Origin of the sequence: Snuella lapsa (genome assembly GCF_039539345.1) — a bacterium.
Classification (GTDB): domain Bacteria; phylum Bacteroidota; class Bacteroidia; order Flavobacteriales; family Flavobacteriaceae; genus Snuella; species Snuella lapsa.
This window is the reverse complement of sequence record NZ_BAABCY010000016.1, coordinates 115,344-173,014: the sequence shown is the minus strand read 5'-3', so window position 1 is coordinate 173,014 and position 57,671 is coordinate 115,344. Positions and strand designations below refer to the sequence as shown.

Sequence of the window (57,671 nt, the reverse complement as noted above, 5' to 3'; positions counted from 1 at the left end):
TCTTTTTAAAGAACTTCATGTAATGGTATTAACTTAATTAATTTTTAACGCATGCTAACTTCTAAAGGTGTGTTTACACGTTTGGAGAATTCATTTAAATATGCTTCCCACTCTTGTTTGTTGTTAAATTGACCACTTTCTTTCCATCCAAAGCCGGCATAATAAACAACTTGATTGTTTTCTACCTTAAGATGAGCGTAAGCATTGCTTAAATCTTTAGTGTTAGTGTCGTATTTTTCGAACCCAAGAAAAGTGCTTTTAGGAGCTACGATTGCCGTTCCAAGCTCCGATTGGCCATGAGGTTGCCAATAACTAACCCAACCACCAACATCATTACCAGTAACTTCACCATCTTTTTCGTGTAAGGTCAAACCAGCCGATATTTGATCTGTTCCTTTAATAGTTGTCGTAAATTTTGAAAGGTTTGAACCCAAATCCAAACTTATTATTTTAGATTCTTTTATGGTATTACCAGCTGCATCCCAGTCTTCGTATTCTAAATAAAAACTGGTTCTAATAGGGCCTGAGGTAATGGTGTGCCACTTAGTATAGTTTTTGGAATAATAGTAAGTCGTATCGACCTTAGTTGCAATACCGCCTACACCACGACTAATCCCAACATGGAAATTATCCAAGCCTTCTCCTGTATCCTCATGATAGCTGCCTTCTGTTTCCAATTCCTTTTTGTACCATTTATTTATTATGGGATATTTTACTTTTTTAAGCCAAGCATCCACACCACTGGAGAGTGTACCTCCTGGTATACTATCCTCTACCATTTTTTGTGCTTTAGGGCCAAAAACACGAAAAGCCACTTTGTCATTTTCCCATGTATAATCATCGGTACGTTCTGGTACAAATCGCGAATAACAAAGAGCCTCGGTTTTGGGCTGTTCTTCGGTTACGATGGTAATAACTTCAAAAACATTTTCGGAATTGGGAGCTATTTGTGGTTGGAACAAAATAATGTCCATAGAGCCGTCGCCATCTTGATCTACCAATTGGGTGATTTGTAATTGACCGGTTTTTGCATCACGAATGCCAATTGATGATATATCTTCAATGTTTAAGTCGGACTTAGTCAATTCTACTGTCTCAAACGCTCGCGTTATATCCAGTGTGTTTTTTATTAAAATGGAAGGAGTCTTTGCTTTTTGGGAGCAGGAAAAGACAGTTACTAGACTTAATAGGCAGAAAGAAAATCTAAGAGTATTCATAATGCTAAAGGTTAATTTGTTTTTAATTTTCGTTAGAAGGTTTTCCTATAGTAGCCAAGATTCCGCCATCAACATAAACGACATGGCCATTAACAAAATCACTTGCTTTTGAACTTAAAAATATGGCTGCTCCTTGTAAATCCTCTGGATTTCCCCAACGAGCTGCTGGTGTTCTGCCTATAATAAATTCGTTAAAAGGGTGTCCGTCTACCCTAATAGGGGCTGTTTGGCTTGTTGCAAAGTAACCAGGGCCAATACCATTGGTTTGAATGTTGTATTTAGCCCACTCGGTAGCCATGCTACGTGTTAGCATTTTTAAGCCTCCCTTGGCGGCAGCATAGGCACTAACAGAATCCCTGCCAAGCTCACTCATCATTGAGCATATATTGATGATTTTCCCGCCGCCTCTTTTAATCATGCTTTTAGCAACATATTTTGATACTATGAAAGGACCAACCAAATCAACTTTTACAACCAATTCGAAATCTTTGGTTTCCATTTCAACTATTGGAGTTCTTTTTATAATACCTGCATTGTTTACTAGAATGTCTATTGGACCTACTTCGGCTTCAATTTTAGTAATGGCTTCTTCAACTGCAGCATCATCGGTAACATCAAAAACGTATCCATGTGCATGAAGGTCGTCAGCTTTGTATGCTTCTAATGCTTTTTCTAATGTTTCACTAGTATTATTGTTTATTACAAGTGTGGCTCCTGCATTTCCCAATCCTTTAGCCATAGCCATTCCCAATCCATGAACGCCTCCAGTTACTAAAGCTACTTTTCCTGTTAAATCAAATAAGTTAATTGACATAATCTATTTTTTTATTAATTATTTTAATTCGTTTATTTTACAATGATCCATGTCACCATAATCTAAGTTTTCGCCAGCCATGCCCCAGATAAAGGTATAGCTGCTGGTTCCAGATCCGGAATGAATGGACCATGGAGGAGAAATGACAGCTTGTTTATTGTTTATCCATATATGTCTTGTTTCTTGAGGTTGTCCCATAAAATGACAAACAGCTTGATCCTCAGGTACTTCAAAGTAAAAATAGACCTCCATACGCCTGTTGTGTACATGAGCTGGCATGGTATTCCATGAACTACCTGGTTTTAAAGTGGTCATTCCCATTTGTAATTGGCATACGTCAATAACACTGTTAACAATGTATTTTCTTAATGTTCTTGCATTGGCAGTTTCTGGAGCCCCTAATTCAATAACTTCAACATCGTTAGTGCCTATTTTTTTATTGGGATAGGTTTTATGGGCCGGTGTTGAGTTTAAGTAAAACTGAGCTGGTGCGTCAGGCGACTTACTGGTAAATACTATATCCTTATTTCCTTTACCTACATAAAGAGCCTCTTTGTGTTCCAAAACAAAGGAAGTGCCATCCACTGTTACCGTCCCTGTTTCTCCAATGTTTATTATCCCCAATTCCCTTCTTTCAAGGAAATAATCAGCTTTTAAAGGATCTATGGTATCTAATTTTATAGAAGATTGTACAGGTACAATACCACCTGTAATGAATCGATCGTAATGAGAGTATACTAAGTTTACTGCATCTGATTCCAGTAAATTTTGTATTAAAAATTCATCTCTTAGCCTTGTTGTATCGTATGTTTTTACATCTTGGGGTGATGCTGCATATCTTACTTGGTATTTACTTTTCATTGTAATGAATTTATTGTGTTGTTAATTGAATATTAATAATATAAGTCTAAAATTGTGGGGTAAAGTTAATAAAAAAAAACAAAATACAATCGATTGTATTTTGTTTTTTTGATTACCTTTGTAAAGAAGTAGTAAATAAAAGGGTGTGTAACCTTGTAATTTACAAGGGTTTGTTGGTTTTTAAATTTTTACGTGCCAGTGTTGTTGAAAGATAAGTTGAGATCAATAAGTCTGTTTTGTATATAGAGACAAGTTCTTAGAACTATTTTTAAAGTATATAAAAGAAAGAATATGTATCTTATTGAACAAACTGTTATATTGAAATAAAAGTAATGCAACAGAATTCTTCAAATAAATGAGTTTTAGGAAATACATAGTGGGTTTATTATTGTTTCTATTAATAAGTTCTGTTTTTGGTCAGGTACAGGAAAGTGATAATAAGAGTATTAAGTTTAAGCACATTTCGTTAACTAAGGGATTGTCACAAAGTTCCGTGCTTTGTATTTTACAAGACAGTAAGGGATTCTTGTGGTTTGGTACTCGGGACGGTTTAAACAAGTTTGATGGAAATGGTTTTACCGTATTTAGGCATAATTCTCAAGACACGACCAGTTTAAGTCATAGTTTAATAAAAGCGATATATGAAGATGGAAGAGGCAATTTATGGATAGGAACCATTGATGGGTTAAATAAATATGTTCCTGAGTCCAATACATTTCAAAGGTATTATTTTACTGAAGGGGAGGCTTCAGAAAACAATGAAATCTGGAGTATAGTTGAGGCAGGTGACAAGCATTTATGGGTAGGAACGAGCTCAGGATTAAAAAAAATAGACACCAAAGCAGGCCATTTAGTCCCCCTTAACTATAAAAATGCGGATAAGTCGTTGTTTAGTAAACCTACCAGGGCATTACTAAGAGCTAATACGAATACATTGTGGATTAAAACGACAGAAAATATTGGTGTTTATAATACCCTTACAAATTCTGTAAAGTACTATCAGTACCCCGAGAACTCACCAGCAGAACTAAACAAGAATAACGTTTCTGTACTTTACCAAGATAAGGATAAAAATATTTGGCTTGGATTTAAAAATGGTTTGGCAATCTTAAATACTGAACGGGATGTTTTTGAATTCTTTAGAATAAAAAAACAAAAAGAATATAAAATAACCGTAGATGTTAGGAGCATATGTGAAGATTATTTAGGGAATTTATGGGTAGGAACTTATAAAGGACTTTATATTATTAACCCATTAAAACATGATGTTTCCTATTTTACCCATGACGAAAATAATCCTTATAGCTTGAGTCAGAATTCTATTTATAATATAATAGAAGACAGTAAAGGCGATATATGGATTGGAACTTATGCGGGAGGAGTGAATTATTATGATAGAAATTACGATTTGTTCAAGCATTATTCTGCAGGAATAAATAATACCAAACTAAATTACAAGGTGGTAAGTTCCATTATTGAAGATACTATCGGTAATTTATGGATAGCTACCGAGGGTGGGGGGATTAATTTGTATGATAAAAAGACAGGTGAGTTTAAATACATTACCAGTAATGATTCTCCAAATAGCTTAAGTGCCAATAATGTAAAAGCCATGATAAAAGACCATGCAGGAAATTTTTGGATTGGCACACACGATGGAGGTCTTAATTTTTTGAACCCCCAAAAAGAACCTTTTGCGTTTAAGAGATTTGTAAACAACCCTGAGAACACCAATAGTATTAGTGATAATAGAGTCATTGCCCTACTAGAGGACCACCAAAATAATATATGGATTGGAACGTCTGGGGGGGGAGTTAATGTTTTAGATAGTAAGACCCAATCAATTATTAGAATTCAGGATAGTTTTGAAATCACGGGAAAGATTATTTATACCATTTCAAAAACATCCGATAACGATGTGCTATTAATAGGTGGTAACAAAGGATTAGCTAAAATTAATATACATACTAAGGAGTTGGCTTCAATAGATTATTTGGGAGAAAATACAAGTTCTCACGCGTCTAGAGCGGTACTTTGTACCTACGAAGATAAAGATAATAACATATGGATAGGAACAGAAGGAGATGGACTATACCATTACAATGTAACGACAACGAAAGTTATTAATTATGGAACATCCCAAGGTTTGCCAAACAATATTGTATATGGAATAGTACCAGACGATAATGGTAATATTTGGTTAAGCACCAATCACGGTTTAAGTAGAATTAATTTACAATCCCTTAAAATCAAGAATTTTAATGAGCTTGATGGCTTGCAAAGTAAGGAGTTTAATTACGGAGCCTATTTAAAAAACAAAAGAGGGGAACTGTTGTTTGGGGGAACCAATGGATTTAATGTTTTCAATCCAAAGGATATTAACGAAAACACCTTTGTTCCGCCAGTTTCCATTACTTCCATGCAGGTAAATAATAAGCCTTATCTTAATATTACCGATGCTGTAGAAGAGGTGGTTCTAAAATACAATCAGAATGTTTTTAATATTGATTTTGTGGCGTTAAGCTATTCGCAACCTAGTAAAAATCAATATGCTTATAAGTTGGAAGGGTTTGATGCCGATTGGAATTATGTAGGTAATAAAACATCGGCGACCTATACCAACTTAGATGATGGTACCTACCTTTTTAAAGTTAAGGCCTCTAATAATGATGGGGTTTGGAATGAAAAAGGAGATGCTATTGTAGTAACAATACGCCCTGCACCGTGGCGAACATGGTGGGCATATTTAATCTACACCTTAATAATTACAGGAATTATTCTGCAAATAAGAAAGTATAGCTTGTTAAGGATAAAAGAACGGAATGAATTAAAGCAGGAACGTCTTGAAAAGGAACGGATTGAAGAAGTAAATAAGATGAAACTTCAATTGTTTACCAATGTTTCACACGATTTTAGGACGCCACTTACGCTTATTATAGGGCCTTTAGAGCGTTTGTTAAAAATGGAAAGTAAAAACGCTTTTGTGCGTAAGCAACATGAAATTATGTACAGGAATGCCAGTACATTGATGGAGTTAATTAACCAATTGCTGGATTTTAGAAAAAATGAATCAGGTAAATTACAATTAAGCGCTTCAAAAAATAATATCGTTCCGTTTGTAAACAATATAAAAATAGCTTTTGATGAGTTAGCAAGTGCCAAGGACATTGATTTTACGTTTGGTGCTTCCAGCGAAGATATTGAGGTTTGGTTCGATAGTACAAAACTCAAAAAAGTGATCTTTAATTTATTATCTAATGCTTTCAAGTTTACCCCGAATAATGGGAAAATTGCATTGAAACTAACAAACTATAAGGATGCAGATGGAAAAGAATATGTTAAATTAAAGGTAAAAGACAACGGTAAAGGAATCCCTAAAAAGAATGTGAAATTTATATTTGATAGGTTTTATCAACTAGGGGAACGTTCTGGAACAGGAATAGGTCTGGCTTTGACTAAAAGTTTGGTTGAATTGCACCAAGGTATTATTAATGTAAAAAGTAAAGAAAAGAAAGGAACAAGCTTCACTGTACTATTACCCCTTGGAAATGGACACTTGAGCAAAGATCAAATGGTAGAAAACGATATGGACGCCGCAGAAGACGACTTGTTTAATCTTGAAAAATCTGTTTATGTAGACAAAGAGATCATTCAGTTAACAGAAGAAGCCTCAGTAAACAATAATTTATTTGATGCCTCTCTTGCCTCTATATTAATTGTTGAAGATAATGAAGAAGTGAGGGCTTTTATTAAAAACATATTTTTAAACACCTATAATATTTTTGAAGCACCCAATGGCCAAAATGCGCTTGAGATAGCTAAAACGCATGACATAGATTTAATAATTAGTGATGTTATGATGCCTGTTATGGATGGGATGGCATTCTGTAATGAGATTAAGACCAATATAAGGACCAGTCATATTCCAGTTATATTGTTAACCGCTAAGACATCCCAGGAATCCCAAAATTCAGGTTATCAAACAGGGGCTGATGCTTATATAACAAAACCATTTGATGCAAATATACTGGAGGTTAGAGTGGCCAACCTTATAAAGGCAAGGAAAAACTTAATAGAGAAGTTTAAAAAAGAACTTATCCTGCAACCAAAAGAAGTTACGGTTACTTCAGCAGATGAAATATTTTTGAAAAAAGCGATCGATTTGGTCGAGGAGCATATTTCAAATCCAGATTTTACCATACCCGACTTTATTGATGAGATGGGTATGAGTAGGTCTGTATTGTACAGAAAGTTAAAAGCACTTACCGATCAATCCATATCTGAGTTTGTAAGGACAATAAAATTAAAACGTGCTGCTCAATTAATGAGGCAGACACAAATGACCATTTCCGAAATAGCATTCGATTTAGGGTTTAATGATCTAAAAAACTTTAGGAAGTCCTTTCAAAAATTATTTAATGTACTTCCTTCTGAATACCGTAGCACTAAATAGTTAATGAATATCCTTTATTAGTAATAATTTATGTTCTGTCCATTCAGAAAAGAATGTAGCGAAGTGAAGATTTTTTTTTGATTGTCAAAAAGAGAAGCCTCCTTTTGTTGGAATGACAAAACACTGTTTTTGTGCTATGATACATTAAGGATATTCAAAATAATTTTAGGAAAAGAAAACGCTAAAAAATACTTCAATTTATTTAATCATAATCTGAAATATGTTTCAAATGCTGATATATAGTGTGTTATGGGGCATGTGAACAGTTACCCTCTGCTAAATGGACGCTCTGCCCCCTTAGGTTTCTAAACAGTGATTGTACATTTACGATATAATTTAATTCAATAAAAACTTAACTAAATCAAATTACCAAGATGAAAAATAAGTTGAAGCTGTTTTCAGCAAAATCTAAAGGTAGTATAACCGTTATAATAACATTGTTATTTATGGTGCTATGTGGTTTTTCTACTAAAGCACAGGATAAGACCTTAACAGGAACAATTACAGATGAGATTGGGATGCCGCTTCCAGGAGCAAATATCCTTGAGAAAGGGACACAAAATGGAGTTACTACCGATTTTGATGGTAAGTATACAATTAAAGTTAGTCCAAGTTCCATAATAGTAATAAGTTACTTAGGATACAAACCCACCGAAGTTAAAGTAGGTGAGCAAACCAAGATCGATGTAAGCTTAAAACCAGACCTTCAGCAATTGGAGGAAACGGTTGTAATTGGATATGGATCGGTAAGGAAAAAAGACCTCACGGGCTCCGTAGCCTCTGTAAAAATGGATAAATTAATTGAAGCACCAGTAGCAAATTTCGATCAAGCATTGGCGGGACGCGTTACAGGAGTGCAGGTTGGTTCTGGTAGTGGTGAACCAGGAGCAGGTATGGAATTAACTATTCGAGGAGGTAATACAATTAATGGAGATAATTCACCACTTTATGTAATTGATGGATTTATTGTAGAAGACTTTAACCCTGGGATTTTAAACTCTTCCGATATTCAAAGTATTGATATCCTAAAAGATGCATCGGCAACTGCAATTTATGGAGCACGAGGCGCTAATGGGGTTTTTCTTATTACAACCAGACAATCAAAAATTGGAAAAACAAAGGTTACCTACGAAACGCGTGTAGATATTAAAGATGTAGCTAATACTTTGGATGTGTTATCTGCATATGAAGCTGTAAAACTTGCAAACGATATAAACCCTAATTCTGCAGCAACAAAGTTTTTTGTTAATGACGATGGTGTGGTTGTAGGTGATGTTGAAGATTATAGGAACTCGCCTTCTGCCAATTGGCAAGACGATGCGTTTAGGACTGCTTTTACCAAATCGCATACCCTAAAAATTGGTAGCGGAAACGATGTGACTAAGCTTAATGCATCACTTAATCTTTTAGACGACCAGGGAACTTTACTTAGATCGGAATACAAAAAGATAAATGGTAGACTAAACTTAAGACATAAGGTTAACAATAAAATTGATGTAACACTTAATGTAATTTATGCCAATACAGAATTACAAGGATTAGATCCAAAAGGGAATGTTGCATATTCCTTTATGAGAAACCTAATAACCTATCCTAATGTAGTAAACAAATTTAAAGATTACGGAGATGCAAATCCTTTATATGGTATTAACATAGAAGAGTTTGATATAAATAATATATTTAACTGGCACCCTATATTATCTCTAAATAATGAATACAGAAATCGTGAGACAAATCAATTTATCTCCAATTTGGCTTTACGATATAAAATAACACCAAACTTAACTTTTGAAACCAAAGGAAGTTACAATGGTGATTTTAGAAAACTAGGAATTTTTAATAATAGTAATACGGTTTATGGGCGACTAATTAATCCTATTAATGGAATTAATGGTAGTATGGACTATCAAAATTTTAAAACGATATCCAACATTAACACCTTAACATTTAACAAGTCGTTTGATAATCATAGTATAAACGTATTAATTGGACATTCGGTTAATTCCAAAGAAAAAACAAGAACACTGGTGCGAGCTATGGAGATTCCCCAATATGCAGAAAGCCAAGGAATCAATTCATTAGACGAAGGGGTGCTTTCCACCACTCAGGATATTAATGGAAGCGAGAAAGAAAGAATAGAATCCTTTTGGGGAAGACTTAATTATAGCTTTAACGATAAATACTTGTTAACAGCATCAATAAGACGCGATGGTTCTTCCAAATTTGCACCAGGACATAACATAGGGTATTTCCCATCATTAGCTGTATCGTGGAAAGCAGAGGAAGAAAAATTCATTAAGGATTTAGGATTTGTTTCTCAATTAAAATTTAAAGCAGGCTATGGTAAAACAGGAAATGATAGAATACCTGGAGAGGCTCGATTCGATTTATTTACTTCCGATCTGGCATCGTATTTTATTGATGGAGTAGAAGTGCTTGGTCAAAGACCAACCTCGGCAGGAGCTAACCCAGATGTTGAATGGGAAACAACAGAACAATACAATGCAGGAGTTGATATAGGGTTGTTTAATGGACGTATATCTGCATCTGCAGAAGCCTACGAAAAAACAACAAGGGATTTGCTTATAAATGCCGATACGCCACCATCCCTTGGAATTAGTACCGTATGGAAAAACAGTGGAACAGTGAGAAACAGAGGTTTGGAGTTTTCGTTAAGTACAATTAATGTTGATGGCAAAAATTTTAAATGGACAACTGATTTTAATATCTCGTTCAACCAAAATAAAGTTATGTCGCTTCCAGAAGGTAAGCCAATCTTTGGAAATCCAAGATATTACCAAAGGTATAATTCCAACCAGTTTATAGTAGAAGAAGGTCAGCCTTTGGGGAATATGTATGGATACCTGTCAGATGGCGTATACCAACCAGAAGATTTTGTTAATTACAATCCCGATGATGCAACACACACTTTAAGTCCGGGACAACCCGATTATGATGGAGGCTCGCCTGTTCGTCAACCAGGAGACGAAAAGTATAAAGATTTAAATGGTGATGGCGTCATTACTGCAGACGATAAAACTGTTATTGGAAACGGATTACCAGAACATTTTGGAGGTTTTGGAAATACATTTACCTACAAAGGTTTCGAACTAAGTGCCTTTTTTCAATGGTCTTATGGCAATGATATTTTAAATGCTAACAGATTGATTTTTGAGGAAATGGCATACTACGCTCAAAACCAGTATGCAACAGTAACCAATAGATGGACGCCAACAAACCAGAATACTACAATGTTTAGAGCTGGAGGACGTGGGTTCGAGGATGTCTCTTCCAGAGTTGTTGAAGATGGTTCTTATATCCGTTTAAAAACAATAAACCTATCCTATAATTTATCTAAGGAAGTTGTTGAGAAACTAAATTTAAACGCAGTATCCATTTACTTCGCTGCTCAAAATTTAATTACGTGGACAAACTACAGTGGTTTCGATCCTGATGTGTCGGTCAATAGGTCTCCTATTATGCCTGGAGTCGATTACTCCTCATATCCAATAAATAAGACCTTTAGTTTTGGTTTAAATGTAACATTTTAAAAAAAGAATATGAAATCAAGAATTTTAATATTAATCATAATCAGTTTGTCACTTGTTCAAAGTTGTGATGATAAACTGGATATTTTGCCACAAGATGGCATTGGATCTGCAACCCTATATCAAAATGAAGCTGGAGCTGTAGCAGGACTTATGGGGGTTTACAGTCGTATTGTACGTGCTTATAGAGAATCCCGGTTTAATGCTATGTATCCAAGCTCAGGAACCGATGAAGGTTTTGAAAACAGAAGTGTCATCAGGTTTTATTTAGAAAATAGTTTTTCAAGTAATAATGCCCAGATTTTAGATGAGTGGACCTTACTGTACGAAGGAATAAATGCAGCAAATATTATGTTGGTTGAAGTAGCAAATTCCGAAGGGCTTACAGAGGCTCAAAAAAGCACTTTTACAGCCGAAGCCCGTTTTTTAAGAGCCTATTTGTTTTTTGACTTGCAAAGAGCTTTTGGAGGCCTTGGGGGTATACCTATGCCAACAGAAGAAACATTAAAACAATTGTTGCCAAGAACAAAAGGGACAGATGTATATGCGCAAATTATTGCAGACTTGGAATTTGCCGAACAGAATTTACCAGACATTCAAGATGCAGTTCCAGGAAGAGCAAGTAAATCGGCAGCACAAGCATTATTGGCAAGAGTATGCTTGCAAAGAGCAGGAGCACCTTTTATCAATGATGGTGATTATTATACCAAAGCAAGGGACTGGGCTAAAAAGGTAATCGATAATGGATATCATGAGTTGAATTCGAGCTATGAAGATGTGTTTAATAAATTAGCACAGGAAGAATATGATACCAAAGAAGTATTGTTCCAAATAGGTTACTTTTTCGGAAATTCAGACCAACAACAATCTGGTAAAATAGGCTCCACAATGGGATTTCGAGTTGATGACGGGTCATGTAACAACCGTGGTTTTGGTTTAATTTCTGCTACAATAACATTAACCGATGCATACAGAAATGATCCAACAGATGAAAGGGGCCTTTGGAATGTTTCACCATTTTATGTCCCAACCAATAACAGTTGTGAGTTTAGAACGTCATTTAACCAAATGGTATATGCAGCTTCTAAATACAGAAGATTTTTAGAAAGTGGTGGAACGGGTAGTTATGGACCACACCATTGGCCTGTGTTAAGATACTCAGATGTACTATTAATGTATGCCGAGGCCGAAAATGAACTGAACCCAGCATCTGCAGCAGCATTAAATGCCGTTAACCAAGTAAGAAACAGAGCTAAGGCTACAGCTTTGGCAGGACCTATTACAAAAGAGTTAATTCAGGAAGAACGCCGATTGGAACTGTGTTTTGAAGGCCTTCGCAAATATGATTTGATTCGCTGGGGCATACTGCAAGAAAAAGTTGATGAAACAGTTGCTGCTATGCAAGCAGCAGATGGTGCCGAAAATACAGATTGGCCAATTTATGGAACAGGAACACCAGCTACAAGAACAAATACCTTGTTGGCATATTACTTAGATGGTTATACCAATTACGATGATAATAAGCACCAATTGCTTCCAATTCCAGAACAAGAAATAGGAGGTAATGATTTGGTAACACAAAACCCTAATTGGTAACTAGGTTTAAAACATAACAATATAAACTTAATAGTATGAAAAGCATTAAATATATTTTAACTGTAATAAGCCTCTCAGCATTAGTTTTACAGAGCTGTGAGGATTATGAAACGGTAGATCAACCAGACTTTGAGGTAACTGTCATTACCCAAACGGCTAAAGCCGGTGAGCCAGTGGAATTTGTAGTAAGCAAAGCTCCAAATTTTCTGAATTTTTACTCAGGAGAATTTGAACATCAATATAAGCACAGGAACAGAACCAATGCAGAGGGTACGGTTACAATGTCTTTTTTAAACTCCCAAAAATGGGGAGTAGGTGCTAATGCAACAGGAACATTATCGGTATGGTATTCTAAGGATTACGATGGTAGTGGTACTTTAGAAGCTGTTAATAATGCCAATTGGACAGACATTACAGATAGATTTAATATATCGACATTGTACGATTTTACCTTGCAAGAATCTGGTGTTGTTGACATTACTGATTTAGCCGATGCTAAACCTATTTATTTTGCCTTTAAGTATTTCTGTGATAATACAGCAGAGCGACCTGCAGAATGGTATTTAGATGAGTTAAATATTCAAATGGATGTAGAAGGTGCTCCTGCACCACTTACAGTAGCTACAGAAAGTAGTCCTGGGTTTAAACCTGTTGATGTGCAAGGAGTTGTGTCTGCTTGGAATGCCAATAAATGGTATTGGGATAGTGGCAAAGGATTGTGGAGAATGAGAGGGCAGGTTAAAGTAGACGGGCTATGGGTAGTGAATGAAGATTGGTTAATCACTGATGCCATTAATTTAACCGCAGTTAATCCCGATGAGGGAATAACCTTAAAGACCTATTCCACAAAGCTAGAATCGTTTACCCATACTTATGAAACCCCTGGGACTTATACGGTAACCTTTGTGGGTAATAATACCACGGTATATGGTAGTAAAGAAACCGTAAAGGAATTTACTGTTACAGTAACAGAGTAAATCATAATTAATAGCGATAAAATCCCAACAAGAAAACATGTCTTGTTGGGATTTTTTTATGCATATATCTAAAATGCTTCCCAGTAAATAAGAAACAGATAACAGTTATTAGTAATAATTTATGCTTGGTTCATTCAGAATGGAGCGTAGCGAATAAAGAATCTTTTGATTATCAAAGAGGTTTCTCCTTATTGTAGGATGACAAAATGCTGTTCTTTTTTGAGTTACGATTCTTAACAGGTATTCAATTTGAAATATAAATAAGTGCTAAACTGACCAATATCCCCTTTTTAAAGAACAGGAATGCCCTCTATAAACAATGAAGCGCCACATAAATTTACCTGTGTAAAAAGTAGTTGATTATATAACCTTTAAAACAATGCACTTATGAAAAAAAGTACTTTAATACTATTGTTTAACCTAATTGTGATTTCATCGTTTTCACAAACTATTTATTATGAAGACTTTAGATATGAGAACGAAGGTCGTGGCTTTACTGTGCAGAAAGTTGCTGATGGAGGTCATGATCCTGCACGTATTGGCTCAAGAAATGATAACATTGTTGATGCGACCGATTCAAGTCCGGTGTTCGATGAAAGTTCAAGACCAGCAACAAGAATTCCTAATGGAGGAGCAAGAGACCAAAAAGCGATTAGATTTCAGAACATAAATGATGCTAAAGACACTAATTACGAGATAGAAGCATGGGCATTAATGACCAATCAGGATTTTTCTGTTACAAACGGGCCTAAAGTATCGTTTTGGACGCAACAACAGTCTGTAATTGGAGGGGGTGCTACGCTCACTGTATGGGTTTCAGAAAACTATACGCATGGTAACTTACCAAGTACGGCAACATGGACTAATGAAACTGGAAACATTACAGGGAGTATCGCAACATCAGATGTGTTATCAGGTACTTATGTAAAGGGAGAATTGGATTTGTCTGCTTATACAGGGACATCTGTTACTGTGGCATTTAAGATCGTTACTGATGGGGCTGCTTATAGTGCAGGCGTTAGTCAGCATGGGACATTTTACATTTCGGACGTGAGGTTTGACGCAACGCCTCAAGATGTTGCAAATGGAGCATTTTCAGCTTTAAATACAAGTGCTTCAGGACAACCAAATATATTTAATACACCAAGCGCTTCCATTTCAGAATCTAATTTTTCCAATACAAGTAAATGGTCAGATGTTTTAACAATAGCAACATCGGTTCCCAGATTGGCAAACGCCGTGTTAATTCCTGTCGAAGAAGGTTATAAGTTTGAAGTGTCCGAAATATACAATCCAATATTAGTCACAGAAGTGAGGTTTAAGCTTGTAAATGGGCATGATACCAAAGGAGCACCTGGCAATTCGACATGGAAAGTCCATGCAAGTAATAACAATAGCGACTGGGTAGATGTTAGTGCTCCAATTATTGCCCAAAGTTCAATTCATGGAGTTGAGACAGCCGTTGCTTTAACAACTTCTGAACCATATAGATACTACCGTTTTGTTTTAGCTGCGGCATGGACTCCCAATCAGGCATATACAGCATTACAGCAACTGGATTTTACGGTGGATGATTCATCATTATCTATAGAAGATAAGGTTTTAAATAAAAGCATTTCCGTATATCCAAATCCTGTAAATACTATTTTGAATATAGCTAAGTTAGATTCCGGGATCAATGTTAAAAGTGTAAACTTTGTAAATAATGTTGGTCAGGTTGTTTATAGCAATACTTCTATAAAACCTATAAACGTAAGTGCTTTTTCTAAAGGATTATACCTTTTAAGAATTGAGTCCCAAGGAGGAGGTATCGTTACAAGAAAAGTTGTGGTAAATTAACATATGAATTTGTAATTTAAATGCCAGAAAACTAGGGGATTATGATATCGTAGAGAGAGCTATCGATGAATGTTTTTGGAGTCAATGGCTGTCTAATTTTTTAGACAGCCATTTTTTATGTTAACACATAACTTTAAGCCTTTGTCTAAGAGAATGAGTAAATGGATATTGCTTTTTACGGATTTGAGATTTAAAAGATTAAATACTTGTAACAAGCATGAGGGCATTCGTTTTGATTTAATAAACAAAGATGTGAAGTGTATTTGTTTCATTTTTAAGGTTTTAAATACAGCGAAAAAAGCCGCAACAATTGAGTGAAGACCAGAAAACACCCTTCAAAAGACCTTTTATACCTCTTTGTTTAGGCAGTGGCTTCTATAATTTTGGAACTGAGCTACTATGTATGCTTATACTATTAAAAATTTAACAACAAATAATCTGATGAAGTATAATAACACACCTTATGCAATCAAAAGTGTAAATCATTTTAAGAACCTTTTTTTTGTGTTTCTTTTAGCCTGTTTATTGGGTTGTAATAATTCTGAAAAAAAGGGAATAGCTACAGTAGTTCCAGAAAGCAAAGCCAATTTAATTTTAAATACAGCAATTAAGGCTTGTGAATCGCAATTGGAAATTGCAGTTCCTAAATTAACCGATCTTACCAAACACCCTAGGCTTATAGAAACCAATGAGAAAGCATGGAAAGAAGTACCTAATGGTAGGTTGGTGTGGACCTCTGGTTTCTATCCAGGTGTTTTATGGTACATGTACGACCTTACCCAAAATGAAAGATGGAAAACCGAAGCTATAAAACGCACAGAGGTTTTTGAAGATTTTAAAACCATTACAGAACACCACGATATAGGATTTATGATGTTTCCCGCTTATGGTAATGGTTATATTATAGGCAAAAAGGAAGAATACAAAGATATATTGTTAGCATCGGCGGCTTCATTAGCAAGTCGTTTTAATCCTAATGTTGGCACTATTAAATCGTGGTCCAATAAAATGCATCCAAGATGGCAACAGCACATTACCATAATAGATAATATGCTTAACCTAGAACTACTGTTTTGGGCTGCAAAGCATGGTGGAGATCAAAAGTTTTATGATATAGCAGTAAAGCACGCCGAAACGACTATGAAGAATCATTTCAGGAATGACTATACGTCATGGCATGTTTTGGAATACGATTCCATAACGGGGCAAGTACTTAATAAACATACCAAACAGGGCTATGCAGATAATAGCAGGTGGTCCAGGGGTCAAGCTTGGGGAATTTATGGATATACTTTGGTGTACAGGGAAACGAAGGATAAGAAGTTTTTAGATTTTGCAAAGAAAATAACAGATAAGTACCTGTCTTTATTACCCGAAGATTATGTGCCTTGTTGGGACTTTGATGTTCAGGAAAATCCAAAAGAAGAGAAAGACGCCTCGGCAGCAGCAGTTGTAGCTTCTGCCTTGTTAGAACTAAGTGGTTACATGGATAACCAAGCAGATAAAGAACGTTATTTTAATGCCGCTATAAAAATGTTAACCTCATTGAGTTCTGACGCCTATTCAGGAGTTGGTAAAGCTGATTCGTTTTTGTTGCATTCAACAGGAGCAAAATCCTTAGGACACGAAATAGATGTAGCATTGATTTATGCCGATTATTATTATATTGAAGCGTTATCCAGATTAAAGCATATGACGTCAAATAATTTAACAGATGAATAATACTAAGTATCTATACTACTTATTATGTATAGTTGTTGCTTTTGTTTCATGTCAATCAACACCAAAAGAAACAAAAAGCAAGCAACCTAACTTATTGTTTATTTTTCCAGACCAGTTAAGGAATGCAGGGATAGGAATTAATAACCAAGATCCCGTATATACCCCAAATATCGATCAATTGGCTAAAGAAGGGATGCTTATTTCAAACGCTGTGAGTAATTTTCCGTTATGCAGTCCTTATAGAGGCATGTTAATGACAGGAAAGCTTCCTTATCATAATTCGGTTTTGAGCAATGCCAATTCCAATCGCTATAAATACAATAATTCATGGCAAAAAGAAGATGTTAGTTTTTCCGATGTTTTGGTTAAAAATGGGTACGATGCTGGTTATGTTGGAAAATTACATTTAACGTCACCCCCTCCAATACCTGATAAAGATACTGTAATTTGGGATGCCTATACGCCAAAGGAATTTCGTCATGGTTTTAACTTTTGGTATTCCTACGGGACATTCGATCAGCATAACACACCACATTATTGGGTAAATGATGCTAAAGAAAGTGAAGTGACCTATATCAATGAATGGTCAGCTAAACATGAGGCCGATGTTATAATCGATTATATAAAGAACCCGTCGGAGAAGACCAGAAATAAAGATAAACCATTTGCCCTTTTTTGGTCTGTAAACCCTCCGCATCCTCCTTATCAATATGTGCCGGAAAAATATGTGGCCCCTTACAAAAACAAAACTTTAAGTGAATTATTGGTAAGGGATAATGTCGATTTAGAAGCCGCAGCAGAAGCCCTTGCATTTCATAAAGGAGCAACTCGAAACCATACCCATTTGGCCAAGGAACATGTTAAGAACTATTTTGCAATGATAACAGGTGTAGACGAGCAAATAGGACGTGTTCTAGAAGCTTTAAAAGAACAAGGTTTAGATAAAAATACAATTGTTGTAATTACTTCAGATCATGGGGAAATGATGGGGAGTCATGGATTAATGTCAAAAAATATTTGGTACGATGAGGCTATAAATGTACCCTTTATAGTGAGGTGGCCAGAAAAAATAAAGGGAGGTCAAAAAAATGACTTGCTATTAAGCGTGCCCGATGTTATGCCAACCTTATTACACATGATGGGAGCCACAGAAGGAATGCCAACAGATTTGGATGGAACGGATTTGTCGTCTGTTATACTGGAAGGAAAAGGAAATCAACCCAAGGCTGCACTGTATTATTATATAAAAGAAGGGCAGCCAGCATCAGGGCATAGGGGTATTAAGACAACTACACACACTTTTGTTATAACAATAGACGATGATAATACGATACGGGAGTTTTTATATGACAATGTGAACGATCCCTATCAATTAAAGAATGAAGTGGGGGAAGGTAATGTTATGGAAGGTAAATTGCGCGCTGAGCTTTTAAAAATGTTAGGGATAAAAAAAGATCCATGGTTAAATTATTATCAATCATTACAGTAATGGTTAAGAATTATATGTTGCAAGAATATAAGCGTCTAAGAATGTTTAGAAAATACCCTTTGTGCTTTGCTTTGTTTGTGATGCTAAATTGTACGTTACAAGGGCAAGAGTACCCTGCTGTAGAATCTTTTGAAAAAGAAGAAACCCTTAAAACGTATAAACATTCAGAGAACAGTAAGTTGACCATAAGTGATAACCACTTTAGATTTGGAAAACATGCCCTGAGATGGGAATGGAATGGAGGAAAAAGCACCATAGAAACCTCAAATTTTAGACATTTAACCAAAGCTGAAAGCCCTTTGGCTTATGGCGATCATTTTCCTTCGAGTCCAACATTTATGCTTTCGGTATATAGCGAAGCTCCACAAAAAGGGTGTGTTAGGTTTTTATTTGGTAACGATACTAAAGACGATGTCTGGTTTGACCTAGATTTAAACTTTTATGGATGGCGACGTTTGTGGGTACCTTTTTATGAAATGGAAGGCAATCCACCAAAGAAAGGAGAACAAGTAACTTATACCCATTTTAAAATAGAGGCAGCCACAGCGATAGGAACCTTATATTTAGATGATATCATATTTTCACAATATCAGGATGACCGTCATCAATATCCAGATTTACAAGTGCCTTTTATTAAAGAAGGTGGTTCGGGCGAGGACCATTGGATGCCTTTAATAAGTAATTACAATCGTCTAAAGGCATTAACGCTAAACCCTATTTCAGTAGCAGTTAAATTGGATTTAATGCGTATTGAGAAAGCTTTGGATAATGATCTGGAAATTGCTAAAAAATATAAAGTTTATATCAATTCGCTAAAAGAGGATTACCAATCGTTGAAGTTAAATGATGATGGCAAAATAGTCACGGGACCACCACTAACGTTTCAGTTAAAACAGGAATATTTCGATAAAAAGCAACAAGGGGTAAACAACCATAATAACATTGAAGACTTTGGGAAGATAATAAAAAGATTGTCTAATTATTACAATAGGGCCAACCCAAGCGAGCAGCAAGAAATAAAGAACATGTTTGTTACTTCGTCTAAATACTTTTTAGATCAAGGTTGGCAGGCTGGAGCTTCTGGAGGAACCAGGCACCATTTGGGCTATGCCGTTAGAGATATCACTGAGGCTTTTTATAAAATGAGGCATGTATTATGGGAAGAAGGCTTGTTAAACCAAGTAGGATCCAGTTTACATTGGCTCCATAATTTGGGGATGGTTTTGGGTGACGAGAAAAAGTTTCATGTAAACATTGATTATTTAAATACCCAGTCTTATTACCATTTAATGCTAATCTTTTTATTCGAAAGCCAAGAAGAGCAAGCAGCTCTTTTAGGGGCATATTCCAAATATATGTCAATTATACTAGCTCAGCAAAATGAAGAATGGGGCTTTAAAGTAGATGGCACGTCTTGGCATCATAACGGACATTATCCAGCCTATGGTATAGGAGCATTTAAAACGGTGCCCAAAGTTATTAATACCTTATCTGGTACTCGCTTTAGAATACGACCTAAAGGCCATGAAAATTTTAAAAGAGCCTTTTTAACTACAAGAATTTATAGCCAACTATACAATTGGGGCTTTGGTAATGCAGGCAGGCATCCTTTGGAGAATAATGGCATAAAGGACTTGAAAGAGCAGTATTTATTAATGGCAAACTCAGGAAACCCCATGGGTACATCAAAAATTGATGCAGATGTAGCAGCTGCGTATTTAAGACTTTGGGGAAAAGACGATATACTTAATACGTCCCTGTTTACCAATGTAAATGGTATACATAAAGAACGTTTGCCTGGATATTATACATTGCCTTATGCAGCAACCGCCATACATAGAAAGGACAATTGGGCTGCGATTATTAAAGGTTATAGCAAATATGTTTGGGCATCCGAGATTTATGTATCCGAGAATAGGTATGGCAGATATCCAGCTAATGGAACAGTACAGTTGCTCAATAACAAAGACGAAAAAGGTAGCGGATTCCAGCAAGAAGGGTGGGATTGGAATCGCTATCCTGGGGCAACGGTTATTTACTTGCCATTTGAAGAGTTAGAACCTAAAATGCCGTTAATTATGTTTCGATCTAATGAGACCTTTGCAGGAGCCGTGGAACTTAATGGCAATGGTGCTTTTGGTATGGTCTTAAATGAGGATAAAGGGTCTAATGCCGATGGGAAGGAAGTTAATATTGGTTTTCCGGGAAAGCTGAAGGCTAAAAAATCGGTGTTTTCATTTGGAAGCAAATTGATTTGTATTGGTACTAATATTTCCAGTATTGATGCTAAAAACCCTACGCAAACCAATTTGTTTCAAACCTTTTTAACAGATAAAAAAGTGCCTGTGTATACGTCAATAGGAAAACTAGCTAAGTTCCCTTATAAGGCTCAGTTGCCCCAAGATTCAAAATCCAATAATTGGGTAATCGATCCCTACGGTAATGGCTACCATATTTTGTCTAACAGCTTGGTGCACGTTAAAAAAGAAGAACAGCACTCATATCACAATAAGTATTCCTTGCGAACAGGGGAAATGCATCCCAAAGGAAAAGGTGTTAAAGAAACTGAAGGCGATTATGCTACCGCATGGATAGATCATGGTCTAGCACCCGAGAACGCTTCGTATCAATATGTCATCTATCCGTTCCTTCATGAAGATACTATTAATACTTTTGAGAATACAATAAAGAACGATGATACTTATGCTATTTTAAGAGCAGATGCAACGGCACATATAGTTTTAGATAAAGCAACAAGTACTACGGGATATGTCATTTTTGAAGCAAACAAAGTTTTGGACAATGACACTGTGCGTGAAGTGTCTGAACCGTCTTTAATTATGGCTAATCATGAGGCTCCAAATGTGTTATTGCTTAGTGTGGTACAGCCCGATTTGAATTTTCCAGTTAACGAAAAAGGCAAGTATAAAAATTATAGTATGCCCGTGAAGTTAACATTAACCTTAAATGGAGCATGGACAACAGCATTAACAGAGAATGTGCTTTCTCTAGATAATCGCTCCGCCAGTTTAACTGAAATTACATTAGTGTGTAAGGATGGGTTCTCTAATAAAATAAGATTACAAAAATTATAATCAGCCTTGATCTAGAGGTGTATTTTGCTCACTATCTAACCTGATTGTTAGGAGAAATAGTATCAATCATTAAAAGTTAAACGAATGAAGATAAAGAAGTACGTTTCAGTAACATCTGTTTTCTTTGTACTTATAAGCATTGGGTGTAAGGAAAAAGAAAAACTAAAACAGACAGGATTAAAAAGAAAGCCTAATATTGTTATGATTTATGCTGATGATTTAGGCTATGGCGATATTGGTGCTTATGGAGCAATAACCATCCAAACGCCTGCTATCGATGCTCTGGCGGAAGAAGGTATTGCTTTTTATAATGCCTATGCTACAGCGGCAACCTGTACGCCGTCACGCTATTCATTATTAACAGGGGTGTATGCTTGGAGGAAAAAGGGTAATAGTATTGCTTCTGGCGATCAGCCATTACTATTCGATACGTCAAAACCAACCTTAGTCTCCATTTTACAATCTGTAGGTTATAAAACTGGTGTTGTTGGTAAATGGCATTTGGGGCTAGGAGGAAAGGAAGGTCCCGATTGGAACGGGATTATTAAACCAGGGCCGCTTGAAATTGGTTTTGACTATTCATTTCTTATTCCTGCTACGGGCGATAGGGTTCCTTGTGTTTTTGTTGAGAACCATAACATTGTAAATCTTGATCCTTCCGATCCAATTCGAGTAAACTACAAACATAAAATAGGAAATTGGCCAACGGGTTCAGAGAATCCAGAATTACTAAAGGTTAAACCGTCCCAAGGTCATGCCAATACCATTGTAAACGGTATTAGCCGTATCGGGTTTATGGAGGGCGGAAAAGCTGCGCTTTGGGACGATGAGACCATTGCCCAGCAATTGGTGAAAAAATCGGTTGACTTTATAAACTCCAATAAAGAATCTCCTTTCTTTCTTTTTCTGTCAACACACGACATACATGTGCCAAGAGTTCCCAATAAAATGTTTCAAGGGAAAAGCGGTATGGGATCTAGAGGTGATGTTATTTTGCAGTTAGATTGGACCGTTAAGCAAATCGTTTCAGAATTAAAAGCGCAAAACCTATGGGAAAATACCGTTATTATTTTCTCTAGTGATAATGGCCCTGTATTAGACGACGGTTATCATGACCAAGCCAGAGCGCTTGTAGGGAATCATAAACCAACTGGCGGTTTAAGAGGAGGGAAATATAGTGCTTATGATGGAGGTTCTAAAATACCATTAATTATCCGATGGCCTGATGGAAAAAGTAAGGGGATCGCATCCAATGCTTTGGTTAGTCAAGTCGACTTTTTTAAATCGTTAGGTAAACTTGCAGGTGTAGATATTTTGAAATACAAGAATATGGATAGCCAAAACCAGTTGTCAGCTTTAAGAGGTGAAGATAAGAATGGAAGGGAAGCTATAATCCAGGAGAGTTTTGCTGGTCCATTATCGTACATTAAAGGACATTGGAAATATATAGAACCTTTAGATGGACCTAAGCTTGTTCCCTGGGGGCCAATCATTGAAACTGGCTTCGAAGTTGTTCCACAATTGTACAATTTAAAAGCAGATCCGAGAGAACAAAATAATGTTGCAAAAGATTATCCTGAAAAGGTAGAAACGCTGCGAACAGCATTAATGGAGGCTAGAAAGGGTTTAAGTTTTACTATGTTTAAACCGAAGATTGAGTGACGCTATGGTGGCTGGTAAATTTATAGAAGGAGGGATGATGATAAAACTAAAAAGCTGTTTAGTGCTAATCTTCTTTATGTTATTTTCTTTAGCATCAAACGATGGTTATGCACAAGAGGTCCCAATGTATGAAAATGTCATGCAGGAACATAACTGGATTGTAGAACAACAACCTGGAGGGGAAGTGATTTTTAATAATGGTTTTATAGAAATTGTTGATGCTAAGGGATGTACGGTTTGGTTTAAAAACAAATTAGAAACGGGTATTAAAATTGCTTATTATGTTACGGTTATTGATAATGGTAAGCCCTATGATAGGGTTTCAGATTTGAACTGCTTTTGGATGGCTAACGACCCAAATCACCCCGACGATTTTTTTAGGGCATCAGATTTAAGGGCAGGTTTCTTCCCGAATTATCATAGCTTAACACTATACTATGTTGGTTATGGCGGACATAACAACAGTAAAACAAGGTTTAGAAGGTATAATGGAAATGTAGACCGCCCCTTATTACCAGAGCATGATTTGTCCGATAAAAAATATATGATCACAGCTAATAAGAAAATGTATATCGAAATTTTAATAGATGGTCAGTATACATGTTATAAAAGGGATGGTGAAATTATTTTTGAAATAAAAGATCCAACCCCTTATTTAAAGGGGTATTTTGGATTTAGAACGGTTAACAATCATATGAAAATAGAGGGGTTTAGTATATCGAGGTTGTAGACTGGTCAAGTTGGATGTAAATTGAATCTTAGATTCTAAAAAAGGGATTAATAAAAATCACTATCCTACTGGTAATATCAAGAGGTTTACCATAGTATATACGTAAATTTTATATTGATTTTTCAATACTTAGACTGGTAGGCATGCGGATACATTATATTTTGTTGAATTGTTAATGGTTTACTTTTGGAAATAGAACACTGTTTATTGGTCACAATTTGATTCGATAATGGAGTTGCCATCTAAATTCCATTCAGGTTTAATAGGAATGCACAAGTGATTTAGTGCTGTTACTGCAACATCGACTGTTCTAGGGGTATTGTCGTAATTGTAAGTATCTATAACTTCACTGGCAGTTGCATCTTTCCAAATACCTTCGGTTAATGTGCCATGTACGCCGTTGGGGCTCGCATCGTTAATTAATGTGCCTGTACCTTCTGTTAATTTCCAATGTCCTTGTAAATTAGCATATTTAGTATGGGTATTATCTAAAACTTTGCATTTCCAGTTGTCAATCTCATCAGCGCTTAAAAGTGTGTTGAAAATCCTAATTTCAGAAATATAGCCACTATATCCATAGGCTCCGTTTCCATCGGTGCCTACAGTAAATGGTAACGTATTGTCTATATTGTTAATATTAGTCATAGAAGCGCTGTTTTTTAAAACGCCATCTACATACACATGAAGCATACCATCGCGATCGAATGTAGCACTTACTGTGTGCCATTTGTTATCTGTTATCTCTTCGGTTTCAACGTCTACTCTATTGGTGCCATCGCCTATGTTTACTTTAAACTTTCTAGAGCTTGGTTTGAATGAAAATACATATCCAGGCAATATACCACTGTCCCAATCTTTTTTTGCAACAATGCTAACATCATTAGGGGTATTCGCTCTAAAGCGGCATTCAATTGAAAAATCCTGAGAGCTTCCAAAATTATGTACAGTGTTATTTGGCACGGTAATGCTTGTGTTTCCACCAAACCAAAGTTCTGTAGTGCTTGCTAAACAGTTTTCGGCAGGGGGAATTGTTGTTTGTGTTGTTGTTTTAGCAATTTCTTTTTGGGGTATACCATCGCCACTTGCAATTACAAATATGGTGCGTTCTTCTTCACTGTTTCCTCCGTGACTGGTTCCAAATCCACCATGATCGGTACTTACAAGTATGAGCCAATCCTCTTTATCGTAATTGGAACGCACTTTTAAAGACGATATAACACTTCCTATAGCAATGTCTATAGTTTCTATTGCATTTAAATAATTAGGGTTTGTAGGGCTAAAGCCAGTACTGTGGCCAGCATGATCTGCATCATCAAAATGAACAAATAAAGCAGTCAAGTCCTCTGATGCCAATTCTGCAATGGCTTTGTTTTTTACATCCGAAGTAAGATCTTGTGTGTTAATAGTAGCATCGGCATGATCGAGTGCGATGTTAGTGTTTATTGGGTGCCATTGTGAAATGGATACGGTTCGGTTGGAAACATTATTTTCCTTTATGTATTTGAAAAAGTGTGGGTAATTAGAAAAATTGGCACCGTTAAATGAATTATCGGTTACGCCATGTTTGTCTTCCCAGACACCTGTTAGCATAGCAGACCATCCAGGACCGCTAGAGGTTGTCTTTGTATTTCTGGCATCTAACGAATAGGTGCCATTAGCCATCAGGGCATCTAAGTGGGGTGTGTTTGCTTCTGTTAACGCATCTGGTCTGCAACCGTCAATACCAATTAGAAGTACTTTTTTTAAAATTGTTTTGTCAGGTTCTGGTTCTGGGTTGGAAGTATCACTGCTTTTAGAGCAAGAAGTTATGGAAAGGAAAAAACACAATATGGAGAGTCTGAGATATTTGTTCATTTGTTTAGTTTTAGTTTGTTAAAGGAATGGTTTTTTGTGGATTGAAAACACCAATAGCCTGTTGTAGGTTTACTTATTTAAAAAGAGAAGTTCCCATTAGAACAATAAGTATTATGGGAACTTCTCTAAATTAAGCATAGGGTAAATGTTAATTAGAAAGGGCTTTTATTTGTTCAGCTGTTAAGGCGTAATCAAATAGCATTGTATTGGATAATTTGCCCGTAAATGGCCCATAATTTCCTGTGCCATCTTCTGCGAGGTTAATAGGGTATCCACTATTCATATCACCAAAACCAGACATATCGGCACTTTCTACTGCTTCACCGTCTTGATAGAGCGTTGCGTTTCCATCTCTGTCAAATGTAACTGCTATTAAATGCCATTCGCCATCGTTAATTATATTTCCTGTAATATCGATGCGGTTGGAACCGTCGCCAGCATTTAGTTTCCAATTTCCTCCTAAAAAGGCAAAGACAAAGCCTTTGTTTGAGCCACTGCCCCAATCTTTGTCACCTATAATAGATGGATCACTATCACCTGCGTCTGTTTTAACCCATGTAGCTACAGTAAAATCTCCCGTATGCCTAAAGTCTAGACCAGAATCGTTAACGGTTGCATATTGTGTGCCATCAAAAGCATAAGTAAACCTGCCTTCTTCAATGCTTACTGATCCCCCCGAATTGGTAACTTCCAGATTTTCTATGGAACCATCCGATTTCATTAATTGCACACCTGTGCTTGGAGTTGATAATGTAGAGACTTCCTGCTCTGTTAGGACATAATCGAAAACAGTAACTTGACCAATTTTGCCTTCAAACCAATTACCGTAATTTCCTGTGCCATCTTGACCAATAAATATTGGTAAATTACTAGTGATATCTGTCAATCCAGTTAAACTAGAACTTCCTTGCACTACACCGTCTTGATACAAGGTAACGTTCCCGTCTCTATCGAATGTCGCAGCTAAATAGTGCCAATAGCCATCACCTATATCACTTCCACCAATGTCGATTCTGTCTCCATTACCTCCAATATTTAATTTCCAGTCGCCGCCAGTATAGGCAAATACGAAACCTGGATTGCTACCGCCTCCCCAATCTTTATCGCTAACCATTGCAGGATCGCTATCGGTAGAGGTTGTGTTTACCCAAAAACCAATGGAGAAATCATCTGTGCCTCTAAAGTTAATGTCTGGTGATGCAGAGACTTCCACCTTATCACTGGAACCATTAAAATTAGCAATAGCTCCATAGGGGCCATCATACACCCAAGGGGTAGTTAAGGTTTCAGTTTCTAAAGCAATTGGGGATAATTCGCCTGTAGATTTCTTTAAGTAAACAAATGAATTAATAACGGCATTAGGGTCGAAAAACTTTACTCTTTTTACCTGAAAATCCACTGAACCAACTGAGCCATCAATAAAATCTATTTCAAACTGAATTGTCGTTTTGTCTCCTATCTCCAATAAACCCAAATTTTCTAAGCTAGAACTAAATAACTCTGATTTATACCATTCTCCGTCTTTAGAAAAAGTCGTTATCGTAGTTATAATGGATAAGTCTACGCCAGATAGTACTTTAACCTCTGAAGGCATTTTTAAGGAAACCAGCTTTAAATCAACTTGTTGTCCCTCAGCATACTTTTCTTCGTACTTAGGGTCGTAGGTTAACTCTGCTAATGCTTCTTCCGTATAGTCTTCACCAGTTAATGGGTTTGTATGGTGTAAATAATATTCAAAATTTGAAGTGTATCTTTCATCTGTCCACCCCTTGCTGTCTTCACTGCATCCACCTATAAAAAGTGAAACAGAAACCAATAACAAGCAGGATATAGTTTTATATATATTTTTCATTATTTTCTTTTATTTTATTAGAAATTAATCTTTTAACAACCAAATTATTTGATCTATATCGTCTACTTCTGCTCCAAATTGAGCTTGTAATGCAGCTCTATAGTTTGTGTTGTTATTATCTTCTTCAGACTGTGGGTATGTCCATCTCACAGGATATTTTTCGCCTAGGTTAGGATCAATCCCATTGTTGGTGGAAAAAATATAGTTAGGAACGCCAGTTCGACGTGTAGTAAAGAAAGATTCTTGGTCTGAGTTTTCTGCAAAGGCTAAATACTTTTGCTCTAAAAGTCTAGTAAGGCCAGCACTTCCTGTAATGTAAGGTTGCTTGTTGGTAATATAGTCGGTAATCTCATCAGAATCTACTCCATACCATTCCATGGATGCAGTAATGGCATTACTATAATGTGTAGTTGGGTTGGCAGATATCCAACCACGATGGGCTGCTTCTGCAATGCAAAATTCTTGTTCCCAATAGCTTATCCAAACACCCGGTTGCCCTACAAAATTCCAATACTTTTCTTCGTTAGGAAACGAAAAGTCACCATCTAATTTTTTTGATGAATTTTCAGCACCTGTAGCAGAAACATCGGCGCCTTCGTAAGAGTCGAAGTCGGCACGTACCGTTGCTTCATCGGAGCCTGCATCCAGTGCGTCTTTTGTAGGGTCTGCCACGATCATTAAGCGAGGGTCTTGTTTTGTTTTAAGTAAATCGATATAAGTACTTGCATAAACCACAGCGTCTCTGTAAACAGCTTGTTCTGGCTGGTAAGATTGTTTAAAACCATCTTCGCCGCTATATTCTAACTGGGCATTATCTCCTATGCCTGTCATTAAAGGGTACTTAGTAGGATTATTTATAATTCTCGTAAATCGCCCTTGTACATCCACATCGCTATCCGTTGCTTTTTTACTTAGCGAAATTAGTATCCTAAGAGTATAAGCGTTTATAAGCTTTTGCCATTGTTTAAGGTTGCCATCAAAAAAGATATCACCTTCTAGTGTTTTAACGGGGTTAGCTGCTATAAAGCTTCCGAGCTCTTCATTTGCTTCATCTAGCCAATTTAAACATTGTATATACACCGATTTTTGGGAATCGTATTTAGGTTGAGGTGCATCAACCCCATTCATGGCTTCTGAAAGAGGTATGTTGCCCATGCGACGGGTCATTTCAATAAAAGCTCTAGCTCTATAAAATTTACCGAGGATAATATATTCGGGAGCTCCTGCTTTTTCTGCTTCCTCTATCATTTTGTCAATATTCCTTGCAGTTGCGTAACCTCCAAAGCTGCCTCCAAAACCACTGGTGAAATTAGGTGGGTTGGTATTGTCTGTTGCTATCCAAACATGGTATTGCATGCGCTCATAGTCATCTCTAAAAGAAGATGTAGCAGTTGGTGTTAAATCTGCAAAAATTAAACTTGGTGGTACGGAAGTAGGTTGATTGGGGTTTTCTCTTAGTTCATCAAAATCATCTAAACAACCAGATAGAGTAACTAATAATAATATAAGTACGGTCGATTTATATATAATATTTTTTTTCATAACTATTTAATTTAAAAAGTGAAATTAACATTGAACCCAAAAGACCTTTGTGAAGGTAACTGTATATCAGTATCTCTTGAATTCACTGGCAGTGTATAAAAGTCTAAATCGCCATAAAAATCATCTTTTGTCCAATACCATAGATTGCGTCCAATAACCGAAATAGAGGCGGAGCTTAAGAACGTTTTGTCCAACAGTTTCTTAGGAAATCTATAGCTTATGGAAACCTCTCTTAATTTTAAAAATGTTTTGTCTTTAATTAAGTTTTGCCATGCTCCTGCATATCTGGAAGCCCAACTTTGGTAATCTACTTTATAAGTACTAGGTTCAAAAACCCTGGTGTCTTCTATGATATTTCCGTCTGGATCGTAAGTTACATCTCCAGATACAATCGCCACTCCGGGTATTTGCATTGTTTTAGGGTCGGTGCCATTAACATAAGCTATATTGGACAGTTCTCTTTCTGGATGTACAGCATCTGGATGGCTACCTGTTCTCCATAAATCGTACTCATATTCATCTTGTGTTATACCACCAAAACTACCAGCTAACAAAAAGTTAAGAGAGAAGTTCTTGTAGTTAATAGTATTGCTAATACTGGCTTCAAAGTCTGGAGTGGTAGCTCCAGTGTCTACTCTAAAAGGTGTTTTTCTAGGGATACCATTGGCATCGATTATTAATTGCCCGTCAGGAGAACGTTCCCATACCTCATACCAATAATGGCCTAATTCGCTACCAAGCTTTGTAAAACCTTCATTTAAAACAGGTGTGCCATCTGGTAATGGAGGGATTTTGGTTAAGTAGTTTTTGTTCTTGGCAAAATTAAAAATAGATGTCCACGTAAAGTTATCAGTTTGGATTGGTGTACCTGTAATGGAAAAATCCATACCTCTGCGCTGGGTTTCCCTTCCATTAAACCTGATACCTCCCCATCCCGAAGCGTCGGAGAATTGTTGATCGTAAATTTGAGGCCCATTGGTGTTTTCGTAATATGAGAAATCAAATCCTAAACGTCCATTAAATAATTTTAATTCTACACCATACTCAGTCGCATTGTTACCAGCTGGTTCTAAAAGGGGGTTCTCTAGTATAGAAGGAAAACTAGCTGTTGGTTTATTTCTCTTTCTACCTGTGCCATAGGAATTAGTTGCCTCATAAATATCCAAATCGCCTCCTACATTAGACCATGAGGTTCTCAATTTTAAAAAACTAATAACTTTTGGAAGCTCAAATAATTCGCTAGCTACAAAGCTTAAATAAATAGAAGGGTAAAAGAAGCTGTCATTACCTTTAACCAATGTGGAAGATTTGTCAATCCTTCCTGTGAATCCATAATAAAGCCAATTTTTATAGGCAAAATCGGCAGATGCATATAAACTATAAACTCCTTTTTTGTTCTTATAGCTTTCTGGGGTTACTTGATCTACAGAATTTTCCAGTGTAAATACCTCGGGTACAATTAATTGTGTTGTACTTGCACTTTCGCCTTCAATTTTTAGAAAACGCTGGTTTCCACCAAGGTTAGCATTTACTTCAAAATCGCCATTAAAGAATTTATCGTTATAACTAACCAAAAAATCGGTGTTATTTTCAAAATAACGCGTATTGTTATATCTAAACCTTCCTTGTCTGTCTGGTATTGAATAGTGATAGATATCCTTAGAAATCTCTTCGTTATTTACAAGGTTGTATTGGTTTAAAGTTGTTCTAACGTACGCACTTAGTTTGTCAGAAATTTTAAAGTTGGCTTTAGCATAGGTAAGGATATCGTTTTTAGTGTATGGTTTCCTCCAATGATATGCTATGGCATAAGGGTTGTTGTATCGCCAGTTTTCAACAAAATCTTGTTTAATGCCTTCTTTTCCAGGTATCCAAACGTGTTTAAAATTCCTAATGTCCCAATTGGCGCCACCCCATAGCGATATTAAATATATAGGGGACGAAGGGCCATAATCTGGTCGTATTCTATTGTTGTTATATTGGTAGTTATACTGCAAAGAGCCTTCAATATTAACAACTTTGTTTACGTCTAAATTACCTGTTAATCGAAATGTGTTGATGTCTAATCGTTGTCCTGGGATAGAACCCTTTGAGTACTTGTAGGTATTGGATACCACAAAACTTCCTTTTTCAAAACCAGATGTTACCGATATATTGTTTGAGGTAATAAATCCTGTTTCAACAAAGTTTTTTAGGTTGTGCTTACCCCTAGCTAACCAAGGTGTTGGAATACGATAGCCCGTTATTGGATCTATAGGGGAATCGTATTGTTCTATTAATCTACCATCAAACTTAGGCCCCCAAATGGAGTAATCAAAGTCATTGACAGGGCCTCCTTCTGTTAAGCCGTCTCCGCCGGCAAAACCACCTCCAAACCTGTAACGTCCTGTGTTTCCAGGGCCATATTCTGTTTGTGCACGTGGAATTCTTAAAAAGCCTGTTTGGAATGTTGTGGAACTGTTGTACGATATTGTAGTGCCTTGTGCTCCTTTGCCAGACTTCATGGTAATTTGTAACGCTCCATTTTTACCTAATGACCCGTATAAAGCTGAAGCTGCACCGCCTTTTAAAACGTTAATGCTTTCTATGTCATCAGAACTTAAATTCCAGAAGTCACTGTTGGGCTGGGGTACACCATTTACAACGATTAAAGGCTTTTCTCCTCTTAAATATATTTTAGGATCGGAAAAGAAGTTTGCATCATCTTGAATTACAGTAACACCTGCCACCTTTCCAGATAAAGAAGCAACTACATTGGGAGTTTGTACGGTTTGAAGTGCAGTGCCTTTTACTTCTTGTGTGGCATATCCAATACGTTTTTTTTCTTTTTTTATACCCAGAGCCGTTACTACAACTTCTTCTAACTTTGCGGCATCCTCTTTAAGGGTAACATTAATTTGGTCATCATCACCTACGGTAATTTGCTGGGTTTTCATGCCTACATACGAAAATTCCAAGATATCTCCTTTGTTGGCTTTAATAGTGTAGTTTCCATCAAAGTCGGTCTGCGATCCAACCGAGGTACCAGCTTTAATGATATTAACACCAGGAAGCGGAACTTTACTATTGTCTGTTACGGTTCCTGTTATTGTGCGTTGTTGTGCTTGTTCATCTTCAGGAATGGGAATGGGAACTTTTTCCTTTATAACAATAGTATTGTTGTTTGTAAATTTAAAATCGAAAGCTTTGTCAACGAGACTTTTTTGTAAAAGTTGATTGGCTCCAATAACGCCTTTTTTTAAAGGAACCTTTGGGAAATCCTTGAACATGTCTTCCTGATAAATGAAGTTAAAGCTAGTTTGCTTCATGATAAGCTCAAAAACTTCGTCTACCGTCAGGACTTTATCTGTTTCAATTATAATTTTTGTGTTTTGAGATAGAATATTGTTTGGAGTAAAGCTAAAAAGCATACTACAGAATAGGAATATTAATGATCTCATCATGATTAACAGGAGTTTCTTTTTAAAATTAAAAAGAACGTTAGTTGATTTAATTTCCATAAATTTGCATGTTATTAGTTGGTTAATACTAGTTTATTAATTGGTTAATAATTCTAAAAAGGGGGGACAAAGTGTTTTTACCTTGGACAGTCGAAAACTTTGCTCCCTTTTACTTTCCGTTATTTTATAAGTATTGTATTTTCTTTTATTTCATAGGCATTTATAAAGTTTGTGTTTTTTATAATTGATAATATTTCTTCTAGTTCTTGGTCTTTACTTAAAACCCCTATATATTTTGTTGTTTCGAGTTTAGGATTTAAAAACGTAAAATCTACATCGTACCATCTGGATAAGACTTTCATGATGTCTTTTAAGGGTTTGCTCTTAAAACTAAATATGCCATCTTTCCAAGAGATTTCATAGCTGACATCTACTTTGTTAATTACGGTATTTTTGGTTTCTTTATTTAAAACTAACTGTTGATTAGGATTTAGGTATTCTTTTTGAATTTTATTGTCTAAAAGAACTTTGCCTTCAACCAAGGTAGTGTAGATAAACGTTTCATCTTGGTAAGCTTTTATGTTAAACTCTGTACCTAAGACTTCTACTTCCTGTTCGTTAGAGAGTACTTTAAATGTAGCACCTTGATGCTTGGTGCTTGGGGATACGTCAAAATAAGCTTCGCCATATATCAGTTCAACTTCACGAGGTTTGCCTGTTAAAAAGGCGGTAGGGTATTTTAACTGTGATTCGGAATTTAACCAAACTGAAGTGCCGTCTTCTAATTCTATAAAAAATTGCCCGCCTCTGGGAACTGTTAGATAATTATAGCTAAGCTTCGTGCTATTTTGTTGGTTGGTGTCGACAGGTTTGTAGGTGACTTTTTCCCCGTTACTTTTAATATTGTGTGTTGTGTAACTTTTTCCTTTTTCTAAAACAATAGAAGAACCATCTTCCAGGGTTAATGTAGCTTTGTCTGTACCAATAAGTATATCCTTGTTTATTTTTGGCTTTACAGGTGTTACTGCGGCTGGGGGAGATTCTTTTTCAGTTAAAAAAGTTGTGGCAAACAATAAAACGATAGAAGCTGCTGCTATGTAACGCCAATAATGTAGTTTTCTTATTTTTGGTTTGGGATTGTTTATGGTAGACGATATGTTTTTCCATAAAGAGGGATTAATTTGATTCTTTTTGTTTTTTGTACTTTCAATTGAAAAATTTAAATCTGTATAGGCGTTGAATTTTTCATGATTTCCATTTTCAATCCACTCTACGAGCTCTTTTGCTTCCTCATCCGTAAGGTGCTCGTCAAAATGTTTGAAGATTAAATGTTCTATTCTTTTTTTCACAAAAGTTTACTTTATATTATCTACTACGATCACATTTTAAATAATGCCTACTATTTTTTTTCTTTTTTTTTTATATACATTTACCGCAAACAAATTAATGGGGGCTAAAAAAGAAATAACCGATCTTATTGAGGCTGTTAAAAATGGTGATGAAAAGGCCTTTAGGGAGCTATATGAGCTTCAAGTTGAAGGGGTGAAAACTTTTATTGATGGCTTTACAAAAGACAGTTCCCAGTCGGATGATATTCTTCAGGAAACGTTTATAAAATTATGGAACTCTAGGAGTAAGATTGATTCGGCATATTCCATAAAGGGGTATTTGTATACTTCGGCGTATAACACCTATATTGATAAATACCGTAGGATGAAACGGGAGCAGACTGTTTTGGAAGAATGGCGATACAAGCGAATTTTAGAAACAATTGAAGACAATGAAGAGGTTAAAAAGGAGCGTATTGCGCAAGTTAAGGTAGCTATTGAGAAGTTGCCGCCAAAGTGCAGAAAAGTGTTTGATATGTGCAAGTACGATAACATGAAATACACTGAGATTGCAGAAAAACTTAATATCTCAACCAAGACTGTTCATGCTCAAATGTGCAAAGCCTATGCAATAATTAAGAAAGACGTTAAGTTTAATAAAAGCAAGTTGTTGTTGTTTGTTAATTTTTTTAAGGACATCAGGGGGGCATTATAAACTGAAAAAAGGTATTGCTCTAGATATTTTTGTAAACAGGCAGAAAATTATAGATTAATATTTGGCTTACAAAAAAAGCGCTTCAATCACGATTGAAGCGCTTTTAATTTATTAAGGTTTGGGTATTTACATCATACCTGGCATACCGCCACCGCCACCCATTGGAGGCATAGCAGGAGCATCTTCCTTGATGTCAACTAAGGCACACTCTGTAGTAAGGATCATACCAGAAACAGAAGCTGCGTTTTCTAAAGCGATACGCGTAACCTTTTTAGGGTCGATAATACCAGCTTTTAGCATGTCTACATAAGTTTCGGATTTAGCATCGTAGCCAAAAGAACCTTCTCCTTCCATTACTTTTGCAACTACTACACTACCTTCACCTCCTGCATTTTCTACGATAGTACGTAAAGGAGACTCAATTGCACGTGCTACAATTTGAATACCGGTTACTTCGTCTAAGTTTTCGGTAGTTATGTTTTCTAATACCGATTTTGCTCTTACTAAAGCAACACCTCCACCAGAAACTATGCCTTCTTCTACGGCAGCTCTTGTAGCGTGAAGTGCATCGTCTACACGGTCTTTCTTTTCTTTCATTTCAACTTCACTAGCGGCACCTACATAAAGTACGGCTACACCTCCGGCTAGTTTAGCCAAACGTTCTTGAAGCTTTTCTTTGTCATAATCTGATGTAGTGGTTTCAATTTGGGATTTAATTTGGTTTACTCGACTTTTGATAGTTTCAGCATCACCAGAACCATTAACAATAGTTGTGTTATCTTTATCTATAGTTACTGTTTCTGCTGTACCTAGCATGCTTAAGTCGGCATTTTCTAAAGTAAATCCTCTTTCCTCAGAAATTACAGTACCACCTGTTAAAATAGCAATGTCCTCTAGCATAGCTTTACGTCTGTCGCCAAAACCAGGAGCTTTTACAGCTGCTATTTTAAGACCACCACGTAATTTGTTAACTACTAGAGTAGCCAACGCTTGTCCGTCAACATCTTCAGCAATTATTAATAAGGGACGACCAGATTGTGCTACTGGCTCTAAAATAGGAAGAATTTCTTGTAGGTTAGAGATTTTTTTATCGAACAATAAAATGTAAGGATTCTCTAAATCGGCGATCATTTTATCTGCATCGGTAACAAAGTAAGGTGATAAGTAACCTCTGTCAAATTGCATACCTTCTACAACGTCTACATAAGTGTCCATACCTTTGGCTTCTTCAACAGTAATAACACCTTCTTTGCCTACTTTTTCAAAAGCTTGGGCAATCAATTCTCCAATTGTATCGTCGTTGTTTGCAGAAATAGCAGCCACTTGCTTGATTTTTTCAGAAGAGTTTCCTACTTCTTGCGATTGCTTTTCAAGGTTGTTGGTAATGGCTTCTACAGCTTTATCAATACCGCGCTTTAAGTCCATTGGGTTAGCACCGGCAGCAACATTTTTTAAACCTTCTTTTACAATTGCTTGAGCTAAAACTGTTGCAGTAGTAGTACCATCACCAGCTAAATCATTGGTTTTGGAAGCAACTTCTTTTACCATTTGTGCTCCCATGTTTTCTAGTTCGTTCTCTAACTCAATTTCTTTAGCTACTGAAACACCATCTTTGGTTACCTGGGGAGCACCAAAGCTTTTGCTAATAATAACGTTACGTCCTTTAGGACCCAAGGTTACTTTTACTGCATTTGCTAATGCATCTACACCGCGCTTTAAGCCGTCGCGTGCTTCTATATCAAATTTAATGTCTTTTGCCATTTTTATATGTTTTGCTTTTTGCCTTTAGTGTATTACTATTGGCTAAATGTTAATAATTAATTTTAGTTGGAGCTAAAAGCCAAGGGCTTTAAGCTTATTGCAGTTTTACACTATTGCTAATATGTCGCTTTCGCGCATTATTAAATAATCTTTGCCTTCTAGTTTAAGCTCTGTTCCTGCATATTTACCATACAAAACAGTGTCGCCAACCTGTACAGTTATAGGCTCGTCTTTTGTGCCTTTTCCAGCAGCTACAACAGTGCCTCTTTGTGGTTTTTCTTTAGCGTTATCTGGAATGATGATTCCTGATGCTGTTTTTGTTTCAGCGGCAGCAGGCTCGATAAGAACTCTGTCTGCTAATGGTTTAATGTTTAAGCTCATTTTGTTATGATATTTAAATTAATTAAATTTTGTGTTTAATGCCTATACATTATTCTAAAAGTGTGCCAATAGTTGGTAACTGACAAACTTGCAGAAACAAAAAATGCCAACTTTAATAAGTTGGCATTTTTTGTTGTTGATATTGTGGTACCTTGATTATTTGATACTATCATTAACAGTTGCTGCATCATTTGCCGTTTGGGCTGGAGTATTTGGTAAAGGTTGTGCGGTTGTTGCATCTTGGTCTAATGCTTTTGAATCGCCATTTTCTCCACCTTTGTTAATAGCAACGTTCGATAAAAGAATTAACACTAATAAAAGTGTTGCAAGGGTCCATGTACTTTTATCTAAAAAGTCTGTTGTCTTTTTTACACCACCTAACTGTTGTGTGCCTCCACCGCCGAAAGAAGACGATAACCCGCCACCTTTAGGGTTTTGAACCATAATTACTACGATTAGTAAAAATGCTACGACAACAATTAATGCTAAAAATATTGTAAACGTACTCATTGTTCTTTATTATTTTGTTCTTGTAATTGTTCTACTGCTTTAATTTGGATTGCAAAGAAACTACTTTTTTCTGGATATTTCAAACTTAATATTTTATAAGATTGAATTGCCTTTTTGTAATTTTTTTGTTCCAAATAAATACGTGCCAAAGTCTCGGTCATTAAGGCCTCTGGCTGTATCATTTGTGCCTTGGCTAGGTTGCCTTTTGGCGGACTGGATTTGGTTGGGTTTATTTTAGGGTTTTTGCTAATAAATTGATCGATCAATGCAAATTTTTTGGCTTTTTCTAATTGCTCAGGAGGTGGTTGGTTGACAATTTTGTTAGGTTTTTCCTCAGATCTTTGTATGGGCTTGTATCTTGTTAATTTTAGCCATTCATTAAATGAATGGGATTCATTTTTTTTAAACTGCAAGGGGCTGCCAATTTTAAGGATATCGGTAGCAGTTGTGTTTTCGACAGGTGCATTCTCTAAAATAGGATTAGCAGGGGAAGGGGTTTCTAAAACTACTGGCCGGGGCGTTTTTGGTTGAAAAAGCGCAGGGTCTAAAACGCCGGTAGTTTCTTTTATCTGCTGCTCTAATGTGTCGTCGAGGCTAACTTTTTTGTTTACGGAAATGTCCTCAACATCAACATCGATGTCTTTTACATGTGCTACATTTTGTTTTATAAAGTCTGAAACTTCATTTTGAATAAATATTTCAGAAGTGATAAAATCAAACAGAATACTTCTATCTGTAGTATGGGTGGCAGTTGTTTTTAACTCTTGATTGTATTTAAAGCTTTCAATGTTTTTTAAACCTTTCAGGCAAATAGCTCTGGCAGATTGAAAATAAGGGAATTCGTCAATAATCGATTTTAATGCTTCGGTTTGCTGCTCGGTTATTGTTTGTGGTTGCTGGAGTATGTATGTAAAATCCGTATTGTTCATTGGTTATACCAAATCATTCCTTTTGTTAATGTTTTTAAATATACAACAAGATTATTAATGTTGGTCTAACGGCATCCTTTCCTTTAATTTACCATTTTGCGAGTGTGGCATTAAAGACATCTTGTGTAATGCGCTCAAAAATTTCTTCAATGGCCGTTGTTTTTTGAGATCCTATAAGTTGTGCGCTTCCTGGGTAGTCATAAAAGAATGAAAAAGTTTGTTCCAAATCGTCTTCCTCATTCTTTCTGTTAAAAAAACGAACTTTAACAGCTATGGTCAATCTGTTCTGAGCAGCAGTATTTTGAGATGTTGCCGTAGTAGGTGATATTCTGTAATCTGTAATTTCGCCTTCATATACTAAATCGCCATTGGAAGGTACCAAACTTAAATTGGTTTGGTTTTGTAATAAGTCTTCCAGTGCTAGTTTAAAATCGCGTTCTAAGCCAGGTTCAACCAATAAGGCATTGTTTTCAAAACGATTTACTTGAAAGGTTTCCGTTCCGGGTGGGATTGATGCTCCTGTAAATGAATAAAAGCCACAGCTACTTATGGTTGCTAAAGTTAAGAGTAAAAAAATGTATTTTATGTATTTCACAGGTCTGGGTTTTAGTTATTATTGGGTTGGAACCTTTGTTTTATGATTTAGATACTTCTACTGTACTTATGTGAGACAATCTTTTAACGATTGTGGTTTCATATTGTTGTAGATTAACAGTTAATAGGGTACTATCCTGTAACATGTTAAAGGTCATATTGTTTGATTTTTCTATATAGGGTGCGCTCGCTAATGCCTAGTTCGGCAGCAGCCAATTTACGTTTTCCGTTGTGACGTTCAAGCGATTTTTTTATTAATTCCAATTCTTTGTCTTGTAAAGATAAGGTCTCTTCCTCTTCAATTTCTTCGGCAAAGTGGTATTTGTCTATAATGTTAGAAGGTGCTTCAGAAACAGAAGTGTGTTCTGGAATGGATAAGACCTCTGTGTCTTCGGTAGAGTCCTCAAAGACCTCGTCTACATCATCATCATCATCACTTCCATAAATTTTTTGGATTAAGCCTTCGTGATTTTTTTCAACATCTTTAACGCTGCCACTTTTCATAAGTTCCATCGTGAGCTTTTTTAAGTCGTTCAGATCGTTTTTCATATCGAACAGTACTTTGTACAAAATTTCACGCTCGCTGCTAAAATCACTTTCTGATTTGGAGGTTTTAATAACGGCTGGTAAATTGCTTCCAACTGTTGGTAAATAACCTCTTAAAACTTGAGCTGTTATGGTTCTGTTTTGTTCAAGGACAGAAACTTGCTCGGCAACATTTCGCAATTGTCGAATATTACCACTCCATCTGTGCTTTAAAAGAACCTCAACGGCATTGTCGGTTAATTTAATCGTTGGCATCTTGTACTTTAGGGCAAAGTCACTTGCAAATTTTCTAAAAAGCAAATGAATATCTTCTTGGCGCTGTCGTAAAGGAGGTAAGTGGATGTCTACTGTGCTAAGGCGGTAATACAGGTCTTCACGAAATTTTTCTTTGTCAATGGCTTCGTGCATGTTGGCATTGGTGGCTGCAACAATACGTACATTGGTTTTTTGGACTTTACTGGATCCTACTTTTATGAATTCACCATTTTCAAGAACACGTAATAAGCGTACTTGGGTAGTTAATGGTAGCTCACCTACTTCGTCCAAAAAGATAGTGCCTCCATCTGCCACTTCAAAATATCCTTGCCGTGTTTGTGTTGCTCCGGTAAAAGCACCTTTTTCATGGCCAAATAGTTCGCTGTCGATGGTGCCTTCTGGAATGGCTCCACAATTAACAGCAATGTATTTATTATGTTTTCTATGGGATAATTGATGTATTATTTTCGGAATACTTTCTTTACCAACACCACTTTCGCCGGTTACCAGCACCGAAATATCGGTAGGGGCTACCTGAATGGCTTTTTCCAGAGCTCTGTTTAGCCCAGGAGAATTACCAATAATACCAAAACGTTGTTTAATAGTTTGAACAGATTCCATATTATTATTCACTACAAAAGCAGTGATTGTATTGTTTTTTTTGTTATTAATTGTTTTCTGAGTATCCTACAGCCTCCCCAATAAGTGTTGCACTGGTGCAGTCGGTTATTTTAACGTTTACAAAATCGCCAACTTTGTAATGCTCCTTAGGAAAAACAACTACTGTGTTTTGGCTATTACGTCCAGACCAATGCGCATCCGATTTTTTTGAGGCTTTTTCGATAAGCACTTCTTCAATTTTATCAAGATGTTGTTGGGTACGGTATAAACTGTGCTTTTGCTGTAATTGAATGATCTCGTTTAGGCGACGCTTTTTGATATCTTCAGGAATGTCATCTTCCATTTTTCGTTCGGCTAGTGTGCCAGGTCTTTCGGAATAAGCAAACATGAATCCAAAATCGTACTTAACATATTCCATAAGACTTAAAGTGTCTTGATGGTCGGCTTCAGTTTCAGTAGGAAAACCGGAAATCATATCTTGGCTAATGGCACAGTCTGGAATAAGACGTTTAATATTATCTATTAGCTCAAAATATTCCTCTCTGGTGTGTTGGCGGTTCATAGCTTTGAGTATTTGGTTACTGCCACTTTGAACTGGTAAATGAATATAATTACAAATGTTATTGAACTTAGCCATGGTTTCTATAACATCCAATGTCATATCCTGTGGGTTGGATGTAGAGAAACGAAAACGCATTTTAGGCTGCGCTTGAGCACACATTTCTAAAAGCTTAGAAAAATTAGTGGCAGTAGCTTTCTGTATATCACTGGCTTTTTCGAAGTCTTTTTTTAATCCACCGCCATACCATAAGTAACTGTCTACGTTTTGACCAAGTAAGGTAACTTCTTTGAAGCCTTTGCTCCATAAATCATTTATTTCCTCTAGAATGCTTTGTGGATCACGACTACGTTCACGCCCTCTGGTAAAAGGTACCACGCAAAAGGTGCACATGTTGTCGCATCCGCGGGTAATGGATACAAAGGCGGTAACACCATTGCTATTTAAGCGTACAGGCGAAACATCGCCGTAGGTCTCTTCTTTGGATAGTATGACATTTATAGCATTTCGGCCTTCTTCAACTTCCGACAGTAAGTTAGGAAGGTCTTTATAGGCGTCAGGTCCTACGACAAGGTCTACAATTTTTTCTTCCTCCAAGAATTTGTTCTTAAGGCGTTCGGCCATACAGCCCAAAACGCCCACTTTCATGGAAGGATTTATTTTTTTGACGGCATTGTATTTTTCAAGTCGCTTTCTTACGGTCTGTTCGGCCTTGTCCCTTATAGAACAGGTGTTTACCAAAACCAAATCGGCTTCTTCCAATTGCTGTGTAGTGTTAAACCCTTCTTTTGCTAGAATGGAGGCAACAATTTCACTGTCACTAAAATTCATTTGGCAGCCATAGCTTTCTATAAAAAGCTTACGCGTATTCCCTTCTTGTTGGTCAAGGATAAGTGATTGTCCTTGTTTTTCTTCTTCTATAATCTTTTCCATAATGTATTGAACGGATAGCAGTCAATAAGTATGCAAAGATACAATTAATTTATACTTTATGACAAAGTGTCAGATTTAAAATAACAAATTTAATAAAGCTTTAAGAGAATAGGTTTTGGAGGTGTTTTATTTTTTGCTTTTTAGGTGCTATCTGCTAAGTATAATTAATATAAAAGAGGGTGGAACTAATCAAGAAAGGATTAGTTAAAAGTTTACTGTTTAAGTGTTAAGTGGTCTTTTTTTTGTTGAAATATTTAACAGATAATCCTTAAAATGCAGCAGATAAACTTTTTTTCATATACATTTGTAGCTCCAAAAATTGAAGTATGGCGAAGAATTTAGTGATTGTTGAGTCACCTGCTAAGGCAAAAACTATTGAGAAATTTTTAGGAAAAGAGTATACGGTAGAGTCTAGTTTTGGACATATATCCGATTTACCATCCAAAGAATTAGGAGTTGATGTAGAAGGTGATTTTAAACCGAAGTATGAAGTTTCGAAAGACAAAAAGGCGGTTGTTAAAAAGTTAAAAGAGTTAGCTAAGAAAGCCGATATGGTTTGGTTGGCAAGTGATGAGGATCGAGAGGGGGAAGCCATTGCTTGGCATCTGGCAGAAGCCTTGAAATTGAATAAAGACAAGACCAAACGGATTGTATTTCATGAAATTACTAAAACGGCCATTCAGAGAGCTATAGAAAATCCCAGAGGAATAGATTACGATTTGGTTGATGCCCAACAAGCACGACGTGTTTTGGATAGGATAGTAGGGTATGAGTTGTCTCCAGTACTTTGGAGAAAAGTAAAAGGTGGTTTATCTGCAGGCAGGGTGCAGTCGGTATCAGTTAGACTTATAGTAGAACGCGAACGCGACATACAAAGTTTTACACCAGAAGCGTCTTATCGTATTGATGCCGAATTCTCTAACGAGTCTGGGCAAACGTTTAAAGCTAAACTACCAAAGAACTTTGCAACTAAAGAAGAAGCTCAAAGCTTTTTGCAAAAGAACGGATTAGCAACCTTTAAGGTTTCTAATTTAGAAAAAAAGCCTGCAAAGAAAGCGCCAGCGGCACCTTTTACAACCTCGACATTACAGCAGGAAGCATCTCGTAAATTGTATTTTTCGGTAAGTAAGACAATGACCGTTGCGCAGCGTTTGTACGAAGCTGGGTTAATTACTTATATGAGAACGGATAGTGTGAATTTGTCAGATGAAGCACGAAAAGGAGCGCAGTTAGAAATAGAAAATACATACGGAGCAGAGTATAGTAAACCGCGAAATTATACAGGGAAATCTAAAGGGGCACAGGAAGCACACGAAGCTATACGGCCTACCGATTTTTCATTAAATGCGATAGATGTTGATAGGGATCAGGCGCGTTTGTACGATTTAATATGGAAGCGGGCCATTGCATCGCAAATGAGTGATGCGCAATTAGAACGTACGAATGTTAAAATTAGCGCATCTTCACATAATGAGATATTTACGGCAAATGGAGAAGTTATAACTTTTGATGGGTTTTTAAAAGTTTATTTAGAAGGTACCGATGACGAAAACGAAGAGCAGGACGACATGCTTCCTGCTATGTCGGTTAACGAAGTGCTTATTAATAACTATATAACGGCAACAGAACGTTATACAAGGCCTCCGGCTAGATTTACAGAAGCTTCTTTGGTTAAGAAACTTGAAGAGCTTGGTATTGGGCGTCCATCAACTTATGCGCCTACGATTTCGACCATTCAAAATAGGAACTATATAGAAAAGGGAACCGTTGAAGGTGTTGAAAGAAAATATGCCCAGTTAACACTGAAAAATGGTGAAGTAAAAGATAGATTGCTAACCGAAAAAGTTGGTTCGGATAAAGGAAAGCTTGTGCCTACAGATATAGGTATGATCGTAACCGACTTTTTGGTAAATCATTTCGAACATATTTTAGATTACAACTTTACCGCTAAGGTGGAAGCAGATTTTGATGATATTGCTGAAGGCAAAGTAGATTGGTCTAATATGATGGAAGAATTTTATAAAGAGTTCCATCCGCAAGTTGAGCATGTTCAAGAAAATGCTGATAGAGAATCCGGGGAACGTATTTTAGGAGTAGATCCTAAGACGGGTAGACAAGTGAGTGTACGTTTGGGTAAGTTTGGTCCAATGGTACAAATAGGTACAGTAGATGATGAAGAAAAACCACAGTTTGCAAGTTTAGGAGCCGACCAGCAGTTAAATAATATTACCTTCGAGGAGGCTATGGATTTATTTCAGCTTCCAAAACACCTTGGGTCATACGAAGGCGAGGAGGTCGAGGTTAATAATGGGCGATTTGGTCCTTACGTTAAATTTGGCAATGCATTTGTTTCGCTTCCAAAAGGCGTAGATCCGTTGAGTGTGGAACTGGATGAAGCTATCGACTTAATTAAGGAAAAACAAAAAGCAGATGCGCCTATATATATGTATAAGGATTTGCCTGTTCAAAAAGGGAAGGGACGTTTTGGACCATTTATAAAATGGAACAATATGTTTATTAATGTTAATAAAAAATACGATTGGGATAATTTGTCGGAGGACGATATAGTTGAATTGATAGAAACAAAAATTCAAAAGGAAATCGATAAGGTTGTCCACAATTGGGAAGAAGTAGGTGTGCGTGTTGAGAAAGCTAGGTGGGGAAGACATAATGTGATTAAAGGAAAAGTGAAAGTTGAATTGCCAAAAACAGTTGATGTTTCTAAAATGACACTGGAAGAGGCTCAAGCCATAATAGAAGCAAATCAACCAAAGAAGAAAACAAGAAAGAAAACAGCTGCGAAAAAGAAATAATACTATATGGATTTTAATTTCCTGTCTCCTGTTTCAGATTTAGTGTTGGCCCATAATGCTTTGCTGTCTTCGCAAGCATTGGGAAGGAAGCTGAGGATTCATTCCAAAGGTCAAGGGATTCCAGATTTAGATTCAGTTAGTATTGCCTTAGTTGGTGTGTTGGAAAACAGAAATGATGTTAATTATATAGGAGAAGAATTTAACCTAAATGAAATCCGGAAATCGTTTTATGGCCTTTTTCCTGGAAGTTGGAGCTCGGTTGTTGCAGATTTGGGTGATATTAAAAAGGGCGAAAGTGTTGAAGACACATACTTTGCTTTAAAGAATACGGTTTCGGTTTTGTTGAAGCTAAAAATTATACCAGTTATTATTGGGGGAACACAGGACCTTACATACGCTACATATCGTGCCTACGATGATTTAATTCCAATGGTTAATATTGTAAATGTAGACTCTAAGTTTGATATGGGAGACTCATCTAAACCAATGAAGAATAACAGTTTCGTAGGTAAAATTATTTTAGATGAGCCATATAACCTTTTTAATTATGCAACTGTTGGCTATCAAACCTATTTTAACTCACAGGAAGAAATAGATTTAATGGATCAATTGTATTTCGAATCGTATCGGTTAGGCGAAGTGTCTGGTGATATTTCGTTGGTAGAACCAGCAGTAAGAGATGCAAACATTGTAAGCATTGATTTGAATTCGGTAAAAGGATCGGAGGTGAGTTTAAATCAAAAATTCTCACCCAATGGTCTGGACGGTAAGGAAATATGCGCCATAGCACGTTATGCTGGTATAAGTAATAAGGTGACTTCGTTGGGGATTTACGAATACAAGCCCTCTAAGGACGATGAAATGACTGCAATGCTTGTTTCCCAAATGCTTTGGTACTTTATTGAAGGTGTTAACCTTAGGGTTAAGGACGATGACTTTGCCGATGAAAATAGTTATCAAAAATTCATTACCTTAGTAGACTCCCAGGAATTGATTTTCTATAAAAGTAATAAAACAGGAAGATGGTGGATAGAAATACCATTTTTAGCAGATGTCAATAATAAATTGAAGACACACACGTTATTATCTTGCGCGCATCAAGATTATATAGATGCCTGTGGTAATAAAATCCCAGAGCGGTGGTATAAGGCATTTCGAAAGAACAGCGTCTAAATAATATTACAGTTTAAGTGTTTATTTTATCGTTGAAATGCTATTTTTTCACGATGAAATGTAAATTTTTCGGCTAAAAAGTTGTTTTTTAAAAAATATATAGATATGTTTACGCTCTCAAATGAAGCTTAAAATAAATTAACCTCGAGTTTTTATGGATATGAAGAAGTTTTTAGTAATAACCACAGTATTAACACTGCTAGCTAGTTGTGGCTCTAAAGATAGAGGAGAACTAGTAGGTGTTAAAGGAAAAAAATGGCATCCGGAAAAGCCTTATGGTATGGAACTTGTACCTGGAGGTGCGTTTATTATGGGGAAGGCCGACGACGATTTAGCGGGTGTTCATGATGCTCCAGCCAAAACAGTAACTGTTCGTGCTTTCTATATGGATGAAACAGAGATAACAAATAGTGAATACAGACAATTTGTTAACTGGGTTCGTGATTCTATAGTAAGAACAAAGTTGGCTATCTTAGCCGATGAAGTTGGGATGACCCCCGATGATGGTGGTATAGGTGAGTATGCATTTAAAGATGCTGATACAGCCAATATGACCGTATATGAAAAATACATGTTCGAAAATTATAGTGGTCTTGGTCCTACAGGATACGAAGGTAGAAAGCTTAATAAGGATATCGATTTGGTTTTTGATATAAATGAATATCCAGATGAATATTATGCCGAGGTTATGGATACCATGTACTTGCCTATTGAAGAGTCTTATAATGGACAACGCACATGGGACGTTAAAAAGTTTAAGTTCCAGTATACTTACATGGATATTCAAAAGGCAGCTCATAATCGTTCTTTAGCACGTAAGGATGTGCTAGTTAAAGAAGAAATTGAAGTGTATCCAGATACAACAACATGGATTAGGGATTTTGCTTATTCGTACAACGAACCTATGCACAACGATTATTTTTGGCATGATGCTTATGGAGAGTATCCAGTGGTTGGTGTTACATGGAAGCAAGCAAAGGCATTTTGCCAATGGCGAACTTTATGGAAGAATGCTTACCAGAAATCCAAAGGAACGGCTTTTGTAAACTCATTCAGATTACCATCTGAAGCAGAATGGGAATACGCTGCAAGAGGTGGCCTGCAAGCTGCAACATTCCCTTGGGGAGGACCTTATGCAAGAAACGACAGGGGTTGTTTTATGGCTAACTTTAAACCCGTTCGTGGTGATTATGCTGCAGATCAAGCCTTGTATACCGTTGAGGCTAAATCTTACGAGCCAAATGATTATAATCTCTACAATATGGCTGGAAATGTTTCAGAATGGGTTAATGCATCATACGATCCATCATCTTACGAATACGTTTCAACAGTCAATCCAAACGTAAACGATAATAACAATCAGCGTAAAGTAGTTCGAGGAGGATCTTGGAAAGATGTAGCTTACTTTTTACAGGTGAGTTCCAGAGACTACGAATATGCAGATTCAGCAAGAAGTTACATAGGTTTTAGAACAGTACAGGATTACATGGGGACAAAAGTAACCGACAATTCTAAAAAGTAACATTAAATCTAAAATAAATACTATTAATTAACCTACTTAAGTATTCATACTTAAAATTTAAAACCGAGAATTATGGCACAGTCAAGAGCAAGTAAAAAGTTTATGAATTTAGCTTATGGATTAGGAGCTTCAATTGTAATCGTTGGAGCACTATTTAAGATTATTCATTTTGAAATTGGACCTTTAACAGGTAATGTAATGTTAACCATTGGATTGGTTACAGAAGCAATAATTTTTGCGATTTCCGCATTCGAACCAGTAGATGATGATTTAGATTGGTCGCTAGTATACCCAGAATTGGCCGGAGGTGAGGCAGCAAGTAAAGAGCCTAAGGATGCACAAGGTATGTTGTCTAAAAAACTGGATGAGTTGTTAAAAGACGCTAAAATTGATGGCGAATTAATGGCAAGTTTAGGTGATAGCATTAAAAACTTTGAAGGAGCGGCAAAAAATATTTCTCCAACAGTTGAGTCATTAGAAGCAACTAGGAAGTATGGAGAAGAATTATCTTTAGCTGCTGCTCAAATGGAGTCTCTAAACAGTTTGTATAAAGTACAGTTAGAGAGTATCAACCGTCAGGCATCTATTAATGAAGAGTCTGTAGAAAATGCAGCTAAATTAAAAGAGCAAATGCAATCATTGGCGTCTAACCTATCTTCATTAAATGGTGTGTATGGTGGTATGCTGTCTGCTATGAACAAAAAATAATTAGGGGTTATCCCAAAAATTAACCAAAACCTAATTAGACATGGCAGCAGGAAATTTATCACCAAGACAGAAAATGATTAACCTGATGTATTTAATATTCATAGCAATGCTAGCATTAAATATGTCAAAGGAAGTGCTTTCAGCATTTGGTTTAATGAATGAAAAATTAACCGAATCGAACTTAGCAGCTTCAGAACGTAATACGGCTTTCATGGCAGGTTTAGAACAACAAGCCATTGACCAGCCGGCCAAATACGAACCTTTAAAAGACAAAGCAAGTCAAATACACGCCTTAGCAACAACTTTCGATACCTATTTGGAAGACTTAAAAGGTAAAATGACTGCTAAGATCGATGATCCTACAGATTATGAGATCATGGATAAAGGTGACTATTTAGATGAACACTTTTTTAAAGGCGATAAGCTTAAATCAGATGGAGAAGAGTTTATGAACCAAATAGCTGCATTTAGAGATGGTGTAGCTGAGATTTTAGCAGGTAACCCAGGAATGGAAACTGTGGTTGCAGATGTGCAAAAGAAGTTTAAAACAGAACCAGTAAAGCGTGGAGCAGGGACTGTAGATTGGTTAGAGCACCACTACAAAGGATTTCCTTTAGTGGCCTCACTAACAAAAATGACACAACTTCAAGCCGATATCAAAACAACGGAGTCTGAAGTATTGTCAAACATGTTAAAAGGGACCCTTACAAGTGAAGTGTCTATGACAAATTACACGACCTTGATGGAAACTTCAAAATCTGCTTACTTTAACGGCGAAGAGTTTGATGGAGAAATTGTATTAGGACGTAAAGATGCTTCCACTAAACCTAACCGTGTAGAGCTAACATTAGATGGTAGAAAACTTACTGAAGATCATTATACTATTGAAGACGGTAAGGTGAAACTAAAAGTAAATGCAGGAGCCGCTGGTGAGCATAAAATTGAAGGTAAGTTGATTTTTGCCCAAGATGGTGAAGACATTGAAGTGCCTGTATCGCAAACGTTTGCTACCGTTCCTAAACCTAATGCGGCTACAATATCTGCCGACAAAATGAATGTGGTTTACCGAGGTGTTAAAAACCCAATGACCATTTCGTTTGCAGGAGTATCCGATAATAAAATTAGTGCTAGTGCCCAAGGTTTAACAAAAGTTGGAACGAGCAAGTATATCATGGATGCTACGAGAATACAAGGTAGAGAAGTAACCATTAATGTTACTGGTACTTTGCCAGATGGTCAAAAAGTGAGCGACAGAGCAAGCTTTAGAATTAAAGATTTGCCGAAGCCAACAGGAACAATTAGAGGTGAAGATAGTAATGTAAAAATGCAACGTCAAAGCCTTGAGATATCTACCATTGGAGCTAAATTCGATGATTTTGATTTCGAATTACCATTACGTGTTACCGGATTTAAATTTAAAGTGCCTGGACAACCTACTATTGATGTAAATGGTAATAAATTGGATAGTAGAGCTAAATCTGCTTTACGTAAGGCCAAAAGAGGTTCTGGCGTTCAGATATTTGATATTGAAGCTAAGGCTAACGGAGTAAACGTTATACTTAAAAAAGTATCGCCCGTATTTATTGAACTTACAAATTAAGATTTAGGGTTAGGCATAAAAACCTAGCCCCTAATAAATAAAAATTAAAAGAGATGAAGTTGAAACGTTTTTTATTAACAGCCACTACTGTTTTTGCAGTATCAGGTATGTTTGCCCAAGCAAATTTGCTTAACGCTAAAAGCCCTGAAGAAATAGGAGTAAGAACAGAGTCACAAAAAGCGATCGATAACGATAAACCTTTGGAATATGGTTATGTGGATGATAGAGATGTTCTTTTTTCTAAAATAGTTTGGGAAAAAGTTGTCCTTGATGAGCGTGCTAATTTTCCGCTGTATTATCCTATAGATACCAATAACATAGGAAGCAACAGAAGGTCTTTGTACGATGTACTTATGAAAAATATTAAGAACGAGAAAATAAAAAACATTTACGACGATTCTTATTTTAAGACCAAGCGTACATTGGATGATATTCAAGCTGCCCTGGTAAAAGTTGATACAACAGAGCTGGGTATTGAACAAATAAATGCTGGTGAAGAATTATCTGCTGAATATATCAATAGAAGAGAGTTGACCGCAGCCGATATAGCAGAGTACCGCGTTAAGGGCGTATGGTATTTTGATAAGCGCCAGGCAGAAATGAAATACCGCTTGTTGGGTATTGCACCCGTAGCACCCGATGTTAATTTTATTGACGAAGAGCAACCGGATTTGGTAGAACTATTCTGGGTGTTTTTCCCAGATGCCAGAGAAGTACTTCATGAAGCCAAAGCTTTTAATAATGAAAATAGCTCAATGCCATATTCATTCGATCATATTTTAAACTCCAGACGTTTTAATGGCCATATCTATGCCGAAGAAAACGTACAGGGAGATAGAAAAGTAAATGAGTATATTACCCAAAATGCCTTGATGCAATTATTAGAGTCTGATAGGATAAAAACTAAAATTCGAGATTTTGAATTAGATATGTGGACTTATTAAATTAAACATGTCATCATGATATAGAACGCTCACCATTGGTGGGCGTTTTTTTTAGGATAAAAAGACATGTTTTATGTGGTTAAATTTAAAGGTAAAATGGTATTATGAGTATCTTCGCATCGTTATGACAGTAGATTATATAGTAGTAGGAATAGGGCTGGCGGGTATTAGTTTTTGCGAGCAGTTAAGAAAACACAATAAAAGCTTTGTAGTGTTCGATAATAGTTCACAACAATCCTCTGTTGTTGCTGGCGGCCTATACAATCCCGTGGTACTAAAACGGTTTACACCCGTCTGGAAAAGTGATGAGCAATTGCAAAAGGCATTGCCAATGTACCGTAGAGTTGAAGATAATTTAAAGGTGAAATTGGATTATAAGATACCCGTTTACCGAAAGTTTACTTCCTTGGAAGAGCAGAACAATTGGTTTGCAGCTTCCGATAACCCCCAGTTGAGCAATTATCTTTCATTGAATATCATTAAGAACAATAATAGTGCTATTGATGCACCATTCGGTTATGGAGAGGTACTTAAAACAGGGCGCATTAATGTCAAGCAATTGGTAGAAACTTATAAGGAAGATTTAAAAGGTAAGGGAACGTTTTTGAGTGATGCATTTAACCATGATATTCTAGAAATACAAAATGATGGTATGCAATACGAAGCAATAACAGCAAAACATATTGTATTTGCCGAAGGTTATGGGCTTTCAAAAAACCCGTTTTTTAATCAATTGCCTTTAATGGCTACAAAAGGCGAGTTGCTAGTTATCCATGCGCCAGATCTAAAGATTGATTACGTGCTAAAGAGCAGTGTGTTTTTAATTCCATTGGGAGACGATATGTATATTGTTGGGGCAACCTATGAGTGGAGTGATAAGACCAACACTGTTACCAATAAAGCAAAAGAAGAACTTTTGTCTAAACTGGAAAATGTGATTAACTGTTCGTATAAGGTCGTAGACCAAGTAGCGGGAATACGTCCTACGGTAATTGATAGGCGCCCGTTGGTAGGTGTTCACCCTAAGCATAAAAATCTATTTGTTTTAAATGGTTTGGGCACGCGTGGTGTTATGATAGCTCCCTACGTTGCCGAACAGCTTTTTAATTTTATTGAATACGGGCACCCATTAGAAAAAGATATTGATATTTCCCGTTTCTTAGGTACAGTTTAGAGCTGGAATACACAAGTTTTTACCATAAGCTTAGGGCTTTTTAGCAAGCGATTTATCGTAATGCATAAAAAAGTTGATCCATATATTTCTTGAGAGCCTCAAAATAACCGGCATAAAAACTATTAATGTCCCTACTATTGAAACAAAAACAACACTTAAGGAAGCCTTAAAAACAAAAAAGGAAATAACAAACGCAGCAGTAGCAAAGGCAATACCTACTGGGTAGCTAACATACATGGAGCCATAAAAGAAAGAAGGTTCTATTTTGTATTTAGTGCCACAGTTTGAACATGTTTCGTGCATGCTTAAAGCTTCCGAAAGGATATAAGGATTCTTATTCTTAAACATCGATTCCTCATGGCATTTTGGGCAAGTTCCAGTTAAAATGCTATATAATTTGCTCCCTTTTTTAAACATAATAATTGTGTATTTTTGCAAGCGCAATTACAGGGCAAAAATAGGATATTAATAATTAAAGTTCTGTATTATAAGTTACATTTCTATGATGAACATTCATAATTTATCGATTTCATTTCAAGGCGAATATTTGTTTGAAGATATAACTTTCAAGTTGGGGAATGGAGACAGAGTAGGCCTTATTGGAAAGAATGGAGCAGGTAAATCGACAATGCTCAAAATCTTGGCGAAAGAAATGGAACCCGACACTGGGCAAATTGCAGGCGATAAAGCGCTTAAAATTGGATTTTTAAAACAAGATATAGATTTTGTTTTAGGAAGAACGGTGTTGGAAGAAGCTTATGAAGCTTTTACTGAAATCAAGCAGTTAGAGGCCAAAATGGAAGCGATAAACACGCAGCTGGCAGAGCGTACCGATTATGAGAGTGAAGGGTATCATCAGCTAATGGTCGATGTTAACGAGTATCAGCACCAATACGAAATTTTAGGAGGCTATAATTACCAGGGCGATACAGAAAAGATTTTGCAAGGACTTGGCTTTAATAGAACCGACTTCAATAGGTTAACCGATACGTTTTCAGGAGGATGGCGTATGCGTATTGAGTTGGCTAAGTTGTTGTTGCAGGATAACGATATACTGTTGTTGGATGAGCCAACAAACCATTTGGATATTGAGTCGATTATTTGGTTGGAAGGGTTTTTGAATAATTATTCAGGAGCTGTGGTTATTGTATCTCACGACAAAATGTTTTTGGATAATGTGACCAATAGAACCATCGAAATTTCGCTAGGCAGAATTTATGATTATCCAAAGCCGTACTCAAAATATTTGGTGTTGCGAGAGGAGCTTAGAACACAACAACTAGCTTCCCATAAAAATCAGCAAAAGCAAATAGAACAAACCGAAAAACTCATTGAGAAATTTAGAGCTAAAGCTTCTAAAGCAACCATGGCGCAGTCGCTTATAAAAAAGCTTGATAAAATGGATCGTATAGAGGTTGATGAGGATGATAATAGTGTAATGAGCTTAAACTTCCCTGTGTCTATAACGCCAGGTAAGGTGGTTGTTGAAGCCGAAGGGGTGTCAAAGAATTATGGAGATAACCAGGTTTTAAAAGATGTCGATTTACTTATAGAGCGAGATAGTAAAACGGCCTTCGTTGGACAAAATGGTCAAGGGAAATCTACTTTGGCAAAAATCATTGTGGGTGAAATTAAATATGAGGGGCATTTAAAGTTGGGGCATAATGTGCAAATAGGTTATTTTGCCCAAAACCAAGCAGAGTATTTAGATGGCAATAAAACCGTCTTGGACACCATGATCGATGCTGCTAATGAAACCAATAGGAGTAAAGTGAGGGATATACTCGGAGCATTTTTGTTTCGGGGAGAAGAGGTCGATAAGTATGTGCGGGTACTATCGGGTGGTGAACGTAACAGGTTAGCCTTGGCTAAACTAATGTTGCAGCCATTTAATGTGCTAATAATGGATGAGCCCACCAACCACCTGGATATAAAGTCTAAGAATGTTTTAAAGGAAGCACTTGCTAGATTTGAAGGAACTCTGGTTTTGGTATCCCACGACCGGGATTTTCTTCAGGGATTAACTAATAAAGTATACGATTTTAAAGACCATAAGCTAAAAGAATATCTGGGAGATATAGATTACTATCTAGAACAACGAAAAGTGGAAAGTTTAAGAGAGGTCGAGAAACGAACTGTTATTAAAGAGGCACCCAAAGAAAAAAAACAACAATCTTACGAAGAACAAAAAAAGCTTAAGTCTTTAAATAATAAATTGAGTAATGTCGAGGCAAAAATAAATGATATTGAGCGGGACATTAAGAAAATTGACTTGTCACTGGAAATTAATTATGAAGAAGTAACTTCAGAACCGGGCTTTTTCGATGCTTACCAAAAAAAGAAAGAAGTCCTACAAGAACTTATGCAAAAATGGGAGGATATTCAAATTGAAATTGAAAGCATGGACGCTTAGTTTATTTAAGTTTTTTTTAACGTTTTAAGTTGCCGTATTAGATAGTTTTGTAACTGAAACACAAAAACATACTAATGCGTAAAATTATTCTTGCGGTTATAGGTTTCGTACTTATAGCAGCCTCTGTGCTATTAGCTATAATGCTTATAGCCAATAAAAATAAGCCCAAGCCTTTTAAGGAAAAGATTGTTAAGACCGTTTTTACAGATACTGTAGTAAACGGAACAGTTCAAATTACTATTCCTTCCAATGGGAGCCTGGTGGCTAAACGTAGGGTGGAACTGTATTCTGAAGTTCAAGGTGTGTTTAAAATGGGGACTAAGCTTTTTAAACCAGGGCAGCAATTTCGTAAAGGAGAAACCTTAATTCGAATGGATGCATCAGAGTATTATGCAAGTGTTCAGTCTTCAAAAAGTAATTTGTACAATGCCATAGCGGCAATTATGCCCGATTTGCGTTTGGACTTTCCAGATGTTTATTCAAAATGGCAGGATTATCTCAATAGCTTTGATATAAAGAAAACAGCACCTGTGCTGCCTGAAATGGATTCCGATAAAGAAAACTATTTCATTTCTGGACGAGGTATTGTGTCAAATTATTACAATGTTAAGAATATGGAACAGCGTTTGTCCAAATATACAATTTTAGCACCTTTTACTGGTATTTTAACTGACGCATTGGTAACAGAAGGGTCCTTAATAAGAAATGGACAGAAATTAGGTGAATTTATCGATCCCTCTGTTTATGAAATGGAAGTTGCAGTAAGTAAATCGTATGCCCACTTGCTAAAGATAGGCGAACAGGTTGTTTTAACGAGTTTAGATAAGACGGAGACCTATAAAGGCTTTGTCTCCAGAGTTAATGGAAGTGTTGATCCAACCACGCAAACCATTACTGCATATATAGAGGTGAAAGATGAAAAGTTAAAAGAAGGCCTGTATCTGGAGGCAAACTTAAGTGCAAAACAGGAGAAGGACGCTATTGAAATTAATAGAAACTTGTTGTTGGATACGCAGCAGATATTTGTGGTTAGGGACAGTATTCTAGATGTTATAGACGTTAAGCCCGTTTATTTTTCAGAATCCAAAGTAGTTGTCAAGCAAGTGCCCAACGGAACGATTATTTTAAAGAAAATGGTGCCGGGTGCTTATGCCGGAATGTTGGTTAGGCCTTTTGTTAATAAAAATAACGATCAGGAAAGCGCTAATTAGCATGAGAAAGATTTTAGCTTACTTTATAAAATACCATGTTGCAGTAAATGTTTTTATTCTTGCGTTTTTTGCGTTTGGTGTTGTTGGCGTTTTGTCGCTTAAATCTTCGTTTTTTCCTCTGGTTGATTCTAAGATAATCAATATAAATGTAACCTATCCGGGAGCTTCGCCTCAAGAAATTGAGGAAGGGATAGTGCTTCAAATAGAAGATAATTTAAAAGGTTTAAAAGGTGTAGATCGCGTAACGTCGGTTTCAAGGGAAAACAGCGGGATTATAACCGTAGAAATAGAGAAAGGGGAGAGTATAGACTTTATGCTTTTGGAAGTCAAGAATGCGGTCGATAGAGTCCCTTCTTTTCCAACCGGTATGGAGCCACTTATTGTTGCAAAGCGTGAAGAAGCAAGACAAACCATTTCTTTTGCCATTAGTGGTAACGAGATTCCCCTAGCAACTTTAAAGCAATTGGGAAGGCAGATAGAGAACGATTTAAGAACTATTGATGGCATTTCGCAAGTAGAAATTACCGGCTACCCTAACGAAGAAATTGAAATCGCCGTTAATGAAGCCAGTTTATTGGCATACGATTTAACTTTTAGCGATGTTTCTAGAGTTGTTAGTGCATCGAATATACTGGTAACAGGAGGTAACATAAAAACAGAATCAGAAGAGTATTTGATTAGGGCTAATAATAGATCCTACTATGGTGATGAACTGTCAAACATTATAGTGAAAGCTAATAAAGATGGTAAAGTAGTTCGGTTAAAAGACGTAGCCATTATTAGAGACCGTTTTTCTGAAACCCCAAACGCTACATACTTTAATCAGCAATTAGCGGTTAATGTTTCTATAACGAGTACCAATAATGAAGACTTGGTTTCTTCTGCCGATAAGGTAAAAAGCTATATAGAGGATTATAATGCAAAACACAACAACGTGTATTTAAATGTTGTAAACGACAGGTCTATAACATTAAAGCAGCGTACACAATTACTCGCCGAAAATGCGTTTATGGGAATTTGTTTGGTATTGGTGTTTTTATCCTTATTTCTCAATACGCGTGTGGCATTTTGGGTGGCTTTGGGGCTTCCTATTTCCTTTTTGGGCATGTTTATTTTTGCAGGACAGTTTGATGTTACAATAAATGTACTGTCCCTATTTGGAATGATCATTGTTATAGGTATTTTGGTGGATGACGGTATTGTTATAGCCGAGAATATTTACCAACATTACGAAAAGGGTAAATCGCCCGTTGAGGCAGCGATAGACGGTACCTTAGAAGTGATTCCTCCCGTAGTTTCGGCTATTGTAACAACCATTTTGGCGTTTTCGTTGTTCTTTTTTCTAGAAAGTCGCATAGGGGAATTCTTTGGGGAGGTATCGGTCATTGTTATATTAACTTTGGCAGTATCCCTTATAGAAGCCCTAGTCATTTTACCAGCTCATTTGGCACACTCCAAAGCCTTACGGAAAAAGAAAGAGGAAGGACATCCGTCTAAAATAAAGCAGTTTTTCGCTAAAATGCGACTTATAAATAAGATGGGCGATACAATCATGACATTTTTAAGAGATAGAGTGTACGCCCCAGTTTTGGATTTTGTTTTAAAATTTAAAATATTTTCGTTAGGTATTTTTGTGGCACTTTTAATATTAACATTTGGTTCTATCGGAGGCGGAATTATTGGGGTTACTCTGTTCCCATCAATTGCCAGCGATCGCGTTTCGGTAGAATTGGATATGCCAAATGGAACAAATGTAAAGGTGACAGACTCAATTATATCTATGATAGAAGAAGCTTCCTTTCTGGTAAACAAGGAGTTTACTGAAAAATATTTACAAGGAACCGATAAGCAGCTTTTTGAAAATACCATTTTAACCATACGTAGTAGTTCCAGTGCTGTACTAGATATTAACATGTTGCCGGGAGAAGAACGACCAGATGTTATTAATGCTTCTTTGGTAGCCAATCGTTTGAGAGAATTGGTAGGGCCTGTTATTGGTACTGAGCGTTTAATTTTTGGATCTGGTGGTAATTTTGGTGGCAGCCCAGTCTCTGTCTCTTTATTGAGTAATAATATTGAAGAATTAAAAGCGGCGAAGCTGGAGTTGAAATCTACTTTGCAATCAAACCCCCTATTAAAAGATGTAGCCGATAACGATCCTGCGGGAATTAAAGAAATAAGATTACAGCTTAAAGAAAGTGCTTATTTGCTGGGGCTGGATTTAAGAACAGTGATGAGTCAGGTGAGATCAGGTTTTTTTGGTGCTCAGGCACAACGTTTCCAACGAGGG

37 protein-coding genes (1 of these 37 only partly in view) are annotated in these 57,671 nt (G+C 36.5%); 21 read left to right on the top strand and 16 right to left on the bottom strand.

What is annotated here, in order from left to right:
* Positions 1-44: 44 nt before the first annotated feature.
* From ABD792_RS02995 to kduI, 3 genes are read right to left on the bottom strand one after another with little or no spacing between them, the layout of a single operon-like run.
* On the bottom strand, positions 45-1,217 hold the full coding sequence (locus tag ABD792_RS02995) for a DUF4861 family protein (protein WP_345004285.1): 1,173 nt from the start codon (positions 1,215-1,217) through the stop codon (positions 45-47).
* 22 nt (positions 1,218-1,239) lie between these two features.
* A complete protein-coding gene (locus ABD792_RS02990) occupies positions 1,240-2,031 on the bottom strand; it encodes a gluconate 5-dehydrogenase (protein ID WP_345004284.1) in 792 nt (263 codons plus the stop codon).
* An 18-nt stretch (positions 2,032-2,049) separates the two neighbouring features.
* On the bottom strand, positions 2,050-2,892 hold the full coding sequence (gene kduI, locus ABD792_RS02985) for a 5-dehydro-4-deoxy-D-glucuronate isomerase (protein WP_345004283.1): 843 nt from the start codon (positions 2,890-2,892) through the stop codon (positions 2,050-2,052).
* 355 nt (positions 2,893-3,247) lie between these two features.
* Between kduI and ABD792_RS02980 the strand changes: the two genes are divergently transcribed.
* The 10 genes from ABD792_RS02980 (at position 3,248) to ABD792_RS02935 (ending at position 24,003) form a co-directional block, all read left to right on the top strand.
* On the top strand, positions 3,248-7,345 hold the full coding sequence (locus tag ABD792_RS02980) for a hybrid sensor histidine kinase/response regulator transcription factor (RefSeq protein ID WP_345004282.1): 4,098 nt from the start codon (positions 3,248-3,250) through the stop codon (positions 7,343-7,345).
* Between the two features lie 374 nt (positions 7,346-7,719).
* Complete coding sequence (locus ABD792_RS02975) at positions 7,720-10,896, top strand: SusC/RagA family TonB-linked outer membrane protein (protein WP_345004281.1); 3,177 nt, start codon at positions 7,720-7,722, stop codon at positions 10,894-10,896.
* A 9-nt stretch (positions 10,897-10,905) separates the two neighbouring features.
* Complete coding sequence (locus ABD792_RS02970; protein ID WP_345004280.1) at positions 10,906-12,489, top strand: RagB/SusD family nutrient uptake outer membrane protein; 1,584 nt, start codon at positions 10,906-10,908, stop codon at positions 12,487-12,489.
* 35 nt (positions 12,490-12,524) lie between these two features.
* Complete coding sequence (locus tag ABD792_RS02965; protein ID WP_345004279.1) at positions 12,525-13,466, top strand: DUF5017 domain-containing protein; 942 nt, start codon at positions 12,525-12,527, stop codon at positions 13,464-13,466.
* A gap of 387 nt (positions 13,467-13,853) precedes the next feature.
* Entirely contained in the window at positions 13,854-15,305 is a 1,452-nt protein-coding gene (locus tag ABD792_RS02960) for a T9SS-dependent choice-of-anchor J family protein (protein WP_345004278.1), read from the top strand.
* 441 nt (positions 15,306-15,746) lie between these two features.
* Positions 15,747-17,027, top strand: a complete 1,281-nt coding sequence (locus ABD792_RS02955) for a glycoside hydrolase family protein (protein ID WP_345004277.1) — start codon at positions 15,747-15,749, stop codon at positions 17,025-17,027.
* Positions 17,020-18,516 carry a sulfatase family protein gene (locus ABD792_RS02950; RefSeq protein ID WP_345004276.1) on the top strand — a complete coding sequence of 499 codons (1,497 nt, stop codon included), beginning with the start codon at positions 17,020-17,022 and terminating at the stop codon, positions 18,514-18,516. The genes ABD792_RS02955 and ABD792_RS02950 overlap by 8 nt, the downstream gene beginning before the upstream one ends.
* The gene (locus ABD792_RS02945; protein ID WP_345004275.1) at positions 18,486-21,611 is read left to right on the top strand and encodes a chondroitinase family polysaccharide lyase; all 3,126 of its coding nucleotides are present in this window, start codon (positions 18,486-18,488) and stop codon (positions 21,609-21,611) included. Before ABD792_RS02950 ends, ABD792_RS02945 begins: the two co-directional genes overlap by 31 nt.
* 84 nt (positions 21,612-21,695) lie before the next feature.
* Positions 21,696-23,273 carry a sulfatase family protein gene (locus ABD792_RS02940; RefSeq protein ID WP_345004274.1) on the top strand — a complete coding sequence of 526 codons (1,578 nt, stop codon included), beginning with the start codon at positions 21,696-21,698 and terminating at the stop codon, positions 23,271-23,273.
* Entirely contained in the window at positions 23,266-24,003 is a 738-nt protein-coding gene (locus ABD792_RS02935) for a DUF6250 domain-containing protein (RefSeq protein WP_345004273.1), read from the top strand. The genes ABD792_RS02940 and ABD792_RS02935 overlap by 8 nt, the downstream gene beginning before the upstream one ends.
* Before the next feature lie 204 nt (positions 24,004-24,207).
* Here ABD792_RS02935 and ABD792_RS02930 read toward each other — a convergent pair whose 3' ends face one another.
* From ABD792_RS02930 to ABD792_RS02910, 5 genes are all read right to left on the bottom strand, one after another.
* Complete coding sequence (locus ABD792_RS02930) at positions 24,208-25,857, bottom strand: alkaline phosphatase family protein (protein ID WP_345004272.1); 1,650 nt, start codon at positions 25,855-25,857, stop codon at positions 24,208-24,210.
* A gap of 148 nt (positions 25,858-26,005) precedes the next feature.
* Positions 26,006-27,709 carry a LamG domain-containing protein gene (locus ABD792_RS02925; protein WP_345004271.1) on the bottom strand — a complete coding sequence of 568 codons (1,704 nt, stop codon included), beginning with the start codon at positions 27,707-27,709 and terminating at the stop codon, positions 26,006-26,008.
* A gap of 24 nt (positions 27,710-27,733) precedes the next feature.
* Complete coding sequence (locus tag ABD792_RS02920) at positions 27,734-29,251, bottom strand: SusD/RagB family nutrient-binding outer membrane lipoprotein (RefSeq protein WP_345004270.1); 1,518 nt, start codon at positions 29,249-29,251, stop codon at positions 27,734-27,736.
* Between the two features lie 11 nt (positions 29,252-29,262).
* Entirely contained in the window at positions 29,263-32,694 is a 3,432-nt protein-coding gene (locus ABD792_RS02915; protein WP_345004269.1) for a SusC/RagA family TonB-linked outer membrane protein, read from the bottom strand.
* A 176-nt stretch (positions 32,695-32,870) separates the two neighbouring features.
* The gene (locus ABD792_RS02910) at positions 32,871-34,040 is read right to left on the bottom strand and encodes a FecR family protein (protein ID WP_345004268.1); all 1,170 of its coding nucleotides are present in this window, start codon (positions 34,038-34,040) and stop codon (positions 32,871-32,873) included.
* Positions 34,041-34,137: 97 nt separating this feature from the next.
* Between ABD792_RS02910 and ABD792_RS02905 the strand changes: the two genes are divergently transcribed.
* Entirely contained in the window at positions 34,138-34,734 is a 597-nt protein-coding gene (locus ABD792_RS02905; protein ID WP_345004267.1) for an RNA polymerase sigma factor, read from the top strand.
* 126 nt (positions 34,735-34,860) lie between these two features.
* On the opposite strand, the gene groL is transcribed toward ABD792_RS02905, so the two are convergent.
* The 7 genes from groL to miaB all read right to left on the bottom strand — a co-directional run bounded on the left by groL (position 34,861) and on the right by miaB (position 41,823).
* Positions 34,861-36,495: a chaperonin GroEL gene (gene groL / locus ABD792_RS02900; protein WP_345004265.1), complete on the bottom strand. Its 1,635-nt coding sequence runs from the start codon at positions 36,493-36,495 to the stop codon at positions 34,861-34,863.
* Between the two features lie 105 nt (positions 36,496-36,600).
* Positions 36,601-36,876 carry a co-chaperone GroES gene (locus tag ABD792_RS02895; protein ID WP_345004264.1) on the bottom strand — a complete coding sequence of 92 codons (276 nt, stop codon included), beginning with the start codon at positions 36,874-36,876 and terminating at the stop codon, positions 36,601-36,603.
* A gap of 156 nt (positions 36,877-37,032) precedes the next feature.
* Positions 37,033-37,386, bottom strand: a complete 354-nt coding sequence (gene secG / locus ABD792_RS02890) for a preprotein translocase subunit SecG (protein ID WP_345004263.1) — start codon at positions 37,384-37,386, stop codon at positions 37,033-37,035.
* Positions 37,383-38,315, bottom strand: a complete 933-nt coding sequence (locus ABD792_RS02885; RefSeq protein WP_345004262.1) for a hypothetical protein — start codon at positions 38,313-38,315, stop codon at positions 37,383-37,385. The genes secG and ABD792_RS02885 overlap by 4 nt, the downstream gene beginning before the upstream one ends.
* Positions 38,316-38,403: 88 nt before the next feature.
* Positions 38,404-38,910: an LPS assembly lipoprotein LptE gene (gene lptE / locus ABD792_RS02880; protein WP_345004261.1), complete on the bottom strand. Its 507-nt coding sequence runs from the start codon at positions 38,908-38,910 to the stop codon at positions 38,404-38,406.
* Positions 38,911-39,056: 146 nt separating this feature from the next.
* Positions 39,057-40,331, bottom strand: a complete 1,275-nt coding sequence (locus tag ABD792_RS02875; protein WP_345004260.1) for a sigma-54 interaction domain-containing protein — start codon at positions 40,329-40,331, stop codon at positions 39,057-39,059.
* A gap of 46 nt (positions 40,332-40,377) precedes the next feature.
* Complete coding sequence (gene miaB, locus ABD792_RS02870; protein WP_345004259.1) at positions 40,378-41,823, bottom strand: tRNA (N6-isopentenyl adenosine(37)-C2)-methylthiotransferase MiaB; 1,446 nt, start codon at positions 41,821-41,823, stop codon at positions 40,378-40,380.
* Between the two features lie 326 nt (positions 41,824-42,149).
* On the opposite strand from miaB, the gene topA reads away from it, so the two are divergent.
* The 7 genes from topA to ABD792_RS02835 all read left to right on the top strand — a co-directional run bounded on the left by topA (position 42,150) and on the right by ABD792_RS02835 (position 51,757).
* Complete coding sequence (topA, locus tag ABD792_RS02865; protein ID WP_345004258.1) at positions 42,150-44,636, top strand: type I DNA topoisomerase; 2,487 nt, start codon at positions 42,150-42,152, stop codon at positions 44,634-44,636.
* Between the two features lie 6 nt (positions 44,637-44,642).
* Positions 44,643-45,809, top strand: a complete 1,167-nt coding sequence (locus ABD792_RS02860; RefSeq protein WP_345004257.1) for a formimidoylglutamase — start codon at positions 44,643-44,645, stop codon at positions 45,807-45,809.
* 160 nt (positions 45,810-45,969) lie between these two features.
* Positions 45,970-47,331: a T9SS ring complex lipoprotein PorK/GldK gene (gene porK / locus ABD792_RS02855; RefSeq protein ID WP_345004256.1), complete on the top strand. Its 1,362-nt coding sequence runs from the start codon at positions 45,970-45,972 to the stop codon at positions 47,329-47,331.
* Positions 47,332-47,403: 72 nt separating this feature from the next.
* Positions 47,404-48,039, top strand: a complete 636-nt coding sequence (gene porL / locus ABD792_RS02850; RefSeq protein ID WP_345004255.1) for a type IX secretion system motor protein PorL/GldL — start codon at positions 47,404-47,406, stop codon at positions 48,037-48,039.
* 40 nt (positions 48,040-48,079) lie between these two features.
* Complete coding sequence (gene porM / locus ABD792_RS02845) at positions 48,080-49,639, top strand: type IX secretion system motor protein PorM/GldM (RefSeq protein WP_345004254.1); 1,560 nt, start codon at positions 48,080-48,082, stop codon at positions 49,637-49,639.
* 53 nt (positions 49,640-49,692) lie between these two features.
* The gene (porN, locus tag ABD792_RS02840) at positions 49,693-50,583 is read left to right on the top strand and encodes a type IX secretion system ring subunit PorN/GldN (protein WP_345004253.1); all 891 of its coding nucleotides are present in this window, start codon (positions 49,693-49,695) and stop codon (positions 50,581-50,583) included.
* Positions 50,584-50,656: 73 nt separating this feature from the next.
* Entirely contained in the window at positions 50,657-51,757 is a 1,101-nt protein-coding gene (locus tag ABD792_RS02835; RefSeq protein WP_345004252.1) for an NAD(P)/FAD-dependent oxidoreductase, read from the top strand.
* Between the two features lie 30 nt (positions 51,758-51,787).
* Here ABD792_RS02835 and ABD792_RS02830 read toward each other — a convergent pair whose 3' ends face one another.
* Entirely contained in the window at positions 51,788-52,174 is a 387-nt protein-coding gene (locus ABD792_RS02830) for a DUF983 domain-containing protein (protein ID WP_345004251.1), read from the bottom strand.
* 85 nt (positions 52,175-52,259) lie between these two features.
* Here ABD792_RS02830 and ABD792_RS02825 point away from each other — a divergent pair, with 85 nt between their 5' ends.
* The 3 genes from ABD792_RS02825 to ABD792_RS02815 all read left to right on the top strand — a co-directional run.
* Positions 52,260-54,170 (top strand): ABC-F family ATP-binding cassette domain-containing protein, encoded by a 1,911-nt coding sequence (locus tag ABD792_RS02825; protein ID WP_345004250.1) that lies wholly within the window; start codon positions 52,260-52,262, stop codon positions 54,168-54,170.
* 74 nt (positions 54,171-54,244) lie between these two features.
* Positions 54,245-55,381: an efflux RND transporter periplasmic adaptor subunit gene (locus ABD792_RS02820; RefSeq protein WP_345004249.1), complete on the top strand. Its 1,137-nt coding sequence runs from the start codon at positions 54,245-54,247 to the stop codon at positions 55,379-55,381.
* A gap of 1 nt (position 55,382) precedes the next feature.
* On the top strand, positions 55,383-57,671 hold the 5' portion of the coding sequence (locus ABD792_RS02815; RefSeq protein WP_345004248.1) for an efflux RND transporter permease subunit. Its footprint extends 909 nt past the window's final position; 2,289 of the gene's 3,198 nt are visible here — the first part of the coding sequence; it begins with the start codon at positions 55,383-55,385; the stop codon falls past the right edge of the window.

Bases quoted from the DNA above. Each gene is read 5' to 3' on its own strand.
- ABD792_RS02995 (WP_345004285.1), bottom strand. From the start codon at position 1,217: ATGAATACTCTTAGATTTTCTTTCTGCCTATTAAGTCTAGTAACTGTC.
- ABD792_RS02990 (WP_345004284.1), bottom strand. From the start codon at position 2,031: ATGTCAATTAACTTATTTGATTTAACAGGAAAAGTAGCTTTAGTAACT.
- kduI (WP_345004283.1), bottom strand. From the start codon at position 2,892: ATGAAAAGTAAATACCAAGTAAGATATGCAGCATCACCCCAAGATGTA.
- ABD792_RS02980 (WP_345004282.1), top strand. From the start codon at position 3,248: ATGAGTTTTAGGAAATACATAGTGGGTTTATTATTGTTTCTATTAATA.
- ABD792_RS02975 (WP_345004281.1), top strand. From the start codon at position 7,720: ATGAAAAATAAGTTGAAGCTGTTTTCAGCAAAATCTAAAGGTAGTATA.
- ABD792_RS02970 (WP_345004280.1), top strand. From the start codon at position 10,906: ATGAAATCAAGAATTTTAATATTAATCATAATCAGTTTGTCACTTGTT.
- ABD792_RS02965 (WP_345004279.1), top strand. From the start codon at position 12,525: ATGAAAAGCATTAAATATATTTTAACTGTAATAAGCCTCTCAGCATTA.
- ABD792_RS02960 (WP_345004278.1), top strand. From the start codon at position 13,854: ATGAAAAAAAGTACTTTAATACTATTGTTTAACCTAATTGTGATTTCA.
- ABD792_RS02955 (WP_345004277.1), top strand. From the start codon at position 15,747: ATGAAGTATAATAACACACCTTATGCAATCAAAAGTGTAAATCATTTT.
- ABD792_RS02950 (WP_345004276.1), top strand. From the start codon at position 17,020: ATGAATAATACTAAGTATCTATACTACTTATTATGTATAGTTGTTGCT.
- ABD792_RS02945 (WP_345004275.1), top strand. From the start codon at position 18,486: ATGGTTAAATTATTATCAATCATTACAGTAATGGTTAAGAATTATATG.
- ABD792_RS02940 (WP_345004274.1), top strand. From the start codon at position 21,696: ATGAAGATAAAGAAGTACGTTTCAGTAACATCTGTTTTCTTTGTACTT.
- ABD792_RS02930 (WP_345004272.1), bottom strand. From the start codon at position 25,857: ATGAACAAATATCTCAGACTCTCCATATTGTGTTTTTTCCTTTCCATA.
- ABD792_RS02925 (WP_345004271.1), bottom strand. From the start codon at position 27,709: ATGAAAAATATATATAAAACTATATCCTGCTTGTTATTGGTTTCTGTT.
- ABD792_RS02920 (WP_345004270.1), bottom strand. From the start codon at position 29,251: ATGAAAAAAAATATTATATATAAATCGACCGTACTTATATTATTATTA.
- ABD792_RS02915 (WP_345004269.1), bottom strand. From the start codon at position 32,694: ATGATGAGATCATTAATATTCCTATTCTGTAGTATGCTTTTTAGCTTT.
- ABD792_RS02905 (WP_345004267.1), top strand. From the start codon at position 34,138: ATGGGGGCTAAAAAAGAAATAACCGATCTTATTGAGGCTGTTAAAAAT.
- groL (WP_345004265.1), bottom strand. From the start codon at position 36,495: ATGGCAAAAGACATTAAATTTGATATAGAAGCACGCGACGGCTTAAAG.
- ABD792_RS02895 (WP_345004264.1), bottom strand. From the start codon at position 36,876: ATGAGCTTAAACATTAAACCATTAGCAGACAGAGTTCTTATCGAGCCT.
- secG (WP_345004263.1), bottom strand. From the start codon at position 37,386: ATGAGTACGTTTACAATATTTTTAGCATTAATTGTTGTCGTAGCATTT.
- ABD792_RS02885 (WP_345004262.1), bottom strand. From the start codon at position 38,315: ATGAACAATACGGATTTTACATACATACTCCAGCAACCACAAACAATA.
- ABD792_RS02875 (WP_345004260.1), bottom strand. From the start codon at position 40,331: ATGGAATCTGTTCAAACTATTAAACAACGTTTTGGTATTATTGGTAAT.
- miaB (WP_345004259.1), bottom strand. From the start codon at position 41,823: ATGGAAAAGATTATAGAAGAAGAAAAACAAGGACAATCACTTATCCTT.
- topA (WP_345004258.1), top strand. From the start codon at position 42,150: ATGGCGAAGAATTTAGTGATTGTTGAGTCACCTGCTAAGGCAAAAACT.
- ABD792_RS02860 (WP_345004257.1), top strand. From the start codon at position 44,643: ATGGATTTTAATTTCCTGTCTCCTGTTTCAGATTTAGTGTTGGCCCAT.
- porK (WP_345004256.1), top strand. From the start codon at position 45,970: ATGAAGAAGTTTTTAGTAATAACCACAGTATTAACACTGCTAGCTAGT.
- porL (WP_345004255.1), top strand. From the start codon at position 47,404: ATGGCACAGTCAAGAGCAAGTAAAAAGTTTATGAATTTAGCTTATGGA.
- porM (WP_345004254.1), top strand. From the start codon at position 48,080: ATGGCAGCAGGAAATTTATCACCAAGACAGAAAATGATTAACCTGATG.
- porN (WP_345004253.1), top strand. From the start codon at position 49,693: ATGAAGTTGAAACGTTTTTTATTAACAGCCACTACTGTTTTTGCAGTA.
- ABD792_RS02835 (WP_345004252.1), top strand. From the start codon at position 50,657: ATGTGGTTAAATTTAAAGGTAAAATGGTATTATGAGTATCTTCGCATC.
- ABD792_RS02830 (WP_345004251.1), bottom strand. From the start codon at position 52,174: ATGTTTAAAAAAGGGAGCAAATTATATAGCATTTTAACTGGAACTTGC.
- ABD792_RS02825 (WP_345004250.1), top strand. From the start codon at position 52,260: ATGATGAACATTCATAATTTATCGATTTCATTTCAAGGCGAATATTTG.
- ABD792_RS02820 (WP_345004249.1), top strand. From the start codon at position 54,245: ATGCGTAAAATTATTCTTGCGGTTATAGGTTTCGTACTTATAGCAGCC.